48 protein-coding genes are annotated in these 47,695 nt (G+C 38.7%); 12 read left to right on the forward strand and 36 right to left on the reverse strand.

What is annotated here, in order from left to right; genetic code table 11:
• Window positions 1–81: 81 nt before the first annotated feature.
• From fusA to AC1M9N_RS13635, 4 genes are all read right to left on the reverse strand, one after another.
• Window positions 82–2,217 carry an elongation factor G gene (fusA, locus tag AC1M9N_RS13620; protein ID WP_035268315.1) on the reverse strand — a complete coding sequence of 712 codons (2,136 nt, stop codon included), beginning with the start codon at window positions 2,215–2,217 and terminating at the stop codon, window positions 82–84.
• Between the two features lie 131 nt (window positions 2,218–2,348).
• Window positions 2,349–2,819: a 30S ribosomal protein S7 gene (gene rpsG, locus AC1M9N_RS13625; protein WP_004648014.1), complete on the reverse strand. Its 471-nt coding sequence runs from the start codon at window positions 2,817–2,819 to the stop codon at window positions 2,349–2,351.
• A 180-nt stretch (window positions 2,820–2,999) separates the two neighbouring features.
• Entirely contained in the window at window positions 3,000–3,374 is a 375-nt protein-coding gene (rpsL, locus tag AC1M9N_RS13630; RefSeq protein WP_004648013.1) for a 30S ribosomal protein S12, read from the reverse strand.
• Between the two features lie 171 nt (window positions 3,375–3,545).
• A complete protein-coding gene (locus AC1M9N_RS13635; protein ID WP_481596647.1) occupies window positions 3,546–4,973 on the reverse strand; it encodes an EcsC family protein in 1,428 nt (475 codons plus the stop codon).
• 275 nt (window positions 4,974–5,248) lie between these two features.
• On the opposite strand from AC1M9N_RS13635, the gene AC1M9N_RS13640 reads away from it, so the two are divergent.
• Window positions 5,249–6,478 (forward strand): beta-ketoacyl synthase N-terminal-like domain-containing protein, encoded by a 1,230-nt coding sequence (locus AC1M9N_RS13640; RefSeq protein ID WP_035268310.1) that lies wholly within the window; start codon window positions 5,249–5,251, stop codon window positions 6,476–6,478.
• A gap of 28 nt (window positions 6,479–6,506) precedes the next feature.
• On the forward strand, window positions 6,507–6,959 hold the full coding sequence (locus tag AC1M9N_RS13645; protein WP_481588043.1) for a CopD family protein: 453 nt from the start codon (window positions 6,507–6,509) through the stop codon (window positions 6,957–6,959).
• A gap of 53 nt (window positions 6,960–7,012) precedes the next feature.
• Here the strand turns inward: AC1M9N_RS13645 and AC1M9N_RS13650 are convergent, their stop codons facing one another.
• The 4 genes from AC1M9N_RS13650 to AC1M9N_RS13665 all read right to left on the reverse strand — a co-directional run bounded on the left by AC1M9N_RS13650 (window position 7,013) and on the right by AC1M9N_RS13665 (window position 11,392).
• Entirely contained in the window at window positions 7,013–8,434 is a 1,422-nt protein-coding gene (locus tag AC1M9N_RS13650; protein WP_092768649.1) for an amino acid permease, read from the reverse strand.
• Between the two features lie 134 nt (window positions 8,435–8,568).
• Window positions 8,569–8,928: a RidA family protein gene (locus tag AC1M9N_RS13655; protein ID WP_035268302.1), complete on the reverse strand. Its 360-nt coding sequence runs from the start codon at window positions 8,926–8,928 to the stop codon at window positions 8,569–8,571.
• Window positions 8,929–8,984: 56 nt separating this feature from the next.
• A complete protein-coding gene (gene alr, locus AC1M9N_RS13660) occupies window positions 8,985–10,088 on the reverse strand; it encodes an alanine racemase (protein ID WP_481611153.1) in 1,104 nt (367 codons plus the stop codon).
• A gap of 44 nt (window positions 10,089–10,132) precedes the next feature.
• Window positions 10,133–11,392: a D-amino acid dehydrogenase gene (locus AC1M9N_RS13665; RefSeq protein WP_481592386.1), complete on the reverse strand. Its 1,260-nt coding sequence runs from the start codon at window positions 11,390–11,392 to the stop codon at window positions 10,133–10,135.
• Between the two features lie 138 nt (window positions 11,393–11,530).
• Here AC1M9N_RS13665 and AC1M9N_RS13670 point away from each other — a divergent pair, with 138 nt between their 5' ends.
• The gene (locus AC1M9N_RS13670) at window positions 11,531–11,995 is read left to right on the forward strand and encodes a winged helix-turn-helix transcriptional regulator (RefSeq protein ID WP_092768640.1); all 465 of its coding nucleotides are present in this window, start codon (window positions 11,531–11,533) and stop codon (window positions 11,993–11,995) included.
• A 54-nt stretch (window positions 11,996–12,049) separates the two neighbouring features.
• Here the strand turns inward: AC1M9N_RS13670 and AC1M9N_RS13675 are convergent, their stop codons facing one another.
• Window positions 12,050–12,697 carry an HAD-IA family hydrolase gene (locus AC1M9N_RS13675; RefSeq protein WP_481589576.1) on the reverse strand — a complete coding sequence of 216 codons (648 nt, stop codon included), beginning with the start codon at window positions 12,695–12,697 and terminating at the stop codon, window positions 12,050–12,052.
• A gap of 83 nt (window positions 12,698–12,780) precedes the next feature.
• Here AC1M9N_RS13675 and AC1M9N_RS13680 point away from each other — a divergent pair, with 83 nt between their 5' ends.
• On the forward strand, window positions 12,781–13,548 hold the full coding sequence (locus AC1M9N_RS13680) for a hydroxymethylpyrimidine/phosphomethylpyrimidine kinase (RefSeq protein ID WP_035268321.1): 768 nt from the start codon (window positions 12,781–12,783) through the stop codon (window positions 13,546–13,548).
• Between the two features lie 33 nt (window positions 13,549–13,581).
• On the opposite strand, the gene AC1M9N_RS13685 is transcribed toward AC1M9N_RS13680, so the two are convergent.
• The 5 genes from AC1M9N_RS13685 to rpe form a co-directional block, all read right to left on the reverse strand.
• Window positions 13,582–14,250 (reverse strand): nuclease-related domain-containing protein, encoded by a 669-nt coding sequence (locus tag AC1M9N_RS13685; RefSeq protein WP_481596643.1) that lies wholly within the window; start codon window positions 14,248–14,250, stop codon window positions 13,582–13,584.
• Between the two features lie 36 nt (window positions 14,251–14,286).
• A complete protein-coding gene (locus AC1M9N_RS13690; protein WP_180028722.1) occupies window positions 14,287–14,775 on the reverse strand; it encodes a methylated-DNA--[protein]-cysteine S-methyltransferase in 489 nt (162 codons plus the stop codon).
• 31 nt (window positions 14,776–14,806) lie between these two features.
• Entirely contained in the window at window positions 14,807–15,124 is a 318-nt protein-coding gene (sugE, locus tag AC1M9N_RS13695; RefSeq protein ID WP_180000188.1) for a quaternary ammonium compound efflux SMR transporter SugE, read from the reverse strand.
• Between the two features lie 54 nt (window positions 15,125–15,178).
• Window positions 15,179–15,496 (reverse strand): DMT family transporter, encoded by a 318-nt coding sequence (locus AC1M9N_RS13700; RefSeq protein WP_481588038.1) that lies wholly within the window; start codon window positions 15,494–15,496, stop codon window positions 15,179–15,181.
• Between the two features lie 606 nt (window positions 15,497–16,102).
• Window positions 16,103–16,789 (reverse strand): ribulose-phosphate 3-epimerase, encoded by a 687-nt coding sequence (gene rpe, locus AC1M9N_RS13705; RefSeq protein WP_180000186.1) that lies wholly within the window; start codon window positions 16,787–16,789, stop codon window positions 16,103–16,105.
• 229 nt (window positions 16,790–17,018) lie between these two features.
• Here rpe and AC1M9N_RS13710 point away from each other — a divergent pair, with 229 nt between their 5' ends.
• Window positions 17,019–17,309 carry a DUF2218 domain-containing protein gene (locus AC1M9N_RS13710; RefSeq protein WP_481588036.1) on the forward strand — a complete coding sequence of 97 codons (291 nt, stop codon included), beginning with the start codon at window positions 17,019–17,021 and terminating at the stop codon, window positions 17,307–17,309.
• Between the two features lie 29 nt (window positions 17,310–17,338).
• On the opposite strand, the gene AC1M9N_RS13715 is transcribed toward AC1M9N_RS13710, so the two are convergent.
• The 9 genes from AC1M9N_RS13715 to AC1M9N_RS13755 form a co-directional block, all read right to left on the reverse strand.
• A complete protein-coding gene (locus tag AC1M9N_RS13715; protein ID WP_481596642.1) occupies window positions 17,339–18,364 on the reverse strand; it encodes a M48 family metallopeptidase in 1,026 nt (341 codons plus the stop codon).
• Window positions 18,365–18,375: 11 nt separating this feature from the next.
• Window positions 18,376–19,386, reverse strand: a complete 1,011-nt coding sequence (locus AC1M9N_RS13720; protein ID WP_257219954.1) for a YjgN family protein — start codon at window positions 19,384–19,386, stop codon at window positions 18,376–18,378.
• A gap of 218 nt (window positions 19,387–19,604) precedes the next feature.
• Window positions 19,605–20,441 carry an S-formylglutathione hydrolase gene (gene fghA, locus AC1M9N_RS13725; RefSeq protein WP_481954920.1) on the reverse strand — a complete coding sequence of 279 codons (837 nt, stop codon included), beginning with the start codon at window positions 20,439–20,441 and terminating at the stop codon, window positions 19,605–19,607.
• A gap of 32 nt (window positions 20,442–20,473) precedes the next feature.
• Window positions 20,474–21,898, reverse strand: coding sequence for a C13 family peptidase (locus AC1M9N_RS13730; RefSeq protein WP_481954921.1), 1,425 nt, complete (start codon window positions 21,896–21,898; stop codon window positions 20,474–20,476).
• A gap of 118 nt (window positions 21,899–22,016) precedes the next feature.
• Window positions 22,017–22,835: a class I SAM-dependent methyltransferase gene (locus tag AC1M9N_RS13735; RefSeq protein ID WP_481594036.1), complete on the reverse strand. Its 819-nt coding sequence runs from the start codon at window positions 22,833–22,835 to the stop codon at window positions 22,017–22,019.
• Window positions 22,829–23,653 (reverse strand): undecaprenyl-diphosphate phosphatase, encoded by an 825-nt coding sequence (locus AC1M9N_RS13740; RefSeq protein ID WP_481592376.1) that lies wholly within the window; start codon window positions 23,651–23,653, stop codon window positions 22,829–22,831. The genes AC1M9N_RS13735 and AC1M9N_RS13740 overlap by 7 nt, the downstream gene beginning before the upstream one ends.
• 12 nt (window positions 23,654–23,665) lie before the next feature.
• On the reverse strand, window positions 23,666–24,331 hold the full coding sequence (gene tsaB, locus AC1M9N_RS13745; RefSeq protein ID WP_481592375.1) for a tRNA (adenosine(37)-N6)-threonylcarbamoyltransferase complex dimerization subunit type 1 TsaB: 666 nt from the start codon (window positions 24,329–24,331) through the stop codon (window positions 23,666–23,668).
• A gap of 122 nt (window positions 24,332–24,453) precedes the next feature.
• Window positions 24,454–24,984, reverse strand: coding sequence for a gamma carbonic anhydrase family protein (locus tag AC1M9N_RS13750; protein ID WP_035268256.1), 531 nt, complete (start codon window positions 24,982–24,984; stop codon window positions 24,454–24,456).
• A gap of 27 nt (window positions 24,985–25,011) precedes the next feature.
• Window positions 25,012–25,626, reverse strand: a complete 615-nt coding sequence (locus AC1M9N_RS13755) for a CoA pyrophosphatase (protein ID WP_035268255.1) — start codon at window positions 25,624–25,626, stop codon at window positions 25,012–25,014.
• Between the two features lie 130 nt (window positions 25,627–25,756).
• Between AC1M9N_RS13755 and AC1M9N_RS13760 the strand changes: the two genes are divergently transcribed.
• Window positions 25,757–26,305, forward strand: a complete 549-nt coding sequence (locus tag AC1M9N_RS13760) for an NUDIX hydrolase (RefSeq protein ID WP_035268253.1) — start codon at window positions 25,757–25,759, stop codon at window positions 26,303–26,305.
• A 35-nt stretch (window positions 26,306–26,340) separates the two neighbouring features.
• Here AC1M9N_RS13760 and filF read toward each other — a convergent pair whose 3' ends face one another.
• The 6 genes from filF to filA all read right to left on the reverse strand — a co-directional run bounded on the left by filF (window position 26,341) and on the right by filA (window position 34,357).
• Window positions 26,341–28,248, reverse strand: coding sequence for a putative pilus system protein FilF (filF, locus tag AC1M9N_RS13765; RefSeq protein ID WP_481954922.1), 1,908 nt, complete (start codon window positions 28,246–28,248; stop codon window positions 26,341–26,343).
• A gap of 12 nt (window positions 28,249–28,260) precedes the next feature.
• Window positions 28,261–29,517, reverse strand: a complete 1,257-nt coding sequence (gene filE, locus AC1M9N_RS13770) for a putative pilus assembly protein FilE (protein ID WP_481592373.1) — start codon at window positions 29,515–29,517, stop codon at window positions 28,261–28,263.
• Window positions 29,517–31,184: a putative pilus system OmpP1/FadL family transporter FilD gene (filD, locus tag AC1M9N_RS13775; RefSeq protein WP_481954923.1), complete on the reverse strand. Its 1,668-nt coding sequence runs from the start codon at window positions 31,182–31,184 to the stop codon at window positions 29,517–29,519. Before filD ends, filE begins: the two co-directional genes overlap by 1 nt.
• A gap of 12 nt (window positions 31,185–31,196) precedes the next feature.
• Window positions 31,197–32,405: a putative pilus system protein FilC gene (gene filC / locus AC1M9N_RS13780; RefSeq protein WP_092768595.1), complete on the reverse strand. Its 1,209-nt coding sequence runs from the start codon at window positions 32,403–32,405 to the stop codon at window positions 31,197–31,199.
• Between the two features lie 65 nt (window positions 32,406–32,470).
• Window positions 32,471–33,304, reverse strand: coding sequence for a putative pilus system C39 family peptidase FilB (gene filB, locus AC1M9N_RS13785; protein WP_035268934.1), 834 nt, complete (start codon window positions 33,302–33,304; stop codon window positions 32,471–32,473).
• 183 nt (window positions 33,305–33,487) lie between these two features.
• Window positions 33,488–34,357, reverse strand: coding sequence for a putative pilus system protein FilA (filA, locus tag AC1M9N_RS13790; protein WP_092768589.1), 870 nt, complete (start codon window positions 34,355–34,357; stop codon window positions 33,488–33,490).
• A 246-nt stretch (window positions 34,358–34,603) separates the two neighbouring features.
• Between filA and pabB the strand changes: the two genes are divergently transcribed.
• Entirely contained in the window at window positions 34,604–35,950 is a 1,347-nt protein-coding gene (gene pabB / locus AC1M9N_RS13795) for an aminodeoxychorismate synthase component I (protein ID WP_481590805.1), read from the forward strand.
• 48 nt (window positions 35,951–35,998) lie between these two features.
• Here pabB and hisC read toward each other — a convergent pair whose 3' ends face one another.
• A complete protein-coding gene (gene hisC / locus AC1M9N_RS13800) occupies window positions 35,999–37,090 on the reverse strand; it encodes a histidinol-phosphate transaminase (protein ID WP_035268929.1) in 1,092 nt (363 codons plus the stop codon).
• Window positions 37,091–37,240: 150 nt separating this feature from the next.
• The gene (hisD, locus tag AC1M9N_RS13805; protein WP_481954928.1) at window positions 37,241–38,542 is read right to left on the reverse strand and encodes a histidinol dehydrogenase; all 1,302 of its coding nucleotides are present in this window, start codon (window positions 38,540–38,542) and stop codon (window positions 37,241–37,243) included.
• A 165-nt stretch (window positions 38,543–38,707) separates the two neighbouring features.
• Between hisD and AC1M9N_RS13810 the strand changes: the two genes are divergently transcribed.
• Entirely contained in the window at window positions 38,708–39,559 is an 852-nt protein-coding gene (locus AC1M9N_RS13810; RefSeq protein ID WP_481954924.1) for a hypothetical protein, read from the forward strand.
• Window positions 39,560–39,584: 25 nt separating this feature from the next.
• On the opposite strand, the gene hisG is transcribed toward AC1M9N_RS13810, so the two are convergent.
• The 5 genes from hisG to AC1M9N_RS13835 form a co-directional block, all read right to left on the reverse strand.
• Window positions 39,585–40,283, reverse strand: coding sequence for an ATP phosphoribosyltransferase (gene hisG / locus AC1M9N_RS13815; RefSeq protein WP_180000150.1), 699 nt, complete (start codon window positions 40,281–40,283; stop codon window positions 39,585–39,587).
• Window positions 40,284–40,287: 4 nt separating this feature from the next.
• Window positions 40,288–41,547, reverse strand: coding sequence for a UDP-N-acetylglucosamine 1-carboxyvinyltransferase (gene murA / locus AC1M9N_RS13820; RefSeq protein ID WP_180000148.1), 1,260 nt, complete (start codon window positions 41,545–41,547; stop codon window positions 40,288–40,290).
• Between the two features lie 7 nt (window positions 41,548–41,554).
• Entirely contained in the window at window positions 41,555–41,806 is a 252-nt protein-coding gene (ibaG, locus tag AC1M9N_RS13825; RefSeq protein ID WP_180000146.1) for a BolA family iron metabolism protein IbaG, read from the reverse strand.
• Window positions 41,807–41,948: 142 nt separating this feature from the next.
• Window positions 41,949–42,281 carry a ribosome hibernation-promoting factor, HPF/YfiA family gene (hpf, locus tag AC1M9N_RS13830; RefSeq protein WP_035268921.1) on the reverse strand — a complete coding sequence of 111 codons (333 nt, stop codon included), beginning with the start codon at window positions 42,279–42,281 and terminating at the stop codon, window positions 41,949–41,951.
• A 188-nt stretch (window positions 42,282–42,469) separates the two neighbouring features.
• Entirely contained in the window at window positions 42,470–43,921 is a 1,452-nt protein-coding gene (locus tag AC1M9N_RS13835) for an RNA polymerase factor sigma-54 (RefSeq protein ID WP_481954925.1), read from the reverse strand.
• Window positions 43,922–44,379: 458 nt separating this feature from the next.
• On the opposite strand from AC1M9N_RS13835, the gene AC1M9N_RS13840 reads away from it, so the two are divergent.
• From AC1M9N_RS13840 to AC1M9N_RS13855, 4 genes are all read left to right on the forward strand, one after another.
• Window positions 44,380–45,279, forward strand: a complete 900-nt coding sequence (locus AC1M9N_RS13840; RefSeq protein ID WP_180028739.1) for an amino acid ABC transporter substrate-binding protein — start codon at window positions 44,380–44,382, stop codon at window positions 45,277–45,279.
• A 69-nt stretch (window positions 45,280–45,348) separates the two neighbouring features.
• Window positions 45,349–46,191 carry an amino acid ABC transporter permease gene (locus tag AC1M9N_RS13845; RefSeq protein WP_481954926.1) on the forward strand — a complete coding sequence of 281 codons (843 nt, stop codon included), beginning with the start codon at window positions 45,349–45,351 and terminating at the stop codon, window positions 46,189–46,191.
• 1 nt (window position 46,192) lies between these two features.
• Window positions 46,193–46,870 (forward strand): amino acid ABC transporter permease, encoded by a 678-nt coding sequence (locus AC1M9N_RS13850; protein WP_180028741.1) that lies wholly within the window; start codon window positions 46,193–46,195, stop codon window positions 46,868–46,870.
• An 11-nt stretch (window positions 46,871–46,881) separates the two neighbouring features.
• Window positions 46,882–47,625: an amino acid ABC transporter ATP-binding protein gene (locus AC1M9N_RS13855; protein WP_481954927.1), complete on the forward strand. Its 744-nt coding sequence runs from the start codon at window positions 46,882–46,884 to the stop codon at window positions 47,623–47,625.
• The last annotated feature ends 70 nt before the right edge of the window (window positions 47,626–47,695 follow it).

Genomic DNA, 47,695 nt, shown 5'->3' on the forward strand with positions numbered 1-47,695 from the left:
TTTTAAACTACTCATGGAGGATCACTCCATGAGCACTTGGTTTTAAACTATGAATTAGTTGGGCTTATAGTAATCGAAAGATTACTCGTCGTCACCTTTTTTACCACCAGCTTGGAACTTAGCAATGATGCCTTCAGCCACGTTACGTGGAGTTTCAGCATATTTAGCAAATTCCATAGAGTAAGTCGCACGACCTTGAGACATAGAACGCATGTGTGTTGCGTAACCGAACATCTCAGAAAGTGGAACTTCAGCACGGATTGCTTTAGTACCGCCAGGTAAATCGTCCATACCTTGAACCATACCACGACGACGGTTTAAGTCACCCATGATATCGCCCATGTAGTCTTCTGGAGTTTCTACTTCAACTTTCATGATAGGTTCAAGAAGAACAGGATCTGCTTTCATGAAACCATCACGGAATGCGTAAGAACCCGCCATTTTGAACGATAATTCGTCAGAGTCGACATCATGGTAAGAACCATCGAACAATGTCGCTTTGATGCCAACAACTGGGTAACCAGCTAGGACACCATTCTTCATACGTTCTTGAATACCTTTGTCTACAGCACCAAAGAATTCTTTAGGTACAACACCACCAACAACTTCTTCAGCGAACTCGTAGTCTTTACCAGCTTCAGGATCCATTGGCTCTAAACGTACATATACGTGACCGAATTTACCTTTACCACCAGTTTGACGAACAAACTTACCTTCTTGCTCAACAGATTTTTTAATCGTTTCGCGGTAAGCAACCATTGGTTTACCAATGTTCGCTTCAACACCGAATTCACGCTTCATACGGTCAACGATGATGTCAAGGTGAAGCTCACCCATACCAGCAATAATAGTCTGACCAGATTCTTCATCAGTACGAACGCGGAATGATGGATCTTCTTTCGCCAAGCGGCCCAAAGCAACTGACATTTTTTCTTGGTCAGCTTTAGTTTTAGGTTCAACTGCAAGTGCAATTACTGGCTCTGGGAATTCCATACGCTCCAATGTGATCACGTTGTTTTCATCACAAAGTGTATCACCTGTAGTCGTATCTTTAAGACCTACACATGCCGCGATATCGCCCGCACGAATTTCTTCGATGTCATGACGGTCATTAGCGTGCATCTGTACAATACGACCAACACGTTCACGTTTAGATTTAACAGGGTTATAAACTGCACTACCAGCTTTTAGAACACCTGAGTAAACACGAACGAATGTCAAGTTACCAACGAATTTGTCGTTCATAATTTTGAACGCAAGCGCAGCAAACGGTGCTTCATCAGACGCTTCACGAGAACCTTCTGTCTCATCTTTGTCGTCTAAGATACCTTTAATTGCTTCAACGTCAGTAGGTGCTGGTAAGAATTCAATAACAGCATCCAACATACGTTGAACACCTTTGTTTTTGAACGCTGAACCACAAAGCATTGGTTGAATTTCATTCAACAATGTACGTGCACGAAGACCACCGATGATTTCTTCTTTAGTCAAATCACCTTCTTCTAGGTACTTATCCATGAGTTCTTCTGATGCTTCTGCAGCAGCTTCAACCATGTTCGTACGCCATTCTTGAGCAAGCTCAACAAGGTCAGCAGGAATTTCACCGTATTCAAACTTCATACCTTGAGATGCTTCATCCCAGATAATCGCTTTCATTTCGATAAGGTCTACTACACCTTGGAAGTTTTCTTCTGCGCCAACAGGAATCACGATTGGCACTGGATTACCACCAAGACGTGTTTTTACTTGTTCAACAGCACGGAAGAAGTTTGCACCAGTACGGTCCATTTTGTTAACGAACGCAATACGAGGTACTTTATATTTATTTGCTTGACGCCATACAGTTTCTGACTGAGGTTGTACACCACCTACAGCACAGTAAACCATGCACGCGCCGTCAAGAACACGCATAGAACGCTCAACTTCGATCGTGAAGTCAACGTGTCCCGGTGTGTCAATTACGTTAATACGGTGTTGTTCGAACTGGTTACCCATACCTTTCCAGAAGCAAGTTACTGCTGCTGAAGTAATAGTAATACCACGTTCTTGCTCTTGTTCCATCCAGTCAGTTGTTGCTGAACCTTCGTGAGTTTCACCTAGTTTGTGGCTCTCACCTGTGTAGAACAAAATACGTTCAGAAGTCGTTGTTTTACCAGCATCAATGTGTGCTGAGATACCAATGTTACGGTAACGAGAAATTGGGGTTTGACGAGCCATGATTTCTTGCATTCCTAAATTTTGTTGTTTAAAACAGGACGCTTTAAGCTGCTGAGCAGCTTAAAGCGATTCGATGACAAATCAGTGAAACCCGACTTACCACCCTCCTGAATAGGGGCTGTTTTATCCGCTTAGAAACGGTAGTGAGAGAAGGCTTTGTTGGCTTCAGCCATACGATGCACATCTTCACGTTTCTTGATCGCTGAACCTTTACCTTCAGCTGCGTCAAGCAACTCACCAGCAAGGCGTAACGCCATAGTTTTTTCAGAACGCTTAGCAGCAGCATCTACTAACCAACGCATCGCTAAAGCAGTACGACGGGATGGGCGTACTTCCATAGGAACTTGGTATGTAGCACCACCAACACGGCGTGCTTTTACTTCGACCATAGGACGAACTTTTTCAAGAGTAGTCTCGAAAAATTCAACTGGGTCTACTTTAGATTTTTCTTGAACGCGGTCTAAAGCACCGTAAACGATACTTTCAGCAATAGATTTTTTACCATCTTGCATTACGTGGTTCATGAACTTAGCGATTGTTTGGCTGCCGAACTTAGGATCCGGAAGGATTTCACGAGCAGCGACTACGCGACGTCTTGGCATTTTAATACTACCTATAAATATGACACTTCAGGTTTATCCAGCAGCAGTACAAAGTGTCATGTACTATTCGCTGGCCTTACTACACGTCGCTTGAATTTCACAAAATTAAATGCAGAAATCAGACAAGCGAGACGATAAAGGATTGCAGTTCTATACGTTTAAGAAAATGATCTAGTTAGATTATTTCTTAGGACGCTTAGTACCGTATTTAGAACGAGACTGGTTACGATCTTTAACACCAGCACAGTCTAAAGAACCACGAACGGTATGGTAACGTACACCTGGTAAGTCTTTAACACGACCACCACGGATAAGAACAACACTGTGCTCTTGTAGGTTATGGCCTTCACCACCGATATAGCTAGATACTTCAAAACCTGAAGTTAAGCGAACACGGCAAACTTTACGCATTGCTGAGTTAGGTTTTTTAGGTGTAGTTGTGTAAACACGTGTACAAACACCACGACGTTGTGGACAAGCCTTCAACGCAGGAACTTTTGATTTTTCAATCAAAGTCGTACGACCCTTACGGATCAACTGATTTGTTGTTGCCATGTGGCAATTCTCCCGTTAATAAAAAGCCCCAAAAAATACTACTTTTTGAGGGCATGCAATTGTAAGCCAAGAAGTAAAAATGGTCAACATTCAACATGACATCAAATATTGACCATTGTGTGCTTACAACGAAATTTTCAGAATGATTTGATCAACCATTCATAACTAAATTTATTGTTTTTTCTGTGAAGTAGGTAGTGAGTTTGCTGCTTCGTCTTTCTTTTTTGAATTACGACGCTTAGGGGGCACTTTTACCTGCACAATAGGTTCGCCTTGAGGCTGGTCTTTATCAGCGTCTTGAACACTTTCATTAGAAGCCGATTCCACATGTTTTTCAGCTAAGGCCTTAAGACCATCCTCAACACTGACCACTTCTTCTTTTTCAGACTCGGTAGATTTTGCTTCAATTTTAATTGCTGAAATTGAATCATTATGAACTGCAGACTCATCAACTTGAATAGACTCTTCTCCTTCAAGTTTTTTTGCAAACTCTTCAACCTCAACCACTAACTCATTATTGATTGACACTGCGGAATTCAATGCGAGTGAAGATTGCTTTAATAATTCTGTACCGCGCTCAAAGGCCTCCTGAACAGATACCTGCTCATCTGGATGTTGGAGAATGTACTTCTGTGCTCCTGAAAAAACAGCTCTAGCTTTAGTATGAGCCTCTTCCACCAAACGCCAGCTATATACTGCACCAATACCAGCACCAGCCACAGGTGCTAATTTAGATAAAATTGAAATTTGAGGAATCTGATTCAACCAATTCCATTTATAACCACCTTCAGGATTACTCAGCCAATTTTTTAAAGCCGTGAAGTCGTTACTAGAGCCCAATAGGGTTTGTAGCTGATGAGTATCTTGTGTTTCCAATAAATTTGCGACTGTTCTTAATGCCACTAAAAGTGTTTGCTTTTCCGCAATAACACCTAAATCGACTTGTTTGAATACATACTCAACGATCTCTTGCTCTTGACGATGATTAAGTTCAAAACCGTGCGCGCGCCCTTCTTGGTAAATACTACGCAACGTAAATGCCAACGAGAAAGGAATATCGATGGCCGTACCAACTACGCCTGTCGCACCAGACACTGCCCCCTGAACCGCTGCAATCAACTTATTTTGATTGGCTAATGCTTCACCGATACGATTCGCACGATCAGGGCTTGATTTAAGTTCATCCAAGCTTTTTGCACCAACTTCCTTTAATACATGCTCAACTGAACTTAACTCAGAAACAAAATCATTCAATTTATCAAAAAAATAATCTGCAACTTTGTTGTTTAAGTCCGGAGAGATAAAAGAAGCAACATTATTTAATTTACTGTAATGACGACCAAAAATTTTTTGAGAAACTTGAGGGACATGATCACGAAATAATTGTTGAGGGGTTTCGTACTTTTTTTGTTCAGTCATTTTTCTCTCATCTAAAGTTATGTCAATAATTTTTTGTGGATCAGGTTGTTGCGTCAATTTCGCAATTGATCCTGGTGCAACATGTTGTGCCAGTTCAAATCCAGTAGCACTGAGCTTTTTAGCCACTCCAAATGCTTTTAATACCAGTCCGCTAGATTGCTTATTATTAGAATTTGCCATTTACAACCCTCCTTCGCATTTATCACTTATGTTTAAAATTCTATGCGCAGTCAAGAGTTATCTCAACTTTATCGTGTTTTATTCGGTTGCAATATAGTGAACATATCTGCCAATAAGCGTTTTAACGCTGCGATATTGATTTGCCATAAGAATTTAAAATAGATTCTGATATCATGATACGAATTTTTGACAAGATCTTATGGACTTTTACATCCAATCAAATCATCGATGTGAATTTTTCCATAAAATGACTTCACCATAATAGGGAATTGTAAATGAAACGTGTTGTAATCACTGGTATGGGCATTAACTCATGCATTGGTAATACATTAGAAGATGTAAATCATGCCTTACAAAATGGTATTTCAGGCACACGTTTTAACCCAACTTATGCTGAACTTAATTTTAAAAGTCATGTTAGTGCTGCAGCAGAACAAAATTTTGACGGTATTGACCGTAAACTGAAACGCTTTATGGGTGTATGTGCGATGTATGCCTATAACGCTGCAGTCGCTGCGGTTGAAAATGCGGGTCTAACCGCTGAAGATCTTGCGGGCAATCCTCGTTATGGTATTGCGGGTGGTTCAGGCGGCAACTCTACAGCTTCTGTCGCTGAAATGATTGAACTTCTTGAAGAGAAAGGCGCACGTAAAATTGGCCCTTTCTTTGTTCCACGCAATATGTCAAATACTATTACAGCTAACGTTGGTGTGGCATTCAAATTACAAGGTATCGCTCACTCTATTACAAGTGCTTGTGCAACCTCAGCTGATGCCATTGGTTACGCATACAACCTGATTCAACTTGGCAAACAGGATCTAATGCTCGCTGGTGGTGGTGAAGAAGACCATTGGTCACAAAGTCTATTATTTGATGCAATGGGTGCTTTATGCTCAAAATATAATGACTCACCAGAAACCGCTTCTCGCCCTTACTCTGCTGATCGTGATGGTTTTGTCATTGCTGGCGGCGGTGGTTTCGTGGTACTTGAATCTCTTGAGCATGCTCAAGCGCGCGGTGCAAATATTCTTGCTGAAGTCGTTGCATATGCAGCCAACTCTGATGGTGCTGATATGGTCGCACCATCAGGTGAAGGTGCAACACGTTGCATCTTGATGGCACTTGATGAAGCAAAACAGCATGGTGTTGAAAAAATTGATTATGTAAATACACACGGCACATCTACACCAGCTGGTGATGTGACTGAATTGAAAGCAATGGAACGCGCATTCGGTGAAGGTCAAGTACCACCTTTAAGTTCAACAAAATCTATGACAGGTCATAGCTTAGGCGCTGCAGGTGTACAAGAAGCGATTTACTCTATTCTCATGATGCAGAATGACTTTATTGCACCAAATATCAACGTTACTGAGCTTGATGAAGGTGCAAAACCATTTGATATCGTACTTGAAAAACGCGATACAAAACTGAATACTGTAATGAGTAACAGTTTTGGTTTCGGCGGCGTAAATGCCTGCCTCATTTTCAAGAAATGGGAAGGCTAATTTAATTCCGCCCATAATGGGTGATTAGATGGATGCTCCTTCAGATGCTTTCCTATGGGTAAAAGCATTACATATTATTGCTGTGGTATGTTGGTTCGCTGCTTTGTTCTATCTACCACGGCTTTATGTTTATCATGCGATGAGTGACGATGCCATAAGTCATCAACGCTTTGAAGTCATGGAACGTAAGCTTTATCGTGGCATTATGTGGCCTGCGATGATCGCAACATTGATCACTGCACATTTTTTAGTGGACTGGGGTGATGCAACTCGACATTATCATGAAGCTTTATGGTTTTATTTAAAAGTTGGTTTAGTCGGATTACTGGTCATATACCACCTAGTGTGTGGATATTACCGTAAAAAACTCATTGATAATGCACACTATAAAAGTCATAAGTTCTGGCGCTATTTCAACGAAATGCCCACATTGATCTTATTCGCAGTTGTAATTTTAGTTGTGGTCAAACCTACATTCTAACTAAAGAATATAAAAAAACCTCCATTCGTGGAGGTTTTTTCTTTCTCTAAAAATTAATTATGGTTACGCTTACGCATACGTGGTTTATAAAGAACACGGTATGTTACAGCTAACAGAATCAACCAGATTGGGCTAATCATCAAAGCTTTAAGCGTGTCTGGCTCTAAACTTAAAATGATTAATGCAAATAGCAAAAATGCCAATACAACGTATGACATTGCCACTCCACCCGGCATTTTAAAATTCGACTTTTCATGTAGCTCAGGTCGCAATTTACGGTAGCGTATATAGCACACCATGATAATCGCCCAAATACTAATGAAAAGAATCACACACAGCGAACTTGCTAATGTAAAAGCTTCCATCGTATTTGGCACAAAATACTGAAATGCTGCACCGGCCATAATAAATGTACATGAAAAGATTAATCCCTTAGCAGGTACGGCACGACTTGAAAGTTCTGCTAGCTTTTGAGGGGCTTGGCCGTCACGGGCCAATCCAAATAACATTCGACTGGTAGAAAAGACACCACTGTTCATGGAAGACATCACAGAAGACAAAACCACTAGGTTCATAATCACAGCAGCTGAACCAATACCCGCAAATAAGAATAATGTGACAAATGGACTTTGATCTGCTGGGATATTGATCCAAGGTGTCACAGACATAATCATGATCAACGAAAGCACATAGAAAATGATAATACGTGTCGGAATAGCATTAACCGCTTTTGGTAAATTTTTTTCAGGATCTTTGGTTTCCGCAGCCATCGTCCCGAGTAACTCTACACCAACAAAGGCAAACATTGCGATTTGAAAGCCTGCCAAAAAACCCATGGTTCCTTTCGGGAACATTCCACCATGAGACCAAATGTTACTGAAGCTTGCAACAGCACCACTTGGTGACTGAAAACTCGTAAACACCATGAAGGCACCCACCAAGATCAATCCAATAATGGCTAGAATTTTGATTAATGCAAACCAAAACTCAATTTCACCAAAAAGTTTTACAGTGACTAAGTTAATTGCGAGTATGAATAAGACACATCCTGCACTAATCGCTGCTTGCCCCATTGGGGTAAACATTTGATCTGGAGGTAACCAAAAACTGAGATAATTGATAATTGCTGCTAAATCAGCAATACCGACCAAAATCCATCCCAGCCAATAGGACCAACCAATATAATACCCTGCACCTGGTCCAATGAGATCATGTGCCATATCAATAAATGATTTGTAGTGCAGATTAGATAAAAGAATTTCACCAAGGGCACGCATCAAGAAAAAAAACATAGCACCAATAATCATATAAATGATGATGATTGAAGGTCCTGCAAGTGAAATCGTTTTTCCTGAGCCCATAAACAACCCTGTACCAATCGCTCCACCGATGGCGATGAGTTGTAAATGTCGATTTGAAAGCTTACGCTGTAATTCATTGGGAGATGATTGTTCATCAATATTTGTGGTTGTCATTATTCAACATCCTTTTACACCATCTAATCTAATCGATCAGCCTAAATTCCGCTTCAAACTGAGATTCGAGAGATTTTGTTATTATGAGAGGAGCCATAAATGACTCTTCCTCGTGAATTCTTACTTATATTCAGTTATTTCAATGCAGCAATCACTGCGATTTCAATTAACCATTCTGGATTAACTAAGTCAGCCTGAATGGTTGCTCGTGATGGTGGTATTGAATCCTCCATCCATTCAATCCAAATTTGATTGAAGATTTGAAAATCTTCCAAATTCTTCACGAAAACTTGTGCTGACAATAAACGAGATTTATCTGTGCCTACTTGAGCCAAAAGAGCGTCGATCGTATTCAGCACATCTTTCGTTTGTAAGGCGATATCAGGCGTCGTAATCTTAGGTACTTGACCAGAAAGATAAGCCACTTGATTAAAGACTGTAACTGCACTCATCACGCCATTACTATTGAATTTTTGAATATCCTGATTTTGCATATTAATTCCTTGATTACTCAGTATCGATCCTAGTGTTGATCGTTGAATTTTTAACATTAAATTTCTAGAACAAATGGAACCCGCGTCGTTACGCCACACATTAACTCATATCCCACAGTACTCGCTCCTGCAGCGACCTCATCAATCGGTAACAAACTTCCGTACTTTGAGACGCCCCACAGTACGACTTCACTGCCAATTTTTGCATCTTCAATATGCGTGATATCAACAGCTAGCATGTCCATACTTACACGACCAATTAAAGAAGTTTTTTGCCCATTCACAAGCACTGCTGTGCCAGATTGAGTAATCCGTTGATATCCATCTGCATATCCACAAGCGACAATGCCAATTTTCATAGCTTGTTCTGCAAAAAATGTCGATCCATAGCCAATACTTTGCTGAGGATTAATTTCTTGAATTGCAATCAATTCACTTCTTAAAGACATTGTTGGTTTTAAGTCCCAATCTTGAATAGTATGGGTTGGATAATCCGGTGAACTCCCATACAACATAATGCCACTACGTACAATGTTAGAGTGGACATGATTGGCATGTCTAAGAATGGCTGCGCTATTACTTACTGAGCAAGGACCACCTAAAGCACTGACGATTTGATTGAATACTGAAATTTGATAGTCAACGCCAACCTGATTCAAGCGCTCGCCATCAGCATCAGAAAAATGTGTCATGTGAGTGATTGATGACACTTGCGGCAATTCAGTTAACAGACTCCAAATTTCAGAGTAACGTTGAGGTTGGAATCCTAAACGATTCATGCCACTGTTCATTTTCAGAAAAATATTAAAATGAGCATCTAAACCGCACCGATTAATCCATTCGAATTGAATCTCATTATGAACGGTAAATTGAAGTTCCAAATCATGACACAACTGTAAATCCGCTTCTTGAAAGATACCTTCCAAAAGCAAAATTGGGCCTTTCCAACCTAAATCTCGAACTCGTTGTGCTTCACTCAGCTCTAGAAGTGCAATCCCATCAGCATCCTTTAAGGCTGAATAAATGCGCTCGATCCCATGGCCATAAGCATTAGCTTTTACAACAGCAAAAATTTGGGCATTTGGCACATGTTGCTTAGCAACTTTCAAATTATGTTTGATTGCGTTTAAATGAATGACAGCCTGTATCGGGCGAGACATATTCCTTGTCCTATTATATTTTTTAATAGCAAACCACGCAGCCTTTAAGCTGCGTGGTTATAACGTTGAATTGAAAGTCCATCGGTACTAATCTCTGGAGTCCGATTCAGCACTAAATCACTAATCAGCTTTCCAGAACCACATGCCATGGTCCAGCCGAGCGTGCCATGTCCAGTATTTAAAAATAGATTCTTATATTTAGTCGCACCGATAATAGGCGTACTGTCTGGTGTCATCGGTCGTAGTCCCGTCCAGAAACTGGCTTGTGCCATATCTCCACCTGGGAACAAATCACGTGTTACCATCTCTAAGGTGCCACGGCGATCCTCATTTAACTCTTTATTAAAACCACTTAACTCAGCCATCCCACCAACACGAATTCGTTGATCAAAACGAGTTATTGCAATCTTGTAGGTTTCATCCAATACGGTTGATTGAGGCGCATATTGCGCATCCACGATAGGTATAGTTAATGAATATCCCTTTACTGGATAAATGGGCAAATCTAGACCTAATGGTTTAATAAAATCTCGTGAATAGCTACCGAAGGCAAGTACATAACGATCTGCTGTAAGTACTTGACCGTCGACAACAACGCCTTTAATTTCATCACCTTCAACTACGAGTTTTTCAACATTTTGATTAAATTTAAACTCAACACCAATACCTTTTGCATATTCAGCAAGCGCGTTGGTAAAGATATAGCAATCACCAGTCTCATCATTTGGAAGATGTAAGCCACCGACTAATTTGTCTTTAACTTCCGCTAATGCAGGTTCAACTCGACCTAGACCTTCACGATCTAATAACTCAAATTCGACACCTGTTTCTTTTAAAACTTCAATGTCTCGTTGAACTGCGTCTAATTGCGCATCCTTACGAAAAATTTGTAATGTTCCTTTTGAACGATTCTCATAAGATATGCCAATATTTTCGCGTAATTCTCTTAAACAATCTCGACTGTATTCAGCAACACGTACCATACGCTCTTTATTGATGGCGTAATGTGCCGCATTGCAGTTCTTCAACATTTGAGCCATCCATTTCAGCTGCCACAAGCTTCCATCTACATTAATTGCTAATGGTGCATGATGTTGAAACATCCATTTAACCGCTTTAAATGGAATTCCTGGTGCGGCCCATGGTGTAGAATACCCAGGAGAAATCTGTCCTGCATTGCCAAAACTCGTTTCTTCGGCAGGACCTGATTGACGATCTAATACAGTGACGCTTGCTCCTTGTTGCGCTAGGTAATACGCACTTGCAACACCAATGACACCACTACCTAATACAATAACGCGCATGAACTATCCCTCAGCACTGTGTAGTTTATTTCACTAGTATATTTTTGCTTTAATAGTTTTTTTCACTCTTTTAATCGTTATAATTTAGGTAATTTAAGGGTTTTATCCTGAAAAAATTAAAAAATAAGGAAATTATTCATGCGGAAATTAGATCGCACTGATCGTATGATTTTAGATATTCTGCAAAAGGACGGTCGTATTGCCATTAGTGAACTGGCTGCAAAAGTAAATCTTTCTACAACCCCATGCTCGGAAAGAGTGAAAAGACTAGAAAGAGATGGCATTATTATGGGCTATTACGCCCGATTAAATCCGGAGTTATTGGAGCGTAATTTACTCGTCTTTCTAGAAATTAAGTTATCGGCGAAATCTGGAGATGTTTTTGATCAAGTCGCCAAGAATTTAGTTGAGATACCTGAGGTATTAGAGTGTCATTTAATTTCAGGTGAATTCGATTACTTGGTGAAAGCGAGACTAAAAGAAATGAGTGCTTATCGCCAACTACTGGGTGACCTGCTTAAAATGCTTCCCTCCTCTGCATCCTCCCATAGTTACATCGTGATGGAAGAGGTCAAAGAGTCCTTGTACTTGGATCTAAGCTAAGCTACGAAGAGCAATCTCTTGAGAGTTGCTCTTGAGCCCAAATTTCGGCTTAGATTAATCAACGTAATTTAAAATTTGATGGAAAGCTTGAATTCTGGCTTTGGGTGCAGCAGCGGCTAACTCTGCATCACTGCCATAACCGTATTCCACCGCAATCGTTTCAATCCCATTTTTTCGAGCACCGATAATGTCATGCTCTCGGTCCCCTACCATTAAACAGGTTTCTGGCTTAATTTTTTCTCGCTCTAAAATATATGCAATAAGTTCAGCTTTATTGGTGCGGTCACCATTTAACTCACTGCCATAGGCATAATCAAAATACGGTGTGAGATTGAAATGTTCAAGAATTTTCTGGGCATACACCTCAGGCTTTGCAGTAGCTAAAAACAATCTGTAACCTTTGTTCTTAAGTGTTGCCAATGTCTCTGCTACATCTTCAAATAATAAATTTTCAAATAAACCTTTTACAGCAAAGCGTTCACGATAACCAAGTAAAGCCTGTTCCGCCAAATCATCATTCACATCAACCTTCAAAATTTTGGCCAACGAGGCTTTTAAAGGTGGTCCAATAATCCAATCAATATTCTCATCCTCCGCGATAAGATGACCTACTTTTTCTAAACCATAACGTGCAGAAGTCGTAATACCCACTTTAGGATCAGTTAGCGTTCCATCTAAATCAATGAGAATATTTTTAATCATGCTGTACCTTTTTTAGAAATGCTATCGAGACTTCTCAGAAACTTGCCTATACTACTCCAAATTGATCGATGAAGGACATTGTTGTGCGCCCTACTGTATTGTGCTTTTCTGGTTTAGATCCATCTGGTGGTGCTGGCTTACAAGCAGATATTGAAGCGATCGGCCAAAGTGGTGCTCATGCAGCAATCGCATGTACAGCGTTAACCATTCAAAACTCTCAACAAGTTTTTGGATTTGAAGCAACCTCAAAAGATTTACTGCTGGCTCAAGCGAATGCTGTAGTGAACGATCTTCCTATCAAAGTAGTGAAATCTGGCATGCTCGGCACTACCGACAATATCGCCGCTTTGGCAGAATTCCTAAGAGCACATCCTGATTTCCAATACGTACTCGATCCAGTTTTGGTTGCCAATAGTGGTGGCTCATTAGGAAATCAAGCAACATTGGTCAAGGCTTTTGTTGAATTGATTCCTCTTGCTACGATTCTTACACCGAATACCGTTGAACTTCGCGCATTAACAGGCTGTGAAGATTTAGATCAAGCTACACAGAAGTTATTTGAAATGGGTGCTAAAGCTGTATTAGTCAAAGGTGGTCACGAAGACACACCGACTTATATTAGAAATGCACTCTACATCAACGGTGACATGGTCTCTGAAACAAAATGTCCTCGTCTTGAAGGTGAGTATCATGGTTCAGGCTGTTCTCTTGCTAGTTTTATTGCAGGGAGGTTGGCACAAGGTGATCAAATTAAAAATGCAGTTCACCATGCGGAAACATGGCTATTTGGTGTATTAAAACGTGCTGAAATCCCAGTTGAAGGTGGCCAAAGAATTCCAAAACGCTTCTAAATAAAAAGCCCACTGACTGTGGGTTTTTTTTTATTAATCTTTTAGTCTTTCTTTGACTGATCGGATATGTTCTCTATTGGTTTTCCACGATTTTTGAAGCGCTGCTTTTTCAATACGATATTTAATTCTCTGTAGTCTACGATCATCAATCACTTTCATTTGGTAGCTTTTAACTTCTTCAATCCAACTTTTACCCCAATGAACATGTACAGGAATTGGTGTTTTAAACTCACAATTAGGCACGAAAACTATTAACCCATGTATCGACAGATTTGAATCGATTAAATCTTTTAACAATCCCTCTAAAACCTTTATATGCTTGTAGTTTTGGTGCAATGGATTTTGAAATTTATGGCTAGATTTATAAATTTTTTGAGTCCACATTTTTTGATGTGATGAGCCAAAAATCCAACCTTTATAGTTTTTGGTCTCAATCACAAATATTCCATAAGGACTCAATAAAATATGGTCAATCTGTGTGGTCTGATTGTCCTGATCCAAAAATGTTAGATCATTCAGTAAAATATAGTCCTCATTCAAAATTTTTTTTGCATGATATTGGACAATGTATTCACCCAATTTTCCTTTGATATAAGGTACAAACATTTTGAATACAGGGATGATTGCTAGAACTAAGATCAACCACCATAACTGCGATATGAGATTAAAAACAATTGTAATTATAGGATTTTCATTAGACATAATTTTTGTATTTCATATGTTTATGTTGTTATAACATCACCACTTATCATCTTCAAGCTGCAGTAGCTTAAGCTTATTTTCCACACCTCCTGAAAATCCGACCAGCTTGCCATTGACACCTATTACACGATGACAAGGTACAATGATCGCGATAGGATTTTTCCCATTGGCCAAGCCTACCGCTCGAACCGCTTTTACATTCCCAACATCCTCAGCAATTTGCTTATACGTTCTAGACTCTCCAAAAGGAATTTTTAACAGCGCATTCCATACCGAGCGTTGGAATTCTGTCCCATAAAGTTCTATGGGCAAATCAAATACCTGACGTTGTTTTAAAAAATATTCGCGAAGCTGTGTTTCGGCAATGCATAAAATCTCGTGATCATCCCGCTGAATTACGATTTGATTTCGGATAAACTGAGGAAGTGCATTCTCCCAAGCGACAACAATCAATGCTCGATCATGAGCAACCAATTGAAGTTCACCGACAGGTGTCATTATTTTTTTTAAATAAAATTGAGTCATTTTTTAATCGCCTGAAAGTTGAATCATCTAACTATGTTGATGATAACTTCATCAAGACCAAACCCGAAATAATCAATACTGCAGCGATCATTCTCATTGCATTTGCAGGTTCTCCAAGAATAAAAATCCCAACCACAAATGAACCTACAGCGCCTATGCCTGTCCATACGGTATAAGCTGTCCCGAGTGGCAAAGTTTTCATCGCATGGGAAAGTAAAGCAAAACTTGCGATCATGAAAACGATCGTCAAAATACTGGGTGTCAATTTGGTGAATCCATCTGAAACTTTCATAAAATAGGCCCAGACCACTTCCAACAACCCTGCAACAATCAAGACTAACCAAGCCAAAATAAACCCTCTCTCAATTAAAAAAAGCAGCGTATGGATACGCTGCCTTAAATCTTACGCTGAAGCTAATTTCATCATGACTAAACCTGAAATAATCAGAATAGCCGCAATCATCCGCATTGCTGTCGCAGGCTCACCCAGAATAAAAATGCCGACTAAAAAAGACCCTACTGCACCAATCCCCGTCCAAATCGTATAGGCAGTTCCCAGAGGGAATGTTTTCATGGCATGTGCCAACAACCCAAAACTGAGAACCATAAAAAATAGAGTAATTGCAGTCGGTGTGAATTTAGTAAATCCTTCAGACATTTTCATACTATATGCCCAAACGATCTCAAATAAACCCGCGAGAATAAGAATAAACCAAGCCATGATGCCTGCTCCCAATTAAAATAATTTAAGAGTCAGGCCGTCCTGACGATTTTTCTCAGAGAAATGAGGGAGGTCGTTCCTCCAAATGATGGTTGAATTATATCAACACACGCACAAAATAGGCGCAATTTTACAATTTTTGACCCAAAATACACCTACAAAAAATAGGTCATTATCGGACTAGCTTTTCTAGATTATTTCTGCATTTTTAGGCTATTGAATTACAAAGGCGATCGCTATTGGCAGATAGAAGACTAAATCCGCACTAAATTAAAACACTTTACTGCACTATAGAATCACTGGTCTGGGATGTTTAAATTGATTTTTTATCTCGCTCTTTTAAGACTTATTCACGAAGATAAGCCAAATAATGAGCAACGAAAATTTCTCCCCCAAACAATACAACAGAAAAGATAAGAAGATCCATTTTTTGTAAAAAAGGACTCAAATGAGTCCTTTTTATACATTTATTGTCTAATAAACAAACCATTGAACTAAATATGATTATAATCTAATCAAATTATCCAGACTGTTATCAACACAGATATCCACCACGTTATCCATAGACTTATCCACAGATGTGTGTAGTGTTATACATGTTTCGGATCAAACGTTAATTGAACCTACTTTCGCCAACTCTGCACGCATTTCATCAATTACAGCTTTATAATCTGGCTTTCCAAAAATGGCAGAACCAGCTACAAACATATCTGCACCAGCTTCAGCGATTTCACGAATATTTGCTGGACCAACACCACCATCAACTTCTAAGCGAATATCTTTACCAGATGCATCAATAATTTTGCGTGCTTCACGAAGTTTATCTAGCGTCATTGGGATAAATTTTTGTCCACCGAAGCCAGGGTTGACGCTCATTAATAAGACTTGATCCACTTTATCCAGTACATAATCAAGGTAATGTAAAGGCGTTGCAGGGTTAAAAACTAAACCTGCTTTAGCACCACCAGCTTTAATCAGCTGCAATGAACGGTCGATATGGTCTGATGCTTCTGGATGAAAAGTGATGATATCTGCACCCGCTTCTAAGAAATCTCCGATCATACGATCGACTGGTTTCACCATAAGATGAACGTCAATTGGGGCCTGAATACCATATTTTTTAAGTGCCTTACATACACCAGCACCAAAAGTTAAATTTGGTACATAATGATTGTCCATTACATCGAAATGGACCACATCTGCACCTGCTTCAAGTACGTTTTCGACTTCTTCACCTAAGCGAGCGAAATCAGCAGATAAAATCGATGGAGCAATTAAGAATGGCTTGGACATGTCAGGACCTGGCGGGAAATTAGAATTCAAAAGTTGATTATAGCAAAACTTCGTTTATTCATTCCTTCGAAATTACTGCTATTTAAATTTCAACTCAAAATGCAAATCGTTGATAAAAAAATCTTCAAGGACGGAATATGACTTATGCAAAGCTATGTTGCATATTCGGAACAACCTTATGGTGAGATGAATGTTAAGATACAATAAATTTCAAGCATTACGGTAAATAATGAAAACAACCACAACGATAGACAGCTCCGAAGCATTACGTATCGCTAAACGATTAAGCAATCATTGGAAACATAAATTTGATGTCGCCAATACCGATGACCAATATCAAATTTTTATGCCAAAAGTGACAGTTGAATTATCAATACAACCTGATCAACTTCATGTCAGTATTGTGAATAAAGAAGAAATATCTTTAGAAGAATTAATACGACTAGAAAATGTCGTGCTTGATCATATCAATCGCATGGTTCAAGCTGACTATCAAGTTATATGGTCTAGAGAAAGTTAAAGAAAAACCGACATAAAGTCGGCTTTTCATTATTGTTGCTGTTTAAATTCAGTAACACGGCGAATTCGTTCTTCAGTGGCAGGATGACTTGCAAAGAGATCAAGAATTTTTGATTGATCTTCGTCTTCTCCCATATCATCACTCATACGTTTTAAAAAGTTTGCAAAATGCACTGTATCCATTTCATGTTTATGCATGAGTTCTAGCGCATACTGATCTGATTCTAACTCAAACTTCCGTGAATATCCTGCACCAATCATGGCAACTGGCAAAGTCGCAATTAAATCCGATCCATCACCAGTGATAGCAATATAAAGTACGCTGAATCCTAGGCTCGAAAGACCTTGTTGTAAGCTGTGACGTTTTAATAAATGTGCTTGTTCATGTGCCAAAACGCCGATAATTTCCTGATCATTCTTGGCAAGCTTCACTAATTCATCGGTGAGATAAATTGTATTGTTTGGCAATGCGAGTGCATTGGCTCCAAGCGAGGTACCTTCCCTAAATTTCAACTGAGCGGGACGACCCTCAGCAACATATTTCAGATAATCCGCGAGAATCCGATCCTGTCTTTGCTGTGATAACTGAGAAGGTTTAGAGTATTCGGCTAAATAAACTTCTGCCTGACCACCCAAACGATTCAGCGTATTTTCTGGCAGCTGGAAAGCAACAATGTGCGATGCCGTCGGTATTCCCCATTTAATGACGGAGAAACCAAGTGCGACCACGAAAATAACACTAAAAATAATCAACGATGGTGTACGTTCAAGTTTCCATACTTTTTGATGAAAATTTTTATGCTCAACAGGCAACCATTCAGGAAGCTGACGCTCATGAAATTCAATCCTAGCGTCATGTGTTAACTCTAAAGCTGGATTACGTCGACCAATTTTACCAAGCAATACCATTTCATCTGCATGATAGTAGACTGTTTTCACTTCGCCTTTATCTGTATAACTGACAGCGATACTGTCTTGATTAGCAGGGCGAATCTGTGCTGTAAAAGGCTTAGAAAGAACACCATCATAATATGTCACTGTGAGAGGTTGATTCATTGAATTAACTCCTAAAGTGAAATATCAATATCAAAAATATCACTAATTTCTTCCGCGATGGCACTATGATCACTTTGCGCAATATTCATCATCAGGTTTGGATCATCATTTAATTCTAAGCTCATCGACTCAACTTGGTATCGATAAATGCGAATAGCAGCCCATGCTGACAATAATCCTAAACTTAAGATTCTAGCGATCCAATTACTCGCAACAATCCATGCATAGCGCCATTGATTACAACTGGTCTTAAACTGACTGCTGTTGAGTGTTGTGCTATTCCACGTAGTAATAAAAATTCGTGCCTGTATTAACGGACCAATAAACAACATTCCAATCGCATAAACGGCAAAGATCATCATCAGCATCATATCCATTCCATGACCACTGAGTATTGATAATGTCGAACCACCAAATCCGATGAGCATAAGAATCAATACAAAGAGAATCATGGGAACATATACTGCTCGCATATAACTAGGCCAGTCATTGTTTAATTGAAATTTGAGTTGTCCAACGTACAAATGATTAAGCGTATATTTTTTATAAATCCAAATTGCGACAGGGCTAAATATACCTAATGTAAAAATGGTGATAGCAAGCGCAATTAAAAATTGTTTATAGGCTTCTTTATTCGTGCCAGAAAAATAAAAACGACTGTTCCCAAATTTACTGTTGCGCGCATTAAATCGAATTGTGGCTCGTACCAACCATGGAAGAGCAATATAAATAATCAGTCCACCAAATGCTGCTATCGTCATATCCATATATGAGGCAATCGCAAATATTGCCCAAATGCCAATGGCTATCAGTCGACCAATCAAAATTTTAGTCGGTAAACCAGTAAAATCAAAAAAGCGATGAAAAAATTCGGTATTGTTATAAAAATATCTTAAACGACGTACTTTCGCCCATGGCGCATATAGGCTCAATGTCGCAATCGTCAATAAAATATTGACGATCCATATGCCAAAGTACTCCATCGCATTGCCATGAAATTTAAATTTAAATACTTTCCCCATATAAATCGGTCGATTTTCATCTGCATCAGATAATGGAAATGGATCGTTGATGAATGGTAAGGGTGCTTGTTCAGCGGAGTGTTCTGATGAATTCATTATTATTTTCTCTGATTATAAAAATGACATCCCGAGAGATGTCATCATTCAACATGGTTTAAATGTGATATCGCACACATTATAACGAACTTAAGTATGAATATCTTAAAATTCAAATGAGATTAATTTTGCAATTGTAAAGCATGGAATTGCAGATGATCATCAATAAAACTTTGGATAAAGAAGTATCCATGATCATAACCCTCATGCTCCCGCAATGTGAGCTTTTGACCTACGGTTTTACATGATTCAGCAAATAGTGCTGGATTAAGTTGAGCATAAAACTGATCTGCAACCCCCTGATCAATTAAAACTTCGTGATATAGAGCACCCTTTGCTTTCACGAGTTCATTCGCATCATGTGCTTTCCATAACTCACGTTCTTCTCCGAGGTAAGCTGAAAATGCCTTTTCACCCCATGGACAAATTGATGGCGCACAAATCGGTGCAAATGCTGAGACTGACTTAAATAAGTCTGGATACTTCCAAGCAAGCGTGAGTGCACCGTGTCCTCCCATGCTGTGACCAAAAATACCAATCCCCTCATCCTGTACAGGAAACGATGTAAGAACTAGAGAATACAGCTCCTGTATAAGATACGACTCCATCTGATAATGCTCAGCCCAAGGTGCTTGAGTTGCGTTTAAATAGAATCCAGCCCCTTGCCCTATATCCCAAGAATCCCCGAACGCCACGTCGTCACCACGAGGGGATGTATCTGGAGCAATCAATATAATTCCCAATTGTGCAGCTAAACGTTGTGCGTGTGCTTTGATGACAAAAGTTTCTTCAGTACAAGTCAAACCTGCAAGATAGTACAACGCAATACATTTTTGACCTTCGAGTGCCTGTGAAGGTAAAAATACAGAAAATTTAGTCGGATTTTTCAAAAACTTTGAATTGATCTGATAAACACGTTGTTCACCATCAAAACATTTATTCTTTTGAACCAATTCCATTGCACTGCCTCACACATTTAATTTTTAAAACATCATCGCATATTCGTAAACTGAGCACTTTCACTCTGGTGTTCACTACTTACGGTTGATAATCCAACCTGAGGAAATAATCTCTTTTCAAGTTGCGGCAACATAATTTCCATATTCTTACCAATGACCCATTGTGGCTCTGATGGCATAAACCCTTGTGCATTTTCCCAATGCGCAATATTGACTGATGCATCTTCAAAGGCTTCACGTAAGCTATTTTTTTCACGCATCGCTAAATCAAAGAAAGCACGTCCAAAATAAGTCGAGTCTGCATCATTTGAACAACCAAAAGACTCTCGATCTGCTGCAGCTGCAGTAATGACTAATGTATCTGGCGATTGCAACGCTGGAATAAAACTACCAGAGAAACATGATGAAATCACAATGACTCTCCACCTGATCCCTGATTTATCAAGCGTTTGGCGCAACCATTTTGGATCTATGTCTTCCAAATCAATTGGCGTATTCTCCATTTGAAATTGGTTACTCAATCCATGGGAAGTCATATAAAGAAACAGGACATCACTTTCACGATTCATCTGAGCGCCAATACGTTGCAATGCCAAATCAATACTGGTCTTTGACGCAATTGGATATTCTTCGCGAGTCGCAGGATTATTAATTAACGCAATTGAACGACCAAAGGTTCCGAAACGCGTATCAAATTGATCTTTAAATCTTTGAATTTCCAATTTGAATACATCTTGATAACTTGCACCAGCTACGCCCATAAAATACCAATGAGAGTTCGCAAACTCTCCAAATTGGATCTGTTCAAGCGCCTGATTTAATAATCTGCTTTGCGCGTAAAATGATTGTTCTGAAATACTTGGAGGCGCCTCATCTACCTTCCAAATTGGTTGACTTTGTGACGAAATCTGCCACACAAAAAGTGTAAAAAACGTGGCGATCATGATGAGCAGTCGCTCCCACCAAGGCCATTTTAATTCACGCGAAAAAACCCAAACAACAGCTAAACTTTGCCAAACAAACAATAAAGAAAATATGTGCTGCAAATGATCAACAAGGAAATTAGGTTGATAGTCAAAGTTATTAAAATAATATTGGATAAGACACTGAATCAAAACAATATGTGTGTCTAGTACTAACCAAAGTAATGCCGGCACCAACATCAAACGTGGATTATTAGTACGCTGTGAAAGGAAAATCCCAACAATTAAAGCAATAAATGGCCAGAGCGCATAACTTACTAATCCTTGAGAATTAAATTCTCCAGCACCATTCGATAACAACCAGCTAAATAAAGAGCTCGCTGAACCTCCAAGAATTCCCCAAAAAATAAGTTGAAGAATTGATGGCCTTACAATCTGAAGTGATTTCCTTGAACCTAAAAATAACCAAATCCCTGCAAGCTGGTTACTTTTTAAATCATGCCAAAAGTTAATTGAAGGTTTAAGGTCTATCATAAGATTACTGTGTAGGTGCTTGGATCAGCTTTTTTAAGTTTATGCTCGGTTAAATAATTATCAATGCTACTTTTAACTATATAACAATTTTTCGATTATTTTTGAGTCATTTACTAAACTACTCAGAAACAATCGTTTGAAAATAGGCATCAAATCGACATGCATCACCTAACCATTGATGATCAGGTTTTTGCGCATTGAGATAAACAGCATGCCTTGGTCGCTTTACAATAACTCGCTTAGCAACGCTTTGAGCCAATGCCAACAATTCTTCACCTAAATCCATCTCTCCATCTTCAGGCAACAGAAGATGTAACAGCTGCATTTGTTTTTTAACTTGCGCTTGTTTTTTAATGGCATTTTGATTCTGATCGCGCTGTGGAAACATTGGATCTAAATATACTACATCAGCATCGACGTGTTGGTTTTCACATTGCTTAAGATAATCAGCGGAATCTGAAAAAACCAGCTGAATACGCGCAACAATACTCTTTAAAAATGGGTCAAGACTCGCTTGTTGATGAGTAGATTCTAACAAAGTATATAAAATTGGATGTCGTTCAACTAATGTGACATTTGCCCCTAAATGTGCCATCAGTAAACTGTCATGCCCAAGCCCTGCGGTGGCATCAATGAGCTGGGGTTTTTCAGATAACTGGCATGCCCTCGCAATCATTTCAGATTTCAAGCTAGCACGTTTTAAGCGACCGACTTCGGCTTTCCAATCAGGTTGCATACGCATGCCCTGTGCGCACAGCCACAACCCATCTTGATCAACACAAAGCGCAAGTTCAGGATGATGTCTGAAAAATCGAGCATTCAATTTTTCAACCTCTTCGATTGTTGACTGCACCCCACGAGAAGAAAGCACAGCATTAAAATGCTGTGCTTTCTCAAGAAAATCTCGTTCAGCAAATAAGCGTATTTCGCTTACCATAATTTCCAACCTGTAAATGCAAAGAGAAGGATCACTAAACCTGAAGCAATTCGATACCAAGCAAAAATCATAAAATCACGTTTTGCGACATAGGCAACCAAAGCTCGAATGAGTAATAAAGCTGAGACAAATGAAACAATCAACCCAGTTGTCAACACTGCCCAATCTTCAGCAGTCTGGAACACATCATAGCTTTGATATAAATCTAATAATCCAGCACCAATAATGACTGGAATTCCAAGAAAGAATGAAAATTCGGTCGCTGCTTTGCGGGAAACGCCTAAAAACATTGCCCCGATGATCGTAGCACCAGAACGTGACGTACCTGGGATCAAAGAGAGCACTTGAATTAAACCAATCCAAATTGCATCTTTATAACTGAGCTCTTCAACTTCTTTGACACGTATTCTTGGGGGATTTTTTTCTACCCAAATGATAATTAAACCACCCACAATCAGGCCAATTGCAATCGCGTAGTTATTAAATAATAGCTCTTTTACTGTTTGCCCAAAGGTCAAACCTATTGTAACAATTGGGATTGAAGCCAAGATTAAACCAAATCCGAGTCTTCTACCTTGTGCTTCGCCAGTGACCATACCCGTTGCAGCACCCCATAAGCGCGACCAATATTCATAAATAACCGCTGCGATTGCCCCCATTTGAATGGCAATCACAAAGACATCACTTTTTTCCTTGGTCCAGAAATTCATGAGTTCAGCGGCTAAAATTAAATGGCCTGTACTAGAAATGGGTAAAAACTCAGTAATACCTTCAACGATACCCATAATTGCCGCTTTAAGCAGCAGTAAAAGATCCATAGAAATTCCTAATTATGCTTTGCCTTGTTCTGGAATTTTTTTCCACGCATTGTCACGTAAATAAACGGGTAGTGCGAGATCGGCACTGAGCCATTGTTCTTTTAAAGCATGTTCACGTGCAATCGTCGCTATATCCTCAGCAGTTGCTTGGACATGTGAATAATCATTTAATTCGGGATGAATACATTTTGTTCCTGAACCAATCATTTGAAACTTTTGATAGGCTGCAGCATTTTCATAATTTAATAATTGCTCTTCATCCACCAACTGCATTAAACCTTGAGCATTTAACTGAAAACTTGCAATGTAGACCTCACTCATTCTTGCATCAAGTACAGCCGTAACTTCTGTCAGTTGATACATTCGATAAGCAGCCTGTGCCAGAGCTTGAAGGGATGAAACAGGAATCACAGGCACGTCATGTGACCATGCAAGTGCCTGAGTGACTGCTGCATTAATACGCACACCGCTGAATGAGCCAGGACCACGACTAAAAGCGATCGCATCCAAATCTGAAACGTGTACTTCAGCTTGCTGAAAAGCTGCTTCAATCATTGGGAGGATAGATTGGGTCTGCGCTTTTGCACGATCATCTAGTTGATAAAAAAGTACTTGATTCTCATCAATTAACGAAACTGAGCACTGCTCATTGGCAGTTTCTAATGCAAGCAATTTCATGCATGCCCCTATAAATCGTTAAAAATGGTGCTAATCATACTCCACTCGAATTATTCCTGCGAGAGCAGATCTGTTCAGATTTAGTGATTATTGAACGCTCGTATCAATCTCAACACTTATATTTAAAATTCAAATTTTTCAAGCTGAGTGAAATTTTTGAAATGATGCGCATAATGCATCGCACTCATTTTGAGTTTAGCTTCTGCAAACTCATCTAATGTTTTAATTACTTTGCCAGGAGAGCCCATCACCAATGAATTATCTGGGATGATTTTACCTTCTGGAATCAACGCATTCGCGCCAATAATGCAATTTTTACCGATTACAGCATTATTTAATATGACGGCGTTGATACCAATCAAACTATTATCTCCAATCGTACAACCATGTAACATTGCTTGATGACCAATGGTGACATATTGCCCAACATTCAATTCAATGCCGGGATCAGTGTGTAAGACGGCATTTTCTTGAATATTACTGAAATCACCAATACGAATTTTGCAGTTATCCCCGCGTATTACCGCACCAAACCAAACACTCACCTCTTGTCCAAGTTCAACATCACCAATCACAGTGGCATTTTCTGCAATCCATCCATTCCATGGTTGAATCGTCGTTGAAGGGGTTTTGTCTTGAAATTTGTACATCATATGCAGCAATCCTATGCATTTAATATTTTAATGTTGTTTGAAAATTGAAGATTTAAAACTTGGGGAATTGAGCAAAAAGGGCCAGTTTTTTTTATAATTTAAGCCATACTGAAACAACGAAATCAGGATCCTTGCTGTAAGACCCCATATCACCTCATTCTCAACTCTTAAACTTGGAAAATAGATTGATTGCTTAGCCAATCGAACTTCATAAGGTGTTGGGCGAGCATCCATCATTTCGCGTATTGAAGCAAAAAAAATACGATCTATTTCTGTAGGTTGTGGGACAAGCTTCACATTAGGCGGTATCAATCCAACAACAGGTTTTACTAAAACACCCGCTTTTGAGCGCTCTGAAGGCAGATCACCTAGCAACTTTACATCGAACGGATTCAAAGCCGTTTCTTCCCATGCTTCTCGGAGTGCAACGACAATATTACTGGTGTCGTTCGGATCTCTTTTTCCTCCTGGGAATGACACTTCACCCGCATGATTATTCATATAAATAGAGCGACGCGTCAGCAGAATTTTAGGATCATCTTCATTGGTGATTGCAAGTAATACTGCAGCATCAGCTTTTTGAATGCGTTTAGAAAACCTAAGGTGTTGTTGCAGTTGCAATGTTAATGAATGATCCATCATCTTGAATAGCTCGATCTCTCTTTTTTATTCTCATCCCATCATATATGAAATTTTGTGCATAAGGCTATAAATGATGCGAAAGTTATTTTTTTGGGGTATGCTGAATCATCTCATTTTTACTTGACAGCATATGCCTTTTTGCACGGCCTGTGGGCAACCGACGACCGAACAGATTCCTTTAGGTGATCATAAAGTACGCCAAGTCTGTACGCATTGTAAGACCATTCACTATGTGAATCCGAAGGTCATTTGTGGAGCCTTAGCGATTTGGGAAGATAAAGTACTCTTATGTCGTAGAGCGATTGAGCCGCGCTATGGTCTTTGGACGCTACCAGCAGGATATATGGAACTCTTCGAGACAATGGAGCAAGGTGCAGCTCGTGAAACTCGTGAAGAAGCTGAAGCTGAAGTGGAAATTGAGCAATTGTACTGTATGTACAATATCCCTCGTATTGGTCAAATTTACGTATTATTTAAATCTCACCTTGTTGAAGGTAAATTTGGAGCTGGTGAAGAAACCATCGAAAGTCGTTTATTTGAAGAACACGAGATTCCATGGGATAGTTTAGCTTTCCCAAGTGTTGAACGAACGCTTCGTCATTATTTTGAAGACCGAAAATCGAATCATTTTCCTACACACTTAGAGACCTTAGGTACTCGACTTGATCAAACAGGTTAAAAAAAACTCCATCTCATAAGATGGAGTTTTTTTGGTTAAGCTTTTCGACCTATTTGATAACAAGGTGTTAAAGCAATTTCAATTGTTCCTGTTCTAAGCTTTGCTAGATTAAGTTGTTCAGTCGTTGGTTTATTCTCTGGAATCGAATTGTACGTGTGTTGGTATGTCGCATGCGTATTCACCCATTCAGCTGCGGCTGTAGAGCCCTTAGTATCCCAACTCGTGATATTAATACCCGCTCTTATGTCATTATTTACGATTAAGTTTTGTAAATTTAAACGTACACCTCCAGATGACACAAGTTCACTATTAGAATCGACTCCAAAGTCTGGTCTGTTATTTAGTCCAGCTCTGACCCCATTTAGGTTCCCAAAAATTGGATTCGCTAGAATCATACGTATTGTCAGAGATTTATCATTTGCAGTTGAATATGTTGTGCCTGTCGTACCAATAATGAATTGTTGAACATCCAATTCATCGGTCATGGTTGAAGTATTCTTAATGCTTGGACAAGTGGTAGATTGTAAACTCGATGCAGTACGATTGGTTCGTATATCTCCATTTTCATCAATGACGATACTCACTGTTTGTGATGGAATCGTTTTATCATTAAAGTTAAACACTAAATCTGCGTATAATGGGAAAATAATTTGATCCCCAGCTTCAACATTTTTACGTGTTTTGAACACTTTACGATCTAAATAGCTCACTGGACTGTATTTTAGAATATCAAGCTTACCTGTATAGCGCTCAGAATTGACATCTTGACGCCACTCCCCATATACCTCAGTGCTTGTAGGTGTATCCTTGCTGCCTAAGAATCCTTGATAAGCATACTGATTACCAGGAATAATGGATTGACCAAACAGAGTTCCTTTATAGATTTCTAATTTGTCATTTGAAGATTCAATACTTTTAAAAACTAAAGGTTTTTGTATTTTTTGTGAGATATTATTCAACCAATCTTTTGAATTAGAAACGACATCTAATTTTTCAGGTGGTACTTGATTGATTAATAATACTCGTGCTAACTCTTCTGAAGTATTACTACCCGTAACAATTGGTTTCCCTCTCCACTGTGAGAGATAACCACTCGCATAACCTTCGCGCGTAGTAATTACGCTCATATCAGCAATTGCTTGATTATTGTTTAGGCTTGAGCCGTGAAACCCTGCGAAATTAGTATTTTGTCCAATAAAGAGTAAGTGATTGGCCTGATAAATACCCACACTTCTCATTCTAATGATCTGTTGTGCTACTTTTTCCGCATCATCAATTGAGACCTTATCGACATCTAACCATGGTTTCAGGATCTGAACATAACTGCCATTTTTGAACTCATTTGCCGTTATATTTTGGCTGATCACTTGAAGACCATCCAAATTGTCTTTTGACAGCACAACTTGCTGTATATCACCAGGTACATTACTGATTTGATCTACACCTAATGTTTGCAAAATTCGTATAATTCCGACCATTGCGTTATAGGTAGGATCGGACATATTAAAATTTTCAATTGGCTTACCAGTTAGCCCTTGAGCCATATCTTGTACACCAATCTGAATATAAACATCGCTCATTTTCTTAGGCACAATTGAACCTAGATCGACCGTCCCTAACTCAATTTTTCGAGCACTGGCTTCACCCTGAATATAAAATGTAACTTTGTCTCCCACTTGGCATGAACCAGTTGCAACATTAGGATCGAGTTCAGTTCGATAGTGATTCAGTTTGTCAGTACTACAATCGAACTTTAGTCCCTCTACAGGATAGTCCAAGACAAATCCAAGACAATTAGCATCATTTGAGGTTAAACAACCATTAGAGGTTGTAACGGAACCACGGTTAGGATCTTCATTTATTTTAGCACTCTCTCCACCACATCCAGTCAGTGCTAAAAAAAGCGTGGAAAACGTGAATGGGATAATATTAGACTTTTTCATTCTAGTTCTCTTTTATTTGATGGCCTTAAGCTTTAGCTGACCAGTATTCACGAGTTTTTGATTTTGAATATCAATTGATTCGACTAAAGGGGTGAGTAATAAATATCGTGTTTGAGGTGGTTTTTTTAATATACCTTCGAGTGCAGAGTATGTCGTGACGTTGGCTTGAGTATCTGTACTTTTAAAACCAGTCGCTCCCTCTAAAATGCAACCTTGCTGATCCAAAAATACTGCAATCGGCCAATAAAAAGTTGGGTTATTTTGAGATGAAGCAAATGATTGAATTTGAATCTGATCAATTGATTCATCTAACTCCACCACCTCATAAGCAAAACGTTCTTTCAATGGCGCAACTGGCCATAAACCAATTTCACCTTGAGCACCCTTCAAACGCTTAGCTTTCTGAATTTTTTTATCTTGAAAGCATGTACGTTCCAAAGATTCTGCAAGATCTTTTGCTTCAATACGCATGTACGTACTCGATAAAGCCATTGCTTCTTTCGCTGTAGGCTCTGTCGGCTGTAGGAACTGAGATAAAACGGCTTTGGTAATCCCTTTTTGTCGCTCAATTGTTTCAAAACGAGCTGCACCTACACCCTGCGTATCAGGAACTACATAAAACCGTTTTCTTCCTTCCAGATTAAACTCACGATCTTCAAGATATTCATGATCAATGTATTCAACACCATCAATTACAGTTACAGGACTTCCTTTTTCAGCTTTCAGTGAACCACCTGCGTTTTTGCTATCTGAAATCTGCTCAACACGTTGAACGCTTTCTTTAGAATTTTGATCGTGTGTAGATTTATTTTTTGTTAATGACTGCTCATGTTTCGTATTGACTTTAGTCTGTGCAAGATCAATTTTCGTCATTTGATCTTGAGTCTTTTTTTCAACACTCACTGTTGATTGTTCAACATTGTCATTTTGACTGCGCCCAACTGATTTGCTCGCTGTAGGAGCTTTAATACTCGGCTGAGCGATTTCAACCTGTATTTTTTTAGGCTCATCTGCTGGTTTTTTTTGAATGATTTTTGGCTGAACATTTTCTCTTTGAATTGATTTTCGATTTTTAATAGATTCGTTTTTTTGAGCACTAGATGCAGATCTTTCGATGACAATCGGTCTACCATCTGGACCTATAATTGTGTAAAAGTCTTGGGCATTCAATGTAGGACATATTAAAAAAGAACCTGCGCATAAGACACAACCGAGAGACTGGCTTACTCTTGTCTTTATTTGTTTAAATTGCTCAAGATTTAAGTCCATTACCATCTCGTTCTATAATTTATACCTAAAATCGTAACTTTGGTATTCGTCGATACATTTAAGCCAGCATATGGATTAAGTAATAAATTATCCACGGCGTCTAGATTGGCTAGGCTACTTGATCCCGCTGGAATTCTATCGCGGCTACGAAGGAACCCGACTGATAAATCAATATCTGTATCTTCATCAAAACGGTAACCAATACCCAATCCAAACAATTGTGCATTATTGATCGGTACCATTGTATTCCGCTTTCCATCTGGGATCGCACTTGTTCTAGGTTCATAACCAGCACGGAATTTCAAACGGTCATTGGCAGAATATTCAACGCCAACGCCCCAACTCCATGGAGATTGAAAACCTAGAGGCAGAGATAAAGATGAGTCTGTTACATCATTAGATAACAGTTTTGCAATTTTCAGAGCAGAAATTTGACGATCGAACTCAAATTTAAACTTATCCCAAGCCGCATAGTCAGTCCATCCCACATCGAAATTTACCTGTAAGTCCGGGAATACTTTGTACTTAATCCCTGCTTGGAAATGTGCTGGATATTCTAAATCCATAGACATTAGACCAGTTTCAATCGCAGGTACATAGTTCGGAAAACCAAGTATTGTTGCCAAAACTTGCCCCGTAGGTGAGGAGTTTAGTCCTTTGATTAATTCTCGGGATGCGTTTCCATTTTCTACAATATATTTACCCTTTAAGCGCATTTTAGCACCGCTTTGGTAAACCAGCCCCAAACCAAACTCTTCAGTAGGTTCCCACAAGACACCTAGGTTGTAGCTTGGAGATAAACTCTGCTCCAGTTCAACATTGATCTTTCCAAAGGTTGAAAATGGATTCATGCCCTCATTGGTATTACATAAGCCGAATAGCAAAATATTCGTGACAATATTGTCATTTCCTCCACGGAAAGGGGCACAGACAGACTCATCCACCATCCTAAGAAGACCTATCATTTCATTTGGAAATCGCAAATCTGTTTTCATGGCAATGGCTTGATAAGACATTCCCACTGAAGCACCAATCGAAAGTTCATCATTTACTTGATAAGCAATCGATGGCGATAAATATGTAATACGCTCCATGGCAACTTGCTGCCCCATGAAGTTACCCGGATTACCATCTTCTGCACCGAAACCTGCAACCAGAGGTGCATAAACTGCAGTAGCGAAAGTAAACTTAGATCCTGGTGGATTGTAGGAGATCCCTCCAGTTGGAGCTGCTACTGGCCATCCTTCTCCTAAATCCACCATTTTTTTCAATACAGGAATATATAAGGATGCGTACTCGACATCACCTCTCACAGAATCCTTAAAATCAGTACAGAGGTTTGATGGATTATCAAACGCATCATTACAGATTAATGGATCATCAGAATATCCAAAGACGTCATAACCTGATGGCGCGGAAAATTCACGCTGAATATCAAAATTAGCAACTAAGCCTTGAACGTCGGTTTGTAACCCTTTGAGTTTGGTTAAACCCGCAGGGTTAAAGTGAATTGCACTAATCCCGGGTGGATCTGCAGTGACAGCATTACCCATTGATAATGAGCGTACATCTACAGATAAATTCTGCCCAAGGTGTGCAAAGACTTGCGTACTACATCCACTCAGAACAATTGCTGTAACTAAAGGATGCAAACGGAATTGACTCATTTCCGAACTCCTTTAGCTTGCTTTTTTCTTACCGAAGCCAAGTATATCTAATGGGAACGATAGGCCGAGAGAAACATCTGGAGAGTCTTCAGTTAAACCGATACCTATCGTTCCATTGACAATCGTCTTCGGACTAACACGTACACCGAGTGCCACCGCAAACATAGAGCTGGTCTGAGTCGCAGGCTCGTAATATTCACCTGTATCATATGTAAATTTGGTACCCATGTTCATCGATTGCTGATAAGACATGGTCAAGGAGACATCATAGTTAAATGAATATGCAAACCCGAACGAGAATCCAGCCGTAACACCGGGTTCAAAAGTATCTAAAACACGGTTACGCCCAGTTAAACCTTCACCTTGAGTATTTCCTCCCCCTCGGATTTGATTTAAGCCAGATTCTTTAAAACCATAATTTGTTGATACTGACGCAAACAATACAACTGGATCAATATATTTTCTTGTACTTGCACCAACACCAACTGAATAATACCCCTTACCTGTTGAGAGATCCGTCAAAGGATTAATTTCATAGGGGCTATCACCTGTTTTTGTCGATAGATTACCAAACAAAATAAGTGGCAAACGACCTTCTTTCAGTGGAAATGGCTCCCAACGCGCCCCTAAACTAATATCACCCAAACCAGCAGTGGTCGTATCTTTGACACTATCAGACTTTGCAACCAATGGAATTGAAGCGTTTAGCGTGATGTTATCTCTTAAACCATATTGCGCTGTGATGGTATTGGTAATCGTATGATTTGCATCTTCATCAATACGAAGTTGATACAACTGTCCTTCATCGATCGAAGCATTTATTTGTGAATCCCGATAGTACGAATAATCAAGATCATAGAACGTTGAAAACTCACCACGCTTAATCAGTGAATATTGTCGCTCATTAGAGGAAAAAACTTCCTGCAAGTTAGTCTCTTGCGTCGCATCACCTTCTTTTTGTTGGAGCGCATTTGCAGCCTGCCCTTCAACACCTGGCTTAAGAGAAGGTGTTGCATCAACATTTTCAGTAGATTCTGCCGTATAACTTGATTGTGCTTGTTCAAGCTCGGTAGCCGAACTATTTTCAGTATTATTTTGAGTATCTTGAGAAATATTCTCTTCTGATGGAGCTTCAACTGTTTCGGGTGCTGCATAGACGCCTGTGACAATCATTTGAATACTGATTGCGAGTAGCGTTCTTTTCGTCCATTGATTATTCATTTTACTTCCTACCACAATTCTTCATTATTTGGATTTTGTTTCAATTCAATTTAATTGCATTTAAATTACTTACGTTTATAGTAAAGCCGCATATATGTTGTAATGGGTTGATTATACGTTGGAGATTTGGGATCAAGATCTAATACTTTACGCATAGTTGAGGCTTTATCTGCGATTTTATTCATATAATCTGACGAAAATTGTGCATCAACTAAGGCGTAACGGTTAATTGTTGCATCATCGACATGTCTTAAATCTGTTTCTTGTAATGCCAATAGATCTGTCTGTTGAGATTCAGGAACGTTCACTAAAAATAAGGTATTGTTTTCCCAAATTTCTTTAAATCGTGCTTCATCAAAACTGATATTTCCTAATGCAGGGTCAGCAACATAAACCCTTCCATCTTTATATGCTTTGTATACAACAAAGTGCTTAAAACCTGCATAGTGAATTGGAACAATAGCAGGTTGTGTCTGTTTAATCAGGTCTTTGAATTCACCACGGTAACCCCCACTTTCATAACCTAAAGCAGTGACGAAGCGCTTCATATCCAATAATGAAAAGCTTCTACGCTCAATGATTCGATCATACTCGCCAAATCGCAACAATCCCTCCATGGTTTGTTGTTCTGTCAAATTTAGACCAGCGTGACCATTAAGAACTGTCGTCAACGCCGCAGAACCACAACTATAGTCATACGCTTGACGAACTATTCCTCTAAACTGATTTTCGATAGCCGGCTTGATAGCTACAGGTTCACGGTGATTTTTTGTATAAGATAGATGTCGTGAGTCTGCAATCTCACTGTAATAAACTGCTTCGCGTGGTTTTTCTTTAATTTCGAGAGCATGACTCGCAAAAAAATACATAATTGCAGAGCCTAAAGTAATTTCTATCATAATGTTAACTGTTCTAGTTCGGCGTACTTGCCTTTATGATTCTGTAGTTGGAGTTTGCACTCACATTTATTCTTATATTCAGAATACCTTTTTCATCCTAAAAATACAGTACTTTTACTTTTTAATTTCAAATTCGCAAAATTTAAAAAACGCGTGATCAACACGCGTTTTTTGTATAAAAACTTAGTGACCAGAAATTTTGATTGAAGTGCTACCCAAATTCAAACCTTGAACTTCGATTGAACCGATACTCTTATTAGCTTCACCTAAAGAAACTTTTTGGATGTAAGCATTCAATGGTGATTGAGCTGGGCTGATATATAATCCATCTTTTGTTACACCAATTTTGGCGTCAGCATTCAGGTTTTTACTGCCTGAACTTGTAACTTTCAAGCCCTCGATTCCAATGCTACCACCACCCGATGTAGATGTATCATTAATAGTTAAGCTTGTAGATAAACCACCAGTGATTTCAGAATCAACGACAATCATAGCGCCTTGAGGTGCATTACCTAATTGAACGTTTGCTTTGGTTGCACCCAATGATAATGTTAAACCTGTAATAATTTGTTTTTCAGAACCTTCAACAACACCACGAACATTGTCATCAGAACTGTAAGTGCCAGAGCTTGCAACCCCAATAGAACCAACATTGATGTCTAAAGCACCAGTTTCAGCAAGAACATTAAGCACCGCTTGACCACCAACATCTGCGGCATCAACTTTCAACGTTGCTAAGTTTTGAGTATTTCCAGTACCCTTTGAAATCGTTAAACCGTTAACCGTGATTGCACCAGCACCAATTGTTGGATCAGCAGTGCCAGCTGTATTGATGGTCGTATCACCGAATGTCAAAGCGCTATTTGTAAAACCATCATTATCATGAATATATAACTTATCGATTTCGATACCAGCAGTTGTATCAATGGCAATAGTAATACCATCTTGACCAGTCGTTGCGCTGAGTGATGCATCATCCATTGCCTGCATCGCCATAGCATTCACGCTCACCGCCATTGAAGAAACTAAAGCCAATTTTGTGAATAATTTCATTATGTACTCTCCCAAGAGCATTTTTTTCATTTTTTTAACTGCTCTCCGTGTTTCTGAAGTTTTTATAAATTAACGACTGAAACTTCATCCTTGAGCAGTTCGCTTTGCAGTATTAAGTTAACCTTATGTTATCTTATGATCAATATCTGTTAAGAAAATTCGACCTATTCCCGATAAATGGCATAAGTGTGAACTAGTATTAAATGGGTGATGCAAATTTTCTGAAAAGAGTGTAACAAGTCACAAATGGTAAGTGCTTCATTTTTTAAACAAAACTTAAAAATTTCAGGACTAAGTAAAGCTGATTTTTTGCAAAAAATTGGTTCATTGACAGGATTGGTATATCTTGAAAATCAGGATTTACCGATTATCGGATTTTTGCCAAAAAAATATTGCGTTTATATAAACGGCGGATTCAGTCAATTTGTGCGTTGCTCTGATTTTAATTATCAGTATGAAAGCCAATTTTCTTCACTCAAAGATTTTGTTCAATGTAGCGAAAATTCACTTCCAGATTCTGCAAGCCATTATTTCAGAGGCGGTTACATTGGTTACTATGATTATAATTTTGCAGCAAATTTTCAAATCAACACCAAGGTAAAAAAACAACCACAATTGTTTTTTGGCTTGTATGAAAGCTATTTGATTTATGAAAATAATGATTGGGTTTTCTATAGCACTGAACATAATGCCGAGTGCCTTTATACACGATTATTAGACTGTTTTCAGCAATCTAGTCCATCATCATTTCAACTCAGTTCACCCATGCAAGCACGTTGGACTAAACAACAATATCGAACTGCATTTCAACGAGTACAAGATTACATTGTTGCTGGGGATTGTTACCAAATTAACCTAACTCAAGAATTTGTAGCACAAGCTGAAGGTGAGCTACTGAGTATAGCTAAACCTTTTTGGGCACTCACAAATGCTCCTTATGCTGCTTATCTTAAAATTGATAACCTTGAACTTTTGAGCTGTTCACCTGAGTTATTTATCGAGTTTAGACCCAATAAAAAAATGATCACTAAACCGATCAAAGGCACCATGCCACGCTTTAAAGATCCTCAAAAAGACCAAGAATCAAAACAAACACTCATCAACTCTGAGAAAGATAAAGCCGAAAATCTAATGATTGTTGACCTTCTCAGAAATGATTTAAGCATTTATGCAGAAACTGGCACTGTCAAGACACCAAAATTATTTAACATTGAAAGCTTTAATCAAGTCCACCACATGGTCAGTGAAATTGAAGCGACGTTAAAATCCGATGTTCATCAATTAGATGTTTTACACGCAGCGCTCCCCGGCGGTTCAATAACGGGGGCACCCAAAATTCGAGCGATGGAAATTATTGAAGAACTTGAAGAGTCCCCACGCGGTGCATACTGTGGCTCTATTGGTTATTTCAATTTTGATGGTACTGGTTCTTGGAATATTTTGATCCGAACAATTCAAAAATATCAGCAAGATGTGTCTATTTGGGCTGGTGGTGGTGTCACAATCAGTTCAGATTGCGATGCAGAATATCAAGAATGTTTTGATAAGGTTGAAGCCATGCTAAAACTGATGAATCAATGGTACGAATCATAAAAAAGCGACCTATCTGGTCGCTTTTTCAACAACAAAAATTTGCAGCACTCACACTTTTAAAATGTCATTCTTCAAGGTGTCTACTAAACGTTGATTTTGCTCATCTGTACCAATGGTGATACGCAAATACTGATTAATACGTGGTTTATTAAAATATCTTACGATAATGCCACGCTCTCGCAATTCATTTGCAAGCTGACCTGCATCTTTGCTAGGCAGTGTTGCAAATATAAAATTTGCGGCAGAAGGCAACACATCAAACCCTAAGGATTTCAGTTGCTCAACTAACTTTATACGACTAGCAATCACTTTGGCATTTTGCGCTTCGAAATAGGCTTGATCCTCGAAAGACGCCACTGCAGCGGCAATCGCAAAACGGTCCATTGGATATGAATTGAAGCTATTTTTTACCGCTTCTAACGCTGCAATTAAATGCGGCTGTGCAATCGCAAACCCGACCCGTAATCCCGCAAGCGAACGTGATTTCGAAGTTGTTTGACAGACCACCAAGTTGTCATATTTTTCTACGAGAGCCACTGCAGATTCAGCACCAAAGTCTACATATGCTTCATCAATCACAACCACTGAATTTGGGTTCGATTGAAGTACTTCCTCAATTGCAGACAAACCAAGTGCAATACTGGTAGGGGCATTTGGATTGGTGATAATGATGCCGCCATTTGGTTGCTTATAGTCATCCACAACAATTTCAAATTTTTCGTTTAAAGGCAAAATTTGAGTTTTCACACCAAAAAATTGGCTATAAACAGGATAGAAACTGTAGGTAATATCTGGATAAAGAATTGGCAAATCTTGAACAAAAAATGCCTTAAAAATATGAGCTAAAACCTCATCAGAACCATTACCAACAAACACGTGTCCCACTGGAACATGTTGCTGTTTCGCAATTGCTTGCTTTAATTCCGATGCGTCAGGGTCAGGATACAAACGTAAAACATCCGCGCCATTTGCTAAAACTTGTTGTACCGCTTCTACAACTTTTGGAGATGGTGGATACGGGTTCTCGTTGGTATTCAATTTTAAAAGATTTTGGATCTTGGGTTGTTCACCAGGCACATAAGGCTCTAGTTCACGTACTTCGGGACTCCAAAAACGCATTTGTTCTACTGTAATATTCATTTTTAAATTCTCTAAATTCCCCTCACTGACTAAGGAGGTTAGGGAGAGATTTTTTAATTACCTTCACCTAACCTCACTTGCATTTCGATTTCAAGCAATGCTTAAAAACAGATTTAGAGAGGAATATTCATTCTAAATTTATCGCTTAAATTACTGATAACGATATCGTGCTGAACGAGCGTGAGCATCTAAGTTTTCTTGCTGTGCAAGAATATCTGCTGTTTTCGCTAAGGTTTTCACGCCATCCTCTGAACACATGATTAAGCTTGAACGCTTTTGGAAATCATACACTCCGAGTGGTGATGAAAAACGTGCCGTACCCGAGGTTGGCAATACATGGTTCGGACCTGCACAGTAATCACCAATTGCTTCAGGCGTATAACGCCCCATGAAGATAGCACCTGCATGGCGAATACCTTCAGCCATTTCTTGTGCTTCATCTAAACATAGCATCAAGTGTTCAGGGGCAACTTGGTTGATCAATTTTGCACCTTCGGCACGGTCTTTAACTAAAACAAGCGCACCACGATTAGCAATAGAAGTTCGTGCGATTTCTGCTTTAGGAAGTGCTTTTAAGTGCTCTTCAATTGCAATCGCGACATCATGAAGCAGTTGCTCGTCTGGCGTCATAAATACAGCTTGAGCAACAGTATCATGCTCTGCTTGAGACAGAAGATCCATTGCAAGCCATTCTGCATTATTGTCCCCTTCAGCATACACTAAAATTTCTGAAGGACCTGCAATCATATCAATACCTACCTGACCAAATACGGCGCGTTTTGCTGCTGCAACAAAACGATTGCCAGGTCCAGTGATTTTGTCTACTGCTGGAATGGTTTCAGTACCATAGGCCAATGCTGCAACCGCTTGTGCACCACCAATCGTAAATACACGAGTGACACCTGCCAAATACGCAGCTGCCAACACCAATGGATTTAAATCACCATTTGGTGCAGGCACAACCATAATAATTTCAGGTACTCCTGCGACGTGAGCAGGAACAGCATTCATGAGTACTGATGATGGGTATGAAGCTAAACCACCTGGCACATAAATTCCAACACGGTCAAGCGGCGTCACTTTTTGGCCTAAGGTGTTACCCAAAGCATCAACATAGGTCCAACCATCTTGTTTTTGTGCCTGATGGAATTCACGGACACGATTTGCAGCTAACTCTAAAGCTTCTCGAACTTCAGTCGTTAAATGATCAAATGCAGCTTTAAGTTGGTCTTGTGTCAGTTCTAAATCTGAAAATTGATGCGCTGGATGTCGATCGAACTGTTGTGTGAGTTTGAGAACATGAGCATCACCATGTTGACGAACATCGGCAATGATTTGGTCTACTGTTTTTAAAAGTTCTGGGTCACTCACGGTTTCAAAAGCGAGCAAGTCAGCAAAGTCTTGCTTAAAATTTTGATCTTGAGTCGATAAACGTCGCATCAATTTATCCACAATGAAATTAAAGGGAAGCTTTAGTTTACCTGTTTTCTGTTGATTTGTGGGCATCTTCATTCAAGCAACCCAAATAGAAATGATTGAAAATAACTTTTGATTAAATTGAATTTTCTATTGAGCTCTGTTCTTATCATGATTTGATTTTATTCGGGGGAATTTTAGATGAAAGAAATAGAAAAATATGTCGGTTACTATTTAGGTGTTTATGTCGTTGTTTTAGCTATTTGTGGATTCTTTCAATACTTTTACTATTGTCAGGGACAGTCTTTGATGTGTGCTGTAAGCATGCATCGAATAAATACCATAACTTCCACAACAGCTTATGTACTGACGCCAATAGTTGCAATTATTGGTTTCTTAAATTGGAAGATTGAAAAACAATATGATTTAGAAAAATCACAAGCTGAGAAGCTAATTAACCTTTTAAATGAAGTGAATTTTGAAATTTACAACAAATACCATTTAATTAAATCACTTTATTCTGTTAAAGAAAACATTGTAATCATTCCAAGCCTTGAGCATGAAAGAGTAGGCTTGTCTCAAATTAATGAGATTAAATTAATTCAACAAGGCTTAGAACTACAAAACAAAATTTTAAACCATCAAGATCGTATTGATATAAAGTTCTACAAAAAGTTCTATATGCAGTTTCATTTTTTTGATCAATCTATAACTTATATTGAAGAAAGTTATTTAAATAATTATTACAGACACATCAATGACGCATTTAAGGTGACCCCAAATACTCAGATCATTGATCTACATAATTTTGGTACGAATTTCGAAAATTCACCACCTATAATCGGAAATGCTGCTCGAAGAGAATTCAGCGATCAATTATATGAAATGATAACTACAAAAAATATTAAAGTTACTATCACCGATCCATTATCAAAAGAAATAAACGAATCAGATAAAACTTTTGCAGAGCACAAAAAAGATTACGATCAATCTTTTAATGATTTAGTTCAAGAACTAGTTAAAATTATTAAACCGCATAAAAAAACCGCCTAATAAGGCGGTTTTTTTTTAAACTAGCTTAAGCTTTTTTCGCTTCTCTTTCTTCCACCGCTTTTTCAAGCTGTGCAAGAATCGGATTAAGTAAGGCTTGCTTACGCTTAAAGCTCGCTTTGTTCACGATTAAACGAGAAGACACTTTGCAAATTTCTTCAAGAGGCTCTAAGCCATTCGCGCGAAGTGTATTACCTGTGTCCACGACGTCGACGATGTAATCACCCAAACCAACCAATGGTGCAAGCTCCATCGAACCGTAAAGTTTAATCACATCAACTTGCTCACCTAAGCTCGCATAGTATTGACGCGTCAAATTCACGTACTTGGTCGCGATCTTCAAACGACCTTTCGGACGCTCCATACCCACTTTGCCCGCTGTCATTAACTTACAGTTTGCAATTTTAAGATCTAATGGTTCATAGACATTTTGTGCACCATGTTCCATCAGTACATCTTTACCTGCAACACCAATATCAGCCGCACCATTTTCTACATAAGTTGGTACATCAGATGCACGTAAAATTAAAATTCGAACATGTTTATGCGTCGTAGGAAAAATTAATTTACGCGATTTATCTGGGTCTTCTAAAAGATTAATCCCTGCTGTTTCTAGCAATGGCAATGTCTCTTTTAAAATACGACCTTTACTTAATGCTAAGGTTAAACCATGATCAAAATTGCCCATTACGTCAAAATTAGGATCATCGTTTCTCATATCGCTCATTAACTTACTCGCTCACTCGCTTAATTTGGGCACCTAAACCTTGTAATTTTGCTTCAACATCTTCATAACCGCGATCAATGTGATAAATACGGTCAATTAAAGTCTCTCCTTCAGCAGCTAAAGCAGCCAAAACTAAAGAAAATGAAGCACGCAAATCTGTTGCCATAACAGGTGCAGCTGAAAGTTTTTCAACTCCTGTTACAACTGCATCATTACCTTCAACCTGAATATTAGCGCCCATACGTGACAATTCAGGTACATGCATAAAACGGTTTTCAAAAATAGTTTCTGAAATTGTTGCAAACCCACGACCGATTGCATTGACCGCCATCAATTGTGCTTGCATATCTGTTGGAAAATCTGGATGAGGCAATGTACGGAAACTAACAGCCTTAGGACGCTTACCCATCATATCGAGTTCGATCCAATCATCACCGCGCGTAACTTCTGCACCCATTTCTTCAAATTTATCCAACACTGATTCCATCAGCAATGGATCTGTATGTGTCGTTTTAACTCGTCCACCCGTAATAGCAGCAGCCGCTAAATAAGATCCTGTTTCAATACGGTCAGCAACAACTGAATACTCACAACCATGCAAACTTTCTACACCAGTGACGATTAATGTATCCGTATCTAAACCTTCAATCTTCGCACCCATCTTAATGAGCATTTGTGCAAGATCAGTGATTTCAGGTTCACGAGCCGCATTACGGATGGTAGTAACACCTTCTGCTAAAACAGCAGCCATGAGGATGTTTTCTGTCCCACCTACAGTGACCATATCGAAAACAACTTCACCGCCTTTTAAGCGACCATCAACTTTTGCATTGACATAGCCTGCTTCGACTTCAATTTCCGCACCTAAAGCTTCTAATGCTTTTAAATGCTGGTCAACAGGACGTGAGCCAATAGCACAACCACCAGGTAAAGATACTTTTGCACTACCGTAGCGCGCCAGTAATGGGCCAAGCACCAAAATAGACGCTCGCATAGTCTTTACGAGTTCATATGGTGCAAATTGATTATCAAGGGTTGAAGTATCAGCGACTACAGTGTCACCTTCATACTTCATGGTAATCCCAAGACCTGCAATTAATTTTACAAGCGTATGAACATCTTTAAGCTTGGGTACATTTCTGAGCGTAATTGGTGTTTCAGCAAGAATCATTGCTGCTAAAAGTGGCAATGCAGCATTTTTTGCACCAGAGATGCGAACTTCGCCTTCTAGTCTTTTACCACCAGTGATTAGAAATTTATCCATTTATTCCTTAAGCTCCGAAAAGACTAGCTTTGCGCCATTCTTCTTTTGTCATTGCGCGTATGGTTACAGCGTGAACTGCACCACTTTTAATATATTCGTTAAGAGGAGCATAAACTGCTTGTTGACGAGCAACTGTTCTTTTACCTTCAAACAGATCATCTACAATACGGAGGTCAAATTTCCCACCTTGTCCACTTACAGCAACATCAGCAGAAGGGAAAGCAGCTTTTAAGATTTCAGTGAGCTGTTCACTATTCATTGCAAAGACCTCTCATGGGACGATCGATTGTGTAAAAACGGATTATTTTACTATAACTCATTCAATGAATTCATCTGCTATACAATTTATCTATAAAAAAAAGAGGCAATATACCTCTTTTTTTATTTTCAGCTACATACCGTCATATAGGCAGCGGCTGAAAAGCCATTTGCATTTTACGATATCGCATTAACTGTCTTTTTATTTTCTCAGTTAATTTTTTAATTGATGCATACATATCATCGCCAGATGCTTGAGCAAAAAGTTCGACGCCGGGTAAACGCACGATTGCTTCAGCGATATGATTCGAACTTCCTTTTTTCGAACGCTTATCGACTTGGTGATCCTTTGTGAGTTTCACCTGCATACTATTGACCTGATCAAGGTGCTTGGTCATTTCGGCGAATTTACAACGAATATTCTCTTCTATTGCAGGAGTAATACTTAAATGATGTCCACGAATTGTTATTTGCATAATCCTATCCCTCTCCTTCTAAAGGATTTGATTGAGTTAAGCCATGTGATTGCATGACAGAACATTCAACATAGAATTATTCTGCAAATTTAAGTCATGAAATCATGCTGGCTAAACCTCGTGTAACTAAAAAAAAGAGATTCATTATTTCGTCATAATGAACCTCTAGAATAATCACACTTCAAATTTCAGATCAAGACTTTTCGATCGGATGATGCAGGAATATGTAACGATTCGCGATATTTTGCGACTGTACGACGTGCAACATCGATACCATCCTCATTTAACAACTTAGCTAAACTGTTATCAGATAATGGTTTTCTTGGGTTCTCTTCAGCAATCAACTTTTTAATTTTTGCTCGGATCGCAGTTGAAGACGCTTCACCACCTGACGTTGTTCCAACATGGCTTGAGAAAAAATATTTAAGTTCAAACAACCCTCTCGGAGTAAGCAAATATTTATTGGTCGTTACACGAGATACTGTTGATTCATGTAACTCAACCTCCTCCGCCACATCTCTCAACACCAAAGGTTTCATTCCTTCAGCACCCAACTCTAAAAAATCTCGTTGATGCTGAACAATACATGTTGCTACTTTTAAAAGCGTTTTATGGCGCTCATCTACACTTTTAATAAAATTTTTAGCATCAAGCATTTGATTGCGTAAGTATTGATTATCTGCACTTTGATCAGCTCGACGAATCATATTTGCGTAATAAGGGTTGATACGTAATTTTGGCAAAATATCTGGATTTAAGTGCACATGCCAACTGTCATTTTTCTTTGCCACCACAACATCAGGCACTTGATATTCAGATTCTTTATTTTCAAACATTAACCCTGGATAGGGTTGTAATGATTTTAAAAGTTGTATCGCTGCTTTTAACTGTTCAAGTTTAAAACCTGTTTGCTTCAGTAATTTATTTAGGTCATTGGCAATCAATAATTCATAATGCTGCAATAACAATAACGCGTCATTACGGCATGGTAAGGTATTAGGCAAAACTTGAAGCTGAACATATAAGCATTCCACAAGATTGCGTGAACCAACGCCAATCGGCTCTAGTCTTTGAATATGTTTCAACACCACTAAAATTTCATCAATCTCAACATCTTCTTCAATATCCATCTGTGCGAGTAAAGTCAGCACTGCGTGGTGAATTTCTTCAACGCTCTCATCTAAAAAGCCTTTTTCATCCAAACCATCTACGATGCAATAAGCGATCAAAAGATCAGTTTGGGAGAAATTTAGAAGATTAACTTGCTGTAAAATATGATCTTTCAGTGTATTTTGAATTGATCGATTATCCTCACGTTCTTCATATTCTGGTAATTCCATTGATAATGATTGATGGGTATATACATCATCCCATTCCGTATCTACAGGTAAATCATTTGGCAAATGATCTGCATTTAATTCTCGAGTAAGATCACTAGCAGAATTTTCCTGATTCAAGTCCTCCAAACTTTGCATTGGAGAATCATCATCCACCTTTTCAAGTAAGGGGTTACTATCCAACTGCAATTGAACTTCTTGCTCCAACTCTAAGCTGGATAATTGTAAAAGTCGGATCGCTTGTTGGAGCTGGGGTGTCAAAGACAAAGAATTGGATACTTTTAGTCCTAACGCTAATTTCATAAATCATTACCCCCTAACATCGTTATTATTCAAGCAATAATCATGCCTACAATTCTTATAACATAAGTTTCAAGTGTTAAGTTAATCAATTAGTCTTAATTGTTAATAACAAATAAGGATAAAATACATTATAATTCAATCATTTTTTTTTAATTAATATTCAAAAAAAATATGAGCACTCAAGTTTAAATAAAAAAAATAATTTTTTAGCGTTATCTGCAGTTATGGTTGATTAAAAATAAACCACTTACTCATGATTAAGGTTTTATAAGCTCATGATTTGTTTCGCGTTAATCAAAAAATCTAAATTCATTCGAATTTCGAGTATTTTTTATTCTTTACTTATTCTCATAGAAAGTATAAAAATAATTAATAGCTTATTTTGAATAGATTTCAACCAAATTTGAGAACTGTCAAAATTATAAGAACGATATATTAAAAGACATGGAGATTTCTTGATGAAAAGTCTATCTGGTAAAGTCCTTCTCAGCGCATTAGGCTTCATCATCGCTGGTGGAACAATGAGTCAAGCCAATGCTACTGACACCATTGCGAAAATCAAAAAAAATGGAAAAGTGATCATCGGGTATCGTGAATCTTCTGATCCAATCTCATATATTGTTGGTGGTAAACCTATGGGATATGCCATCGATATCTGTAATAACGTAGCTAACGAATTAAAAAAAGACTTAAAACTCCCCAACTTAAAAGTTGAATATAAAGCGGTTACTTCTTCCACGCGAATTCCTGAAATGCTCGCTGGAAACATTGATATGGAATGCGGGACGACAACCAACTCTGTCCAGCGACAACAGCAAGTCAACTTCTCTACAAATTACTTTGCCACTGAAGTACGTATGGCAGTCAAAGCTTCAGCGCCTTTCAAAGATTTAGGTGATTTAAATGGTAAAGCCGTTGCCACAACGCAAGGAACAACCTCGGATAAATACATCAAAATGGGTGCACGAGGAGAAAAAATAAAAGTTACCAATGTCTATGGTAAAGATCATGCTGATTCTTTTGCAATGGTCGCTTCGGGACGTGCAGCTGCATTTGTTATGGATGACAATATTCTTGCAGGGCTCATTGCCAAATCATCAAAACCTCAAGATTTTAAAATTGTAGGTCCAGTCCTTTCGTCAGAACCTTACGGAATTATGCTGCCTAAAGGCGATGCCAAGTTTAAAGCGATTGCAGATCGTGTGGTAACTGGAATGTGGAAAAATGGTCAAATGGATACCCTTTATAAAAAATGGTTCTTATCACCTATTCCACCACGCAATATCAATCTAAACATGCCTATGAGTAGCTCATTTAAAAAATTAAAAGCATCTCCGAATGATGCAGGGATTAAATAACAAAAATTATGAGGGCTTAAATAGAAACACTTAAGCCCTTTTTTCTCGTAACCATTGCAGGGAATTTCAATGGCTGTTGGTTCTTTAAATTGGACGTCATTTTGCTTGGCATCCAACGAATATGGCGTTGATAAAAAAGATTGGGCTGAATCTATCTGTAGTGCGATTGGAGGTTCAAGTTATTCAGCTGTTGCTGATGCACCGACTTGGTTACAGATACTTGGATCAGGTATTTGGACCATGATCTGGACTGCTGTCATTGCCTTTTTCATCGCATTTATACTTGGTTCACTTATTGGCATTATGCGTACATTACCCAATAAATTACTGTCATTCATTGGGACTTGTTATGTAGAGTTATTCAGAAATATACCCTTAATTGTTCAATTATTTTTCTGGGCATTCGTTTTCCCTCAACTTCTACCATTGAGTATGAGTACTGGAAGTGGTGAAATGGTTTCTGGCGGATGGTGGCAAAATATTTTAAATAATAATCCAGCAATTATTGGTGTATTTGCGCTGGGCCTATATACCGCTGCAAGGATTGCTGAGCAGGTTCGAGCAGGTATTAATACCGTTTCACAAGGTCAAAAAAATGCAGCTTATGCGATCGGTTTAAATTTAAACCAAAGTTATCGTTATGTCATTCTGCCAGTGGCTTATCGAATCGTTTGGCCAACACTGACATCAGAAGCAGTGAATGTATTTAAAAATTCAGCCGTACTTTTTGCCTTAAGTGTTTTGAATTTTTTTGCATATACCAAAACAATGCGAGAAGAAACCTCTCAAGACGTGGTCATTTTAATTCTTTCAACACCTGTTTATCTCATCATCACTTATTCAATTAAATACCTGATGGCATGGATTGAGAAACGGATGGCTGTACCAGGTCTAGGTTCGGGAGGTAAATAAAATGGACTTTAGTGTTCTAACTCATCCCGATGTCGTTGCAAGTTTGATCGCTGGTTTTAAATTTACAGTTACAGTAACCATTCTTTCGATTATTGGTGGGATTCTTCTTGGTACACCAATCGCGATGATGCGTCTATCGAATAATAAAATTGCCAGTGGATTTGCAAAATTTTATGTCGACTTTTTTCGAGGTGTTCCCCTCATTCAAGTTATTTTTATCTTTTACTTTTTACTTCCTAAGTTTTTCGATTTCCAATATCACACCTATTGGGGACCTTTATTTTCAAGTGTAGTAACCTTCGCCATTTTTGAGGCTGCTTTTTTTTCAGAAATTGTCCGCTCTGGCATTCAATCAGTTTCTAAAGGACAAGTGAATGCAGGTTACGCCTTGGGTTTTAATTATCGCCAGACAATGTCATACGTAGTTTTACCCCAAGCTTTTAGAAATATGTTACCCGTGATATTGACGCAATCCATTGTTCTTTTTCAAGATGTATCTTTGGTTTATGTCATCAGTGCACCAGATTTCCTAGGCAATGCAAATACTTTAGCTAATACCTATGGTTCGGAAACCAAAGCCGTTTTTTATCTAGTTGTTGCTGTCGTCTATTTTGTCATTTCATTTGCACTTTCACGACTAGTTAAACGCTTACATCAAAAAATAGCCATTATTCGATAAGGAGAATCAAAATGCCAATGATTGAAATTCAAGATGTATCCAAATGGTATGGAGATTTTCAGGTACTTAGCGAATGCTCAACCACTATCAACAAAGGTGAAGTTGTCGTTGTATGCGGTCCATCTGGCTCAGGTAAATCTACACTTATTAAGACAGTGAATGCTTTAGAACCTTTTCAACAAGGAAATATTATCGTTGATGGTACCGCTTTAAAAGACTCTAAAACGAATCTAGCAAAATTCAGATCTAGAGTAGGTATGGTATTTCAACATTTTGAACTATTTCCTCATATGACTGTGTTAGAGAACCTAACAATAGGACAAATCAAAGTACTTAATCGCTCAACTGAAGAAGCTAAAATAAAGGCCTTACAATATTTGGATCGAGTGGGTTTGACAGCACACAAAGATAAATTTTCAGGACAATTATCAGGTGGTCAACAACAACGTGTCGCGATTGCACGTGGTCTTTGTATGGACCCAGTCTGTATGCTTTTTGATGAACCCACTTCCGCATTAGATCCTGAAATGGTCGGTGAAGTGCTTGAAGTCATGAGCCAACTTGCAAAAGAAGGCATGACGATGATGTGTGTTACGCATGAAATGGGATTTGCAAAAAAAGTTTCAGATCGAGTGATATTTATGGATCAAGGCAAAATTCTAGAAGATTGCCCGACTGATGACTTCTTTAATAAGCCACAAGAGCGACATGAAAGAACAAAGTATTTTTTAGAGAAAATTTCAGCAGTACATTAAATATTAGATTAAATCCGAAAATTTCGCGATTATTGTTGTTTTTTTAATTGCAAGAATCATCAATCTTTTG

This window comes from Acinetobacter sp. ANC_7655, from assembly GCF_056784015.1.

Coding starts and splice junctions, on each gene's coding strand:
- tsaB (WP_481592375.1), bottom strand. CDS start 24,331: ATGAAATTGCTTGCATTAGAAACTGCCAATGAGCAGTGCTCAGTTTCG.
- AC1M9N_RS13665 (WP_481592386.1), bottom strand. CDS start 11,392: ATGCGCGTTATTGTATTAGGTAGTGGTGTCATTGGTGTTGCAAGTGCG.
- rpsL (WP_004648013.1), bottom strand. CDS start 3,374: ATGGCAACAACAAATCAGTTGATCCGTAAGGGTCGTACGACTTTGATT.
- AC1M9N_RS13670 (WP_092768640.1), top strand. CDS start 11,531: ATGCGGAAATTAGATCGCACTGATCGTATGATTTTAGATATTCTGCAA.
- filB (WP_035268934.1), bottom strand. CDS start 33,304: ATGATAGAAATTACTTTAGGCTCTGCAATTATGTATTTTTTTGCGAGT.
- filA (WP_092768589.1), bottom strand. CDS start 34,357: ATGAAATTATTCACAAAATTGGCTTTAGTTTCTTCAATGGCGGTGAGC.
- pabB (WP_481590805.1), top strand. CDS start 34,604: ATGGTAAGTGCTTCATTTTTTAAACAAAACTTAAAAATTTCAGGACTA.
- AC1M9N_RS13690 (WP_180028722.1), bottom strand. CDS start 14,775: ATGACTCAATTTTATTTAAAAAAAATAATGACACCTGTCGGTGAACTT.
- AC1M9N_RS13635 (WP_481596647.1), bottom strand. CDS start 4,973: ATGGCAAATTCTAATAATAAGCAATCTAGCGGACTGGTATTAAAAGCA.
- fusA (WP_035268315.1), bottom strand. CDS start 2,217: ATGGCTCGTCAAACCCCAATTTCTCGTTACCGTAACATTGGTATCTCA.
- hisG (WP_180000150.1), bottom strand. CDS start 40,283: ATGAGCGATATGAGAAACGATGATCCTAATTTTGACGTAATGGGCAAT.
- filE (WP_481592373.1), bottom strand. CDS start 29,517: ATGGACTTAAATCTTGAGCAATTTAAACAAATAAAGACAAGAGTAAGC.
- filD (WP_481954923.1), bottom strand. CDS start 31,184: ATGAGTCAATTCCGTTTGCATCCTTTAGTTACAGCAATTGTTCTGAGT.
- AC1M9N_RS13645 (WP_481588043.1), top strand. CDS start 6,507: ATGGATGCTCCTTCAGATGCTTTCCTATGGGTAAAAGCATTACATATT.
- AC1M9N_RS13845 (WP_481954926.1), top strand. CDS start 45,349: ATGGCTGTTGGTTCTTTAAATTGGACGTCATTTTGCTTGGCATCCAAC.
- alr (WP_481611153.1), bottom strand. CDS start 10,088: ATGTCTCGCCCGATACAGGCTGTCATTCATTTAAACGCAATCAAACAT.
- AC1M9N_RS13855 (WP_481954927.1), top strand. CDS start 46,882: ATGCCAATGATTGAAATTCAAGATGTATCCAAATGGTATGGAGATTTT.
- hpf (WP_035268921.1), bottom strand. CDS start 42,281: ATGCAAATAACAATTCGTGGACATCATTTAAGTATTACTCCTGCAATA.
- AC1M9N_RS13700 (WP_481588038.1), bottom strand. CDS start 15,496: ATGGCTTGGTTTATTCTTATTCTCGCGGGTTTATTTGAGATCGTTTGG.
- AC1M9N_RS13750 (WP_035268256.1), bottom strand. CDS start 24,984: ATGATGTACAAATTTCAAGACAAAACCCCTTCAACGACGATTCAACCA.
- AC1M9N_RS13760 (WP_035268253.1), top strand. CDS start 25,757: ATGCCTTTTTGCACGGCCTGTGGGCAACCGACGACCGAACAGATTCCT.
- hisC (WP_035268929.1), bottom strand. CDS start 37,090: ATGAATATTACAGTAGAACAAATGCGTTTTTGGAGTCCCGAAGTACGT.
- AC1M9N_RS13720 (WP_257219954.1), bottom strand. CDS start 19,386: ATGGGGAAAGTATTTAAATTTAAATTTCATGGCAATGCGATGGAGTAC.
- AC1M9N_RS13685 (WP_481596643.1), bottom strand. CDS start 14,250: ATGTCTAATGAAAATCCTATAATTACAATTGTTTTTAATCTCATATCG.
- murA (WP_180000148.1), bottom strand. CDS start 41,547: ATGGATAAATTTCTAATCACTGGTGGTAAAAGACTAGAAGGCGAAGTT.
- rpsG (WP_004648014.1), bottom strand. CDS start 2,819: ATGCCAAGACGTCGCGTAGTCGCTGCTCGTGAAATCCTTCCGGATCCT.
- AC1M9N_RS13675 (WP_481589576.1), bottom strand. CDS start 12,697: ATGATTAAAAATATTCTCATTGATTTAGATGGAACGCTAACTGATCCT.
- rpe (WP_180000186.1), bottom strand. CDS start 16,789: ATGTCCAAGCCATTCTTAATTGCTCCATCGATTTTATCTGCTGATTTC.
- AC1M9N_RS13810 (WP_481954924.1), top strand. CDS start 38,708: ATGAAAGAAATAGAAAAATATGTCGGTTACTATTTAGGTGTTTATGTC.
- ibaG (WP_180000146.1), bottom strand. CDS start 41,806: ATGAATAGTGAACAGCTCACTGAAATCTTAAAAGCTGCTTTCCCTTCT.
- filF (WP_481954922.1), bottom strand. CDS start 28,248: ATGAAAAAGTCTAATATTATCCCATTCACGTTTTCCACGCTTTTTTTA.
- AC1M9N_RS13710 (WP_481588036.1), top strand. CDS start 17,019: ATGAAAACAACCACAACGATAGACAGCTCCGAAGCATTACGTATCGCT.
- AC1M9N_RS13850 (WP_180028741.1), top strand. CDS start 46,193: ATGGACTTTAGTGTTCTAACTCATCCCGATGTCGTTGCAAGTTTGATC.
- AC1M9N_RS13650 (WP_092768649.1), bottom strand. CDS start 8,434: ATGACAACCACAAATATTGATGAACAATCATCTCCCAATGAATTACAG.
- AC1M9N_RS13840 (WP_180028739.1), top strand. CDS start 44,380: ATGAAAAGTCTATCTGGTAAAGTCCTTCTCAGCGCATTAGGCTTCATC.
- AC1M9N_RS13655 (WP_035268302.1), bottom strand. CDS start 8,928: ATGCAAAATCAGGATATTCAAAAATTCAATAGTAATGGCGTGATGAGT.
- AC1M9N_RS13730 (WP_481954921.1), bottom strand. CDS start 21,898: ATGATAGACCTTAAACCTTCAATTAACTTTTGGCATGATTTAAAAAGT.
- AC1M9N_RS13835 (WP_481954925.1), bottom strand. CDS start 43,921: ATGAAATTAGCGTTAGGACTAAAAGTATCCAATTCTTTGTCTTTGACA.
- AC1M9N_RS13740 (WP_481592376.1), bottom strand. CDS start 23,653: ATGGATCTTTTACTGCTGCTTAAAGCGGCAATTATGGGTATCGTTGAA.
- fghA (WP_481954920.1), bottom strand. CDS start 20,441: ATGGAATTGGTTCAAAAGAATAAATGTTTTGATGGTGAACAACGTGTT.
- AC1M9N_RS13735 (WP_481594036.1), bottom strand. CDS start 22,835: ATGGTAAGCGAAATACGCTTATTTGCTGAACGAGATTTTCTTGAGAAA.
- AC1M9N_RS13715 (WP_481596642.1), bottom strand. CDS start 18,364: ATGAATCAACCTCTCACAGTGACATATTATGATGGTGTTCTTTCTAAG.
- filC (WP_092768595.1), bottom strand. CDS start 32,405: ATGAATAATCAATGGACGAAAAGAACGCTACTCGCAATCAGTATTCAA.
- AC1M9N_RS13755 (WP_035268255.1), bottom strand. CDS start 25,626: ATGATGGATCATTCATTAACATTGCAACTGCAACAACACCTTAGGTTT.
- AC1M9N_RS13640 (WP_035268310.1), top strand. CDS start 5,249: ATGAAACGTGTTGTAATCACTGGTATGGGCATTAACTCATGCATTGGT.